Origin of the sequence: Candidatus Protochlamydia amoebophila UWE25 (assembly GCF_000011565.2) — a bacterium.
Classification (GTDB): Bacteria; Chlamydiota; Chlamydiia; order Chlamydiales; family Parachlamydiaceae; genus Protochlamydia; species Protochlamydia amoebophila.
In genome coordinates this window covers 692059-749729 of record NC_005861.2, presented here as the reverse complement: position 1 = coordinate 749729, position 57671 = coordinate 692059, and the positions used below count along the sequence as shown (strand labels likewise).

Annotated in this window: 53 protein-coding genes and 1 pseudogene (2 of these 54 only partly in view); 14 read left to right on the top strand and 40 right to left on the bottom strand. The window is 34.9% G+C overall.

Going from position 1 to position 57671, the window contains the following annotated elements; genetic code table 11:
* The 3 genes in view from PC_RS02830 to PC_RS02820 are tightly spaced (at most 19 nt apart) and all read right to left on the bottom strand, a layout consistent with a single transcriptional unit that may run on beyond the window.
* Positions 1–970, bottom strand: the 5' portion of a protein-coding gene (locus PC_RS02830; protein ID WP_011175141.1) for an Hsp70 family protein. 866 nt of this gene lie to the left of the window's left edge; the window shows 970 of its 1836 coding nt (coding positions 1–970); it begins with the start codon at positions 968–970; its stop codon lies beyond the left edge, outside the window.
* 19 nt (positions 971–989) lie between these two features.
* Positions 990–1469: a DUF2760 domain-containing protein gene (locus PC_RS02825; protein WP_011175140.1), complete on the bottom strand. Its 480-nt coding sequence runs from the start codon at positions 1467–1469 to the stop codon at positions 990–992.
* Positions 1470–1485: 16 nt separating this feature from the next.
* Positions 1486–2769 (bottom strand): amino acid permease, encoded by a 1284-nt coding sequence (locus PC_RS02820; protein WP_011175139.1) that lies wholly within the window; start codon positions 2767–2769, stop codon positions 1486–1488.
* Between the two features lie 413 nt (positions 2770–3182).
* Between PC_RS02820 and PC_RS02815 the strand changes: the two genes are divergently transcribed.
* Entirely contained in the window at positions 3183–3917 is a 735-nt protein-coding gene (locus PC_RS02815) for an ABC transporter ATP-binding protein (protein WP_181679037.1), read from the top strand.
* A gap of 20 nt (positions 3918–3937) precedes the next feature.
* Here PC_RS02815 and PC_RS11050 read toward each other — a convergent pair whose 3' ends face one another.
* The 7 genes from PC_RS11050 to PC_RS02785 form a co-directional block, all read right to left on the bottom strand.
* Positions 3938–4111 carry a hypothetical protein gene (locus PC_RS11050; RefSeq protein WP_181679036.1) on the bottom strand — a complete coding sequence of 58 codons (174 nt, stop codon included), beginning with the start codon at positions 4109–4111 and terminating at the stop codon, positions 3938–3940.
* A 47-nt stretch (positions 4112–4158) separates the two neighbouring features.
* Positions 4159–5352, bottom strand: a complete 1194-nt coding sequence (locus PC_RS02810; protein ID WP_011175137.1) for a M24 family metallopeptidase — start codon at positions 5350–5352, stop codon at positions 4159–4161.
* 20 nt (positions 5353–5372) lie between these two features.
* Complete coding sequence (locus tag PC_RS02805; RefSeq protein ID WP_052278642.1) at positions 5373–7058, bottom strand: ABC transporter substrate-binding protein; 1686 nt, start codon at positions 7056–7058, stop codon at positions 5373–5375.
* 211 nt (positions 7059–7269) lie between these two features.
* Positions 7270–9012, bottom strand: coding sequence for a HEAT repeat domain-containing protein (locus PC_RS02800; protein ID WP_011175135.1), 1743 nt, complete (start codon positions 9010–9012; stop codon positions 7270–7272).
* Complete coding sequence (locus tag PC_RS02795; RefSeq protein WP_011175134.1) at positions 9006–9575, bottom strand: isochorismatase family protein; 570 nt, start codon at positions 9573–9575, stop codon at positions 9006–9008. Before PC_RS02795 ends, PC_RS02800 begins: the two co-directional genes overlap by 7 nt.
* 81 nt (positions 9576–9656) lie before the next feature.
* Positions 9657–9992: a histidine triad nucleotide-binding protein gene (locus tag PC_RS02790; RefSeq protein ID WP_044044797.1), complete on the bottom strand. Its 336-nt coding sequence runs from the start codon at positions 9990–9992 to the stop codon at positions 9657–9659.
* 13 nt (positions 9993–10005) lie between these two features.
* Entirely contained in the window at positions 10006–10878 is an 873-nt protein-coding gene (locus PC_RS02785; protein ID WP_011175132.1) for an MYG1 family protein, read from the bottom strand.
* Between the two features lie 477 nt (positions 10879–11355).
* On the opposite strand from PC_RS02785, the gene PC_RS02780 reads away from it, so the two are divergent.
* On the top strand, positions 11356–13578 hold the full coding sequence (locus tag PC_RS02780; RefSeq protein WP_011175131.1) for an LOG family protein: 2223 nt from the start codon (positions 11356–11358) through the stop codon (positions 13576–13578).
* Positions 13579–13611: 33 nt separating this feature from the next.
* On the opposite strand, the gene PC_RS02775 is transcribed toward PC_RS02780, so the two are convergent.
* Positions 13612–14616 carry a hypothetical protein gene (locus PC_RS02775; RefSeq protein WP_011175130.1) on the bottom strand — a complete coding sequence of 335 codons (1005 nt, stop codon included), beginning with the start codon at positions 14614–14616 and terminating at the stop codon, positions 13612–13614.
* A 246-nt stretch (positions 14617–14862) separates the two neighbouring features.
* Here PC_RS02775 and PC_RS02770 point away from each other — a divergent pair, with 246 nt between their 5' ends.
* A complete protein-coding gene (locus PC_RS02770; RefSeq protein WP_011175129.1) occupies positions 14863–15468 on the top strand; it encodes a hypothetical protein in 606 nt (201 codons plus the stop codon).
* Positions 15469–15630: 162 nt separating this feature from the next.
* Here the strand turns inward: PC_RS02770 and PC_RS02765 are convergent, their stop codons facing one another.
* Positions 15631–16659, bottom strand: a complete 1029-nt coding sequence (locus tag PC_RS02765) for a hypothetical protein (protein WP_011175128.1) — start codon at positions 16657–16659, stop codon at positions 15631–15633.
* A 248-nt stretch (positions 16660–16907) separates the two neighbouring features.
* Between PC_RS02765 and PC_RS02760 the strand changes: the two genes are divergently transcribed.
* Positions 16908–17513 carry a hypothetical protein gene (locus PC_RS02760; protein ID WP_011175127.1) on the top strand — a complete coding sequence of 202 codons (606 nt, stop codon included), beginning with the start codon at positions 16908–16910 and terminating at the stop codon, positions 17511–17513.
* A 139-nt stretch (positions 17514–17652) separates the two neighbouring features.
* Here PC_RS02760 and PC_RS02755 read toward each other — a convergent pair whose 3' ends face one another.
* From PC_RS02755 to PC_RS02745, 3 genes are all read right to left on the bottom strand, one after another.
* Positions 17653–18615, bottom strand: a complete 963-nt coding sequence (locus PC_RS02755) for a hypothetical protein (RefSeq protein ID WP_011175126.1) — start codon at positions 18613–18615, stop codon at positions 17653–17655.
* A gap of 3 nt (positions 18616–18618) precedes the next feature.
* Entirely contained in the window at positions 18619–19647 is a 1029-nt protein-coding gene (locus PC_RS02750; RefSeq protein WP_011175125.1) for a DUF1207 domain-containing protein, read from the bottom strand.
* A gap of 260 nt (positions 19648–19907) precedes the next feature.
* Positions 19908–20093 carry a hypothetical protein gene (locus tag PC_RS02745; protein ID WP_044044795.1) on the bottom strand — a complete coding sequence of 62 codons (186 nt, stop codon included), beginning with the start codon at positions 20091–20093 and terminating at the stop codon, positions 19908–19910.
* Positions 20094–20238: 145 nt separating this feature from the next.
* On the opposite strand from PC_RS02745, the gene PC_RS02740 reads away from it, so the two are divergent.
* Positions 20239–21093 carry a M48 family metalloprotease gene (locus PC_RS02740; protein WP_011175123.1) on the top strand — a complete coding sequence of 285 codons (855 nt, stop codon included), beginning with the start codon at positions 20239–20241 and terminating at the stop codon, positions 21091–21093.
* Between the two features lie 45 nt (positions 21094–21138).
* On the opposite strand, the gene PC_RS02735 is transcribed toward PC_RS02740, so the two are convergent.
* The 15 genes and pseudogenes from PC_RS02735 to PC_RS02665 form a co-directional block, all read right to left on the bottom strand.
* Positions 21139–22581, bottom strand: coding sequence for an NADH-quinone oxidoreductase subunit N (locus tag PC_RS02735; protein ID WP_011175122.1), 1443 nt, complete (start codon positions 22579–22581; stop codon positions 21139–21141).
* Positions 22578–24023, bottom strand: a complete 1446-nt coding sequence (locus tag PC_RS02730) for a complex I subunit 4 family protein (RefSeq protein ID WP_011175121.1) — start codon at positions 24021–24023, stop codon at positions 22578–22580. The genes PC_RS02735 and PC_RS02730 overlap by 4 nt, the downstream gene beginning before the upstream one ends.
* Positions 24016–25902 carry an NADH-quinone oxidoreductase subunit L gene (nuoL, locus tag PC_RS02725; RefSeq protein WP_011175120.1) on the bottom strand — a complete coding sequence of 629 codons (1887 nt, stop codon included), beginning with the start codon at positions 25900–25902 and terminating at the stop codon, positions 24016–24018. The genes PC_RS02730 and nuoL overlap by 8 nt, the downstream gene beginning before the upstream one ends.
* A gap of 1 nt (position 25903) precedes the next feature.
* A complete protein-coding gene (gene nuoK / locus PC_RS02720; RefSeq protein ID WP_011175119.1) occupies positions 25904–26203 on the bottom strand; it encodes an NADH-quinone oxidoreductase subunit NuoK in 300 nt (99 codons plus the stop codon).
* A complete protein-coding gene (locus PC_RS02715; protein WP_011175118.1) occupies positions 26203–26715 on the bottom strand; it encodes an NADH-quinone oxidoreductase subunit J family protein in 513 nt (170 codons plus the stop codon). Before PC_RS02715 ends, nuoK begins: the two co-directional genes overlap by 1 nt.
* Before the next feature lie 3 nt (positions 26716–26718).
* Complete coding sequence (gene nuoI, locus PC_RS02710; protein WP_052278641.1) at positions 26719–27192, bottom strand: NADH-quinone oxidoreductase subunit NuoI; 474 nt, start codon at positions 27190–27192, stop codon at positions 26719–26721.
* Position 27193: 1 nt separating this feature from the next.
* Positions 27194–28171, bottom strand: a complete 978-nt coding sequence (nuoH, locus tag PC_RS02705) for an NADH-quinone oxidoreductase subunit NuoH (RefSeq protein WP_011175116.1) — start codon at positions 28169–28171, stop codon at positions 27194–27196.
* Positions 28168–30477 (bottom strand): NADH-quinone oxidoreductase subunit NuoG, encoded by a 2310-nt coding sequence (gene nuoG, locus PC_RS02700; RefSeq protein ID WP_044045373.1) that lies wholly within the window; start codon positions 30475–30477, stop codon positions 28168–28170. Before nuoG ends, nuoH begins: the two co-directional genes overlap by 4 nt.
* Positions 30478–30492: 15 nt before the next feature.
* Positions 30493–31791: an NADH-quinone oxidoreductase subunit NuoF gene (gene nuoF, locus PC_RS02695; RefSeq protein WP_011175114.1), complete on the bottom strand. Its 1299-nt coding sequence runs from the start codon at positions 31789–31791 to the stop codon at positions 30493–30495.
* The gene (gene nuoE / locus PC_RS02690) at positions 31784–32299 is read right to left on the bottom strand and encodes an NADH-quinone oxidoreductase subunit NuoE (protein WP_044044789.1); all 516 of its coding nucleotides are present in this window, start codon (positions 32297–32299) and stop codon (positions 31784–31786) included. Before nuoE ends, nuoF begins: the two co-directional genes overlap by 8 nt.
* On the bottom strand, positions 32299–33507 hold the full coding sequence (nuoD, locus tag PC_RS02685; protein WP_011175112.1) for an NADH dehydrogenase (quinone) subunit D: 1209 nt from the start codon (positions 33505–33507) through the stop codon (positions 32299–32301). The genes nuoE and nuoD overlap by 1 nt, the downstream gene beginning before the upstream one ends.
* Positions 33491–34015 carry an NADH-quinone oxidoreductase subunit C gene (locus PC_RS02680; RefSeq protein WP_011175111.1) on the bottom strand — a complete coding sequence of 175 codons (525 nt, stop codon included), beginning with the start codon at positions 34013–34015 and terminating at the stop codon, positions 33491–33493. Before PC_RS02680 ends, nuoD begins: the two co-directional genes overlap by 17 nt.
* 14 nt (positions 34016–34029) lie before the next feature.
* Positions 34030–34500: pseudogene (locus tag PC_RS02675) on the bottom strand (NADH-quinone oxidoreductase subunit B); the annotation flags it as partial.
* Positions 34497–34853, bottom strand: coding sequence for an NADH-quinone oxidoreductase subunit A (locus PC_RS02670; RefSeq protein ID WP_042281656.1), 357 nt, complete (start codon positions 34851–34853; stop codon positions 34497–34499). The gene PC_RS02670 and the pseudogene PC_RS02675, both read right to left, overlap by 4 nt.
* A 771-nt stretch (positions 34854–35624) precedes the next feature.
* On the bottom strand, positions 35625–35840 hold the full coding sequence (locus PC_RS02665; protein WP_011175107.1) for a hypothetical protein: 216 nt from the start codon (positions 35838–35840) through the stop codon (positions 35625–35627).
* A gap of 813 nt (positions 35841–36653) precedes the next feature.
* Between PC_RS02665 and PC_RS02660 the strand changes: the two genes are divergently transcribed.
* The 3 genes from PC_RS02660 (at position 36654) to PC_RS02650 (ending at position 40517) form a co-directional block, all read left to right on the top strand.
* Positions 36654–37571, top strand: a complete 918-nt coding sequence (locus tag PC_RS02660; protein WP_011175105.1) for an NAD-dependent epimerase/dehydratase family protein — start codon at positions 36654–36656, stop codon at positions 37569–37571.
* A 17-nt stretch (positions 37572–37588) separates the two neighbouring features.
* Positions 37589–39661 (top strand): glycosyltransferase, encoded by a 2073-nt coding sequence (locus PC_RS09855; protein ID WP_011175104.1) that lies wholly within the window; start codon positions 37589–37591, stop codon positions 39659–39661.
* A gap of 118 nt (positions 39662–39779) precedes the next feature.
* The gene (locus PC_RS02650; protein WP_011175103.1) at positions 39780–40517 is read left to right on the top strand and encodes an HAD family hydrolase; all 738 of its coding nucleotides are present in this window, start codon (positions 39780–39782) and stop codon (positions 40515–40517) included.
* A gap of 41 nt (positions 40518–40558) precedes the next feature.
* Here the strand turns inward: PC_RS02650 and PC_RS02645 are convergent, their stop codons facing one another.
* The 4 genes from PC_RS02645 to PC_RS02630 form a co-directional block, all read right to left on the bottom strand.
* On the bottom strand, positions 40559–42043 hold the full coding sequence (locus PC_RS02645) for an efflux transporter outer membrane subunit (protein ID WP_044044785.1): 1485 nt from the start codon (positions 42041–42043) through the stop codon (positions 40559–40561).
* Positions 42036–45149 (bottom strand): efflux RND transporter permease subunit, encoded by a 3114-nt coding sequence (locus tag PC_RS02640; RefSeq protein WP_011175101.1) that lies wholly within the window; start codon positions 45147–45149, stop codon positions 42036–42038. The genes PC_RS02645 and PC_RS02640 overlap by 8 nt, the downstream gene beginning before the upstream one ends.
* A complete protein-coding gene (locus PC_RS02635) occupies positions 45146–46294 on the bottom strand; it encodes an efflux RND transporter periplasmic adaptor subunit (protein ID WP_044044782.1) in 1149 nt (382 codons plus the stop codon). Before PC_RS02635 ends, PC_RS02640 begins: the two co-directional genes overlap by 4 nt.
* 363 nt (positions 46295–46657) lie before the next feature.
* Positions 46658–47413 carry a sulfite exporter TauE/SafE family protein gene (locus PC_RS02630; RefSeq protein WP_011175099.1) on the bottom strand — a complete coding sequence of 252 codons (756 nt, stop codon included), beginning with the start codon at positions 47411–47413 and terminating at the stop codon, positions 46658–46660.
* A gap of 80 nt (positions 47414–47493) precedes the next feature.
* Between PC_RS02630 and PC_RS02625 the strand changes: the two genes are divergently transcribed.
* Positions 47494–47850 carry a peptide chain release factor family protein gene (locus tag PC_RS02625; RefSeq protein ID WP_011175098.1) on the top strand — a complete coding sequence of 119 codons (357 nt, stop codon included), beginning with the start codon at positions 47494–47496 and terminating at the stop codon, positions 47848–47850.
* Between the two features lie 90 nt (positions 47851–47940).
* Positions 47941–48132, top strand: a complete 192-nt coding sequence (locus PC_RS02620) for a hypothetical protein (RefSeq protein ID WP_181679035.1) — start codon at positions 47941–47943, stop codon at positions 48130–48132.
* Here PC_RS02620 and map read toward each other — a convergent pair.
* Together map and PC_RS02610 are read right to left on the bottom strand one after the other, a co-directional pair.
* Positions 48116–49012 (bottom strand): type II methionyl aminopeptidase, encoded by an 897-nt coding sequence (gene map / locus PC_RS02615; protein WP_011175096.1) that lies wholly within the window; start codon positions 49010–49012, stop codon positions 48116–48118. The two genes, PC_RS02620 and map, sit on opposite strands and share 17 nt — an antisense overlap.
* A 188-nt stretch (positions 49013–49200) precedes the next feature.
* The gene (locus PC_RS02610) at positions 49201–49962 is read right to left on the bottom strand and encodes a hypothetical protein (RefSeq protein ID WP_181679034.1); all 762 of its coding nucleotides are present in this window, start codon (positions 49960–49962) and stop codon (positions 49201–49203) included.
* A 935-nt stretch (positions 49963–50897) separates the two neighbouring features.
* Here PC_RS02610 and PC_RS02605 point away from each other — a divergent pair.
* Positions 50898–52121: an MFS transporter gene (locus PC_RS02605; RefSeq protein ID WP_011175094.1), complete on the top strand. Its 1224-nt coding sequence runs from the start codon at positions 50898–50900 to the stop codon at positions 52119–52121.
* Between the two features lie 98 nt (positions 52122–52219).
* Here PC_RS02605 and PC_RS02600 read toward each other — a convergent pair whose 3' ends face one another.
* Together PC_RS02600 and PC_RS02595 are read right to left on the bottom strand one after the other, a co-directional pair.
* Positions 52220–53251, bottom strand: a complete 1032-nt coding sequence (locus PC_RS02600) for an aldo/keto reductase (protein WP_011175093.1) — start codon at positions 53249–53251, stop codon at positions 52220–52222.
* Between the two features lie 588 nt (positions 53252–53839).
* On the bottom strand, positions 53840–54298 hold the full coding sequence (locus PC_RS02595) for a thioesterase domain-containing protein (RefSeq protein WP_044044774.1): 459 nt from the start codon (positions 54296–54298) through the stop codon (positions 53840–53842).
* A 91-nt stretch (positions 54299–54389) separates the two neighbouring features.
* Here PC_RS02595 and def point away from each other — a divergent pair, with 91 nt between their 5' ends.
* From def to PC_RS11040, 3 genes are all read left to right on the top strand, one after another.
* A complete protein-coding gene (gene def / locus PC_RS02590) occupies positions 54390–54917 on the top strand; it encodes a peptide deformylase (RefSeq protein ID WP_044044772.1) in 528 nt (175 codons plus the stop codon).
* Between the two features lie 96 nt (positions 54918–55013).
* Positions 55014–55319 (top strand): YchJ family metal-binding protein, encoded by a 306-nt coding sequence (locus PC_RS11045; RefSeq protein WP_232086083.1) that lies wholly within the window; start codon positions 55014–55016, stop codon positions 55317–55319.
* Between the two features lie 423 nt (positions 55320–55742).
* A complete protein-coding gene (locus PC_RS11040) occupies positions 55743–55904 on the top strand; it encodes a hypothetical protein (protein ID WP_181679033.1) in 162 nt (53 codons plus the stop codon).
* Positions 55905–56053: 149 nt separating this feature from the next.
* Here the strand turns inward: PC_RS11040 and PC_RS02580 are convergent, their stop codons facing one another.
* Entirely contained in the window at positions 56054–57277 is a 1224-nt protein-coding gene (locus PC_RS02580; RefSeq protein WP_044044770.1) for an alpha/beta hydrolase, read from the bottom strand.
* Between the two features lie 24 nt (positions 57278–57301).
* Positions 57302–57671, bottom strand: the 3' end of a protein-coding gene (locus tag PC_RS02575) for a hypothetical protein (protein ID WP_011175087.1). 1223 nt of this gene lie beyond the right edge of the window; 370 of the gene's 1593 nt are visible here — the last part of the coding sequence; the start codon falls outside the window, past its right edge; it ends in the stop codon at positions 57302–57304.

Sequence of the window (57671 nt, the reverse complement as noted above, 5' to 3'; positions counted from 1 at the left end):
GAGTATTCCCTATTAACTTACTTCCTCTCCCAAGGATTGTCATTTCGACTTTTTCAGGAGGATTTTCATTCATTAATAATTCTTTAGCAGCTCTAGCTTGGTAAATAAGACTTTGAAGCTGCCAATGATCAATAGTATAGCCTTCTTCTTCTAGCTTTTGTTTGGCAAGATAAGCCAAACTAAGATCGATATTATCTCCCCCCAAAAGTAAATGAGATCCTACAGCCAATCTTCTTAAAGTTAAATTCCCATTCTCTTCTTCTACTTTAATTAAGCTAAAGTCTGTTGTCCCTCCTCCAATATCAATGACTAAAATTGTCTCATTAACTTTAAATAAGTTTCTCCAATCATTAGCATGAGCATATAGCCAGGCATAAAAAGCAGCTTGCGGCTCTTCTAATAAAATGATTTCTGGATAACCCGCTAGCTCAGCTGCCTCTTGAACGAATTGTCTAGCACTCGGATCAAAAGAAGCCGGAACAGTAATAAAAATGTTCTGTCTGATAAAAGGAGCATTGGGTTGATTGAAATCCCAAGATTGACGAAGATGTTGGAAGATTTTTGCACAAGCATCTAAAGGGCTTATTTTATTTATCAATTCTTCCGATTCAAAAGGTAAAACTGCTTGTCTCCGATCAATTGCATTGTGACATAACCAAGATTTTGCTGATGATACCAATCTAGTAGGTAGTTCTGCTCCCCTTTCTTTAGCAAATATGCCAATTGTAAAGGAAGAAGCTAAATCCCAATTTATAGCTGCCACGCTTTGTGAAAGCTCTTCGGCTAATGGGTAGTAAATGAAAGAAGGAAGTGAGAAAGAATTTCCTATTGTCTGTTCAGAAACAATTTGTGTTAACTCACTTTGTTGAATGACAGGCAACGTGTTATTATTTTTTAGGGGTGTGTAAGCTAATGTACAATTCGTTGTTCCGAAATCAATTCCAATAATATATGTTGCTTCTTCTTTCATGCTTATTCCTTAAAACAAATCATTTTACTTCTATTTCTGCTGGGCAGATGATATCTGTTATCGTTTCACCAGTTTTTTTTGGTAAAGAACGTTTAAGCGCTTTCCACCCTCGATGAACGACAACACCTGTATAAGGAGCTTCTCCTCTAACTTTACCAACCAATTTGATTTCAGAAGAATCATATCCTTTTGGAATTTGTACCGTTGTTCCTTCTGTTTCGTCTCTTAGTGGACGAATGGTCATCAATTCTTCAAGCGATTGAGAACAGTCTTGATGAATTTTACGAACAGCAGCCCCTACTTGTGCATCAGTGAAGGGAGTGATGTCTTCTTTTAAAAAATCGATTAGCCTTGCTTGTTGAAGATAATTTAACAATCGAATGTGAGATTGATCCAATATTTCAATTGATGTAAAAGAGTTGTCTTTTAAAAACTCCTCTGTTTTTTGAGGATCTTTAAACGCTTTTATAAATGCTTTGAAAGCAAGACCAAATCCCATAAATAACCATCCTTTATTAAAAGCTAATACCGTATTGTTGTTGATTTAACATGATTTGACAAGCTTCAAAAATGGAACAAATAAATCCTGTATGAATTAAAATTTCAATAATCAGTGAAGTCAAAAAGAAAGCGAAGACAAATAAAAGTAACGGTTTTCCACCAGGAACGCGATTTTCATTGGGAAAATGAAGATAATAGCGGCCAATCCAAACCATTAATACAGGCATAATTCCATTTAAAATAGAATCACCAAACCCTCCAGAAGTATCTAAAGCAAGCAAGAAAATTCGTTCAAAATAAGCAGAAAAAATAAATGTGGGAATTACGATCAATAAACCTAAAACAATCTTTCCTACCCCTTGCTTTTTTATTTTTAAACCATCAGACAAAAAATCGAACAAACCTAAAGCTATTCCTAAAAAAGAAGTAACAAGAGCAAAAAATCCAAAATATTCGGCCAAACTAGAAACCCAAGAGCTTTGCACATGTTGTCGAACGAATTGAGTTACAGGTTCACCTACTTCTAAAGCTTTTAAAAGGCTATTTGGTCCAAAAAGAGGAATGACTCCAAGAACTAAAAACTGCCAAATCAAATAAACAAAAAAAGTTAAAGTTGTTCCTCCAATAATAGCCCAACGTAATGCTATCGCATTCCTTTTTAGATAAGGAGTCAAACTAGGTAACATTGTTTGAAAACTAAATGTCGTTAATAAAATAGGAATCGCTAAAAATGATGTTGACCAACGACGATGTCCAAGCATTTCTAATTTCACTTCAGACAATCCAGTACTGATTAAAGCTAAATAAGCCACAATCATCGCAACAAAAAAAATCGCATTTACTTTTCCCACAATACGACTTCCAAAGTAAATAATTCCTCCAAAGCAAACGATAAAAATTAAGCATCCCCATTCTTTCGAAATAGACATTCCCAATAAAGAAGGGGCTACATCTCTAACCAACGATCCTCCAGCAGATGTATAAGCCACAATAGAAGCATAAGAGATAAATAAAAAGAGAATCCAACTAATCACACGGCCTACCGGACCTAAAATGGTGGAAGACATAGTAATCACATGCGCGCCTTCCTTCATCCATAAATTCACTTCTAATAACAATAATGCTGACAAAGTCATCGCAATCCAACAGCATCCCATTACGATTGTTGAAGGAATAAATCCGCTTATTCCTGTTGATACAGGAAGTGCTAACATTCCTCCACCAATGCATGTTCCTGCTACTAAGAATATTGCAGAAATTAAACTTCCTTTTTCAGGATTCGTTTCCTTGTCTTCCACTTGCGCTCCTATTATTTTCAAAGTGATTGGTGATGGATATTACTTTAATCTGAACTTTTAATTCTTCTTTTAACATTCAATTTTTGCTAAACTTTTGCTTGGATTGATATACCTTGCTTTAACGTAATTCTTCCAATTAGCTGGGTTCAAATAGAAAAATCTAAAATAGTTTATTAATTGAATGGCATGACACAATGAAATTTGTGTATAATATCCGAATGATTATAGAATTTTATCTCTTATGCCGGCAACTCTTAAAACATGCATTTTGAATCAATCGCTTAACAACCCCCTGTGTTTTTCAAAAAACAAGCTCTCTCACAAGCATAAAAGTAGAATTGATTTCAAATAAAAAGGAACAAAAAGCTGTGATAACCTGAAAATTTTATCCTCCCATTTTACCTATTATGTGTTTGATTATTAAAAATATATCTTTCTCTTATCCTAATCATTCTCTTTTAAAAAATGTTGCACTAACTTTAAAACAAGGAGAAATTGGAACACTTATTGGTGCTTCAGGTTCTGGAAAGTCAACTTTATTTAAAATTTTGGTCGGATTGCTACCTCTTCAAGAAGGAGCATTTTATGCCATGAGCCATTCTCAAGCTTACGAATATTTTGCTTATATGACACAACAAGATTTGCTTCTTCCCTGGCGAACAGTTTTAGAAAATGTTATATTAATTTCTGAGCTTGGACCTAAATCTATCAACCTGCAAGAAGTCAAAGAAGATGCTTTAAAGTTATTGACAGAGATGGGCTTAAAAAATTTTATTCATTATTATCCAGAACAACTCTCCGGCGGAATGAGACAACGCGTCTCTTTAGCACGCGCATTATTGCTAAAAAAACCTATTCTACTCCTAGATGAACCATTTGGAGCTTTAGATACTGGCTTAAGAGAGCATCTTTATAGTTTGTTGCATGAGATTAGAGATAAATATGGAACAACAATTTTACTTGTTACGCATGATTTTAGAGACGCTATTTTTTTATCAGATCGCCTTTTCTTATTAGCTCACCAACACATACAAAAAGATTGGATTCTCTCAACTGATATTAAAAGTGATTTTACTAAAATGAATTATTTACAAAGCGAATTAAGACAGCACCTTAATTATTGTTTAAGCACCAATTTTAATAGCTAGTACTTACTTGTCGTTACCGATTAAGGGCCACTAGGCAAATTAATGTAAGGAGTATCTTGATAAGACGCCTGTCTCATCTTATTAAATAAAGAAGAATCAAAAGCATAAATTCCTAAAAATATTAACCCAATGATAAGCCAAAATATAATTAAAGCTAATCGACTCATTTTAAATGAAAAAAGAGGTACTTTCATTTTTTACTCCTATAACTCATAACTCATTCTTTGACTCTTCTTTGTTATCATAAATTTAGGCAAACTAATTCTTCTTGAATTCCGCCAGTGATTTGTATTTTCTTTTCAAAAGAGAGATACACATCGTATTCTAAACGAACGCCAAACTCGTGAGGAAGATAAATGCCAGGTTCAATTGAGAAACAAGTTCCGGGGATTAGCTGCCGAAAATCTCGAGTTTCAAAATTGTCTAAGTTAGCTCCAGGTCCATGAACATCTTGTCCGATATTGTGCCCAGTTCGATGAATAAAATATTCACCATACCCTTTTTCATTTAGCACATCTCTACACAGTTGATCAACTTGCCAACCCTGAATAGAAAGGCCTGCTTCATAATTTTCTTTAATAAAAAGAGTTGCTCGATCTCGAGTTTCTTTTACAAGATTAAAAATATGTTTTTGTTTTATTTGTGCATTTTTTGCAGCCACACCAACTCTTGTAATATCTGCATAAACAGAGTTTGGTTGATTTTTTTTGCACCAAAGATCTAATAAGATGAAGTCTCCAGGTCGAATAGACAATGCCTGACCTTTTTTAGGGCTGTAGTGGGGATCAGCAGAATTAGCATTGATAGCGCATGTGGGAGGATCTGCTGTCACACAATTGTGTTCGGTCATAAGTTTTAGCATAAATTGCTGAACTTGGTATTCATCAACGGCTTGGCTAGTAATTAATTTTTTCTCAATAAAATTCCAAGTTTGGTCTACAATTAAGCTCAATATTTCAGCTGCCTCTAAATGACTTTGAAGTTGTTGAGGATTCCAAACACAGGTATAACGTTGAATAAAATTTGCCGAACTAACAACTTCTACTCCATTTTTTCGCATGAAATCTATTGTGCCTGCATCCACTTTCGAAAGAGTAGGCAAAGCATTAAAAGGAGAATATTCCATAGCAACTTTATGATTTTCTAGTTTCAGAGAAAACAACTGGCTTTCTAGTTCCTGCCAACTTTTGTAAATCCATTTTATTCCCGGTAAATGATCCAGAGTATGGGATTCAATTTGAGGAACGATTTTGATGGGTTCTCCTGAGCTCGGAATCCAATAGAAAAAACGCCTGGAAAGCATTTTTGAAGCAGGGATCTCTAAAAAAATATAAGCTAGAGAATTACTATGCCTAAAATCATAAAGCAGCCAACCATTGATCTTTTCTTTTTTTAATTGTTGTTGAACTTCAATTAATTTTTTTTCAAATTCCATAAAATTCCAACCAAACAATTTTATAATAATTGATTAATCCTTAACCACTCCTGAAAAGTGTTCCATATCATGGGTGAAACCTCTTGCTGCTCAGCTAAAACAGGAATGGTTTTTTTCCAAGCTTCTCTTTCCCACGTAAGTGTCTGTATACTTTTATTTTGCTGATAAAGGGCATAGATTTCAAAAGCTTCGTTTGGATGTAATCTAGAATAGTTAATACTTTTTTGTAATCCTTTTTTAAACAATTGAACAAATTCATCTTCTGTATAAATTGTTTTAGTTTTAGCTAAAACAATCAATTCATAATAAGTGGGCATTCCAAGTTCCGTTAGCTTAAAATAACGTGTGCGTATACCCAGGCTTTTTAAATGTTCAGTTTCAATATTCCAGTAAGCACCATAAATAACATCTATATTTTTAGTTCTAAGTGGGGTAATCAAATCACAATTAACATTTAGACACCCTTTTACTGCTATAGAAGCATTTGCTAATAGCTTATTTAAACTTGCAGCTTCTTTACCACCCGTACAAAACCCAAGCATTTTTCCATTCAAATCGGTTAAATCATGGATTTCTCCTCCCTCACGAACAATCAAAGCATTTAGAGGTTCTTGAATAAGAATTCCAATCGGCTCAACCTCACCTTTTTTTTGTTCGACACGGATAGTATGAGGCATATAGGCTAACGCCAATTCACACTGGTCTAATAATAAATAAGATGTAGCATGGCCAGGCTCCTGCATTTTCTTAATCGAAATGTTAATGTGATGTTCTTGAAAGAAACCCTTATGAATACCCACATAAAAAGGAATATGATTAGGATTTGGTAACCAATCTAAAACAAGTCTAACAGGAGGTTTGGAAGAAGCTTGTCGATGGCATCCCATCAAAATTCCACATCCCACAAAAAACACAAACACAATAGAATAAGTTAACCTAGAATAGGTAAAGTGCGCTTTCAAAATTTTAAAAAATCTTTTTTTTAAAATAAAATATTCTATCAAAAGAATTATAGAATAGATCAAATAGCTAAGCAATGTCAGACAAAACAGGGCTGCAAAATTTGTTGCTAAATCCATGTCTCTTCTACTCTCAACCATTAAAACACCTAACCCATTTTGGGCTCCTGCCCATTCACCTGCGATAGCCGCTATTCCTGCAATAGCAGCTGATAGTCGCAACCCACTAAATAGATGAGGAAGAGACCAAGGCAATTTTAATTTGCAAAATATCTGCCAATGAGTTGCATGATTAATCATAAAATAATCAGTCAATTCTTTAGGAACTGAACGTAAACCTTGAAAAAGGGTAATTGTCAGCGGAAAAAAAATCATTAAAGCAGTGGGTATAGCGATAGCAATGTAGCTCCAGCCAAACCACATAATCATGATGGGGGCTAAGGTAAACATAGGAATACATTGTATAATCACAAAAAATGGCTGTAAGAAATTGCGAGCAATCGAAAAATGATCCATGATCCAAGCAAGGGGGAAAGCCACGCTAAATGCAAGGGCGAATCCTCCTAAAATCTCTTTGAGGGTTACACCAGTGTGAAAGAGAAAACAATCCGGTTTTTCTATTAATTGATTAAATATCTGAGAAGGTGGAGGTAATACCCAAATCAAATTCGGATTAAAATAACTAAAAAATTCCCAAACAAACAAAATGAAAAGGAACGTACAAGTGACGATCAAGATATTTTTCATATTTATAATAATCTGAATAGAAAGGCATCTTTTAACTAATTTTTTTCAACAAAATAGGATAAAGATAAGAGTATCGATAAATGATTTTATAATTTATGTATTTTGCTGAATAGGAAATTCCTCTAGTAAATAATAAGTAAGGGTTTCAAAATGCCATAAACGGATATTCATTTAAATTTCCCCTAGGGATGTTAAATGCACTAGAATTAATTTAGTTATTCAGGGATTGAATTAATGCCATTGCTGCAATTAAGCGTAACGTTTGAGAAGGTTCTTTTAAAGTTTCAATTAAAAATGGAATAGATTTCATAGATCCAATCCGTCCAATGCCCTCTAAGATTTTTGCTTTTGTTTCCCGATCACTATTTAAATACTCTTCCTGTAAAACATGAATAGGATCTTCTTCGTGTGACCATATTGATAAAACTAAAGCGGCCTGTATTCGTACTTTGGTGCAGGGGTCTTTAAGAAGTTCCAATACCACTTCAATAGACTCTTCATCACCTTCTGTTAAAAGTAAGGCGGCAGCGGCACCCGTAATGCCCCAGTTTCTTTCTGATAAAAATTCTCGTATCGCATTTTGTGTATTAGGTTCTTTTAAAATCGATAGAATATTGAATAACTCTAAACGAAGAAGCTGATTATTCATTTCTGGATTTTCTGTTATTTTTTCAGATCGACTATAATGACAACCTGCAATCGATTTAAATATTCCACACTCAATTTCACAAAACTTATCTTTTTGCGAAAGCAAGACTTGCTTGATGACTTGAGCAGCTTGTTTCAAACAACATCTTTGTTTGACTAATCCACAAGCAAGATTGAGACGGATATAGGGATCTTGATGATTTTCAAGAAATTGCGAAGCCAAATCTATACCTGCTCTACCTGCTAAAGCTAAAGCAGCTGAAGCCGTCAAACGGACTTCGGGTTTATCGCTTAATAAGTAACATTGAAAAACTTCTTTAGCTTCGTTTGGATGATAGAGCAATAATAACCAGGCAGCAGACAATGCAACTTTAAAATGATCATCTTTTATTCCCTTTCGAGCAGCTTCTATAACACTATCATTTTGCTCTTTCGACTTAAGCAAGCCCATTGCTTGATAGCTAGCCATTTTCACCTGGGGATGATAATCATTTGTTAAGATTAACAATTGGTCGACATCCCGTTGAGATTGAAAATGAGCAATAGCCTGACAAGCCACTAAACGCAAACCGACTCGATCGCTTTGAATTAAACGAACGACTTCTTCTCTTTTTAAAGAATTCAATAAAGCAACTAGAGACTCGATAGCTAAGGCTTTTTCTTCGGAAAGACTTTGCTCTGAACTAATTAAAAATTCTAACTCTTCTTTTAATTCTAGTATTTTCATTTTCCCAATTGCTTTGATCACTTCATGTTTAACTAACCTAACTTTCTCATTTCGAAAAAGTTCTTTAACTGATTTTATTAATTTGTCATCGTGTAAATGGCTGGACAATTTCACAGCAAAGGCTCTGATCGCATAATTTGAATCTTGCATGCCCTGAAAAAGAATTTCTACTCCTTTAGTATCCTTACAGAAAAAAGCTGCCAATAAAGCAAGGTGCCGAGTAATTAATGAATGAGATTGAGCGGCCTTGCCTAAAACCCCCCAAGCCATTTCTTCTATTAATTCTCGATTTTCTATTTGATTTGGAAATTGCTTAAAATAGTTTTGCCAAGCACAAAGCATTTCTTTTTCGTAACCAGAACGCGCTGTTGCCTTAATATAAACTTCATGAATGCTTTGAGAACTAGAATAAGAAGCTATCGCTTGTTTAGCTTCAAAGTAAGCGGAAGGGGTATCTTGAATATGCAGATGAGCTTCAATACGGCGAACGACCCTCTGAATTTCCTCTTTTTCAGCTCCGAAAATCTGCAAGAAATAAAGAACCAAAAAAGTTAACAAAATAGATCTGAGCATTAACATTCACAAGACTTAATCATTTGACTAATTGATTTAAATTCGGGTTGTTTGGAATCTTTTAACAACTCAAAAAGAATTGTTTCGGAACTACTAATTCGAATTCCCAAATCTCTCATTTCGGCAATTGCAATAGAAAAATTATAGATAGAACGAGATGCAATCGCATCATTTAAAACAATGACTTGCTTTCCAGCTTGCAAAAGCCCTTTAGCTGTTTGCAAAATACAAATATGAGCTTCAAGACCGACAATGACCCATTGTTGAATGTAAGATTTTTCGATATATTTTTTTATAATAGAGTCATCCAAACAAGAAAAAGTCGTTTTCACCCATGGAGAATATTGGTCTCTGAGAAGAGATTTCAAATCCATTAAAGTTTCTCCTAACCCTTGAGGATATTGCTCAGAAATAAAAATTGGGATTTGAAGTGCTTGAAAACCTTTGATCGTTTTAAAAATAGCTTTCAATACATCTACTCCATGATCAACTGTCGCAAATATCTTATCTTGCATATCAATGATCAACAAAGCTGTTTGAGATCGCTCTAAGTTAATAGGTAAGATCATAATAGTTTCTAAACTTTTTTATATTTAAACCCAAATTAAAATAATTCGGGAATCATCCAAATGGATAGATTTTTGAAAAAGTTATCCCAAGCTTCCTAATTGACGTCCTCCAATTAAATGGAAATGCAAATGAAAAATAACCTGCCCAGCCATCGTTCCATTATTTGTGACCAACCGATACCCTTCTTCAATATTAAATTGCTTGGCAAGTTGCTGAGCAATGACTACGATTTCGCTCACGAGTTCAAGATCTTCTTGTTGGATAGACTGTAAATTCGGAATTTCTTTTTTGGGAATAATAAGTAAGTGGACTGGAGCGACTGGATAAAGATCTTTGATGACCATAATGCGTTCATTTTCAAAAACTTTTTCTGCTGAAAGCTCGCCTTTAATAATTTTTCCGAATACTGTCGTCATCAATTAAAATCTCCTAAGTATACTTTAAGGTGTAATCTAAAGCTTTCAATGCATCTTCTTTTGTTTCCCAAACCGATATAAAACGCCCTTTATGGCAAAAAACTGCACCCGGAATACCCGAAACCCTTTTTAGGTCTTCCTCTAATAACCCAGCCCATTCTTTGGGTTGTGGTAAACGAACTTTCATTCGATCTTGGTAAGAAGGAGGAATTCCTCTTAACTTCCAATGAGGACCTGAAGGCATAATTACAAATAATGCCGGATGCTCTTCTCCTTTCAACTCAAAGAAAATTTCAAGCCAAGGCAAATTTTGATCAAACATTAAACATTCTTTTGATTTATTCATGCATTCAGCAATAATTTCACGGCAAGATTGAGTATATTTAAATCGTTCCCATAAACGATCTAAATGTTCATAAACAAATTTTAGAGCTTTATGAAAAGCTTGATCTTGCTCTTCATGAGCACAATCGTAATGAATAGGCGTGAAATTAGAAACAATGTGAGAAATTGAGCAATATCCAGGAATCAAAGGATCTCTTCCATTATCATGAGCGTCTATTCCCATGACTAAAGATGCGTTAAAAAGCTCGTATTCATTGGGTTTCAATCGTTCAAGATGCTTTAAATATTTGAGAATCATTCCCGCACTACTCATAGGCCCTTGATAATCTACTTGATGATGATCAAAAATTTTTTGAGAAGGATCATAAATACCTCCTACATCACAAATATATTCGCATGTATTTAAAATTTGTAAATCACGTGTGCGAATGATCTTATTTTCATCAATCAAATCAAAAAGCATTAACAAAGCACATGCGGTAACTTCATCTGCATGAAATGTTCCATCATGCGTGCCACAGCTTCTTGGGTTTTTCTGCATATTATCTCACTTAAGCCTATCTAGTCGAAAACTTTTCTAATTAAAATTCGCAGCAGATAAAGACCATAAAAAAACATAAAAAATAATTATGGCAGAATAATATTTTAGAAAAAAGCTCTATCTATCCTTTCCTAAAAACTTGTTCGAGTCTCTACATTAAGACTCTTTTTTTTATCTTTATGAACAAAACAGCAGCAATAGCAACTTCTTTTCAATCATGAACTTCCCATTATCATCCCCTATGAATTTAGGAATCAACTTGCTTAAAATAAAAGCTTTAAACTCATTTCTATTTACAATAGTTCCTAATTCATTAGCTTTACACTTTCACCTCCCTATGTAAATTTATTTTTTTATTAAAGGTATAAACAACTACTCCACAATTTTAAAAAGCTTAGAAGCAGACTTTAAGCTTTTATAGGCATACAAAATAGGAACAAAAATAAAAAATTTAGTTGGGCAAGAAAATTAAATAGAATGTTAAAAAACAATGAATTGACAAAAAGTTGCTTTAATTTAAATGTTATGGACAGCTCAGATAAATCCCCCTCTAATCAAAATGAATTAAAAAAACATAAAATGGCTATGGAAAGTAATATTGACTTCTATCATTACGATTTAGCTACCCCTGATGGCTCGATCACAAACCTTAACCGAATTAATGAAAAAACTGCTGAAGCAACAGTATTTATCCAAAATATCTCTCCGCATTTTGTCGGTTTCCAGATCGACCCCCATTTGATTTTGTTTAATATTAAAAGCACTCTTGCACAATTAGGTTTGGATGGAATTGGATTAAATTTTGAATTAGACAAAAAGAACTTATGTGCTCAAGTCCATACTAAACTCAATGCGATCGGTCCTATTGCAATTGAAATGTTAAAATTATTAGAAATAGGAAGTTCACTCGGAAAATTATTTGCGGCTGATGAAAGACGTCGTGTGAGAGATCCGGATTATTTAAGTCGAATGTTTGGGCGATCTGATAGAAGAGGTAAGCCCCTTTTATCTTTAGGAGGTTTGCATGGAAGCAATGACCTTATTTTGGATAAATTAGATGGACGAACAATAGTTTATTTAACTCTTCAAAATGGACGCGTTACTTACGATCCTTCAATTACAGGATTCCTTCCGACTTTGGCAAAAGCCCTTGTAACAAACACTAAAATGCGCGACATGTTACGTTTACATCAAGAATGGAATCCAATGATGACTCGCAACGTTTCTGAAGATGAAATTTTGCTTGTCCGCACATTGCCGCTCCATATTCGTACAGTATTTGCTAGAGTTGTCGATAATCTTTTATCACCAGGTTATCATCACACTTCGGCCTCTATTCTTCAACCTGATACATTTGCCTCTGGAGATATTTATGAATTATTTGGAAGTAGTAAAAGAGAAATCACCGATATTCCGTTAGAATTTTATACTTTAGAACCTTACCGTGAACATGTTTTTTTTTCAGATAGAGATCAACTACAAACGTGTTTGGAAGACAGCAAAACTCTGTTTGAAGCTTTTTCGACTGCTCCCCAACCTGTTGAAAATAGAGCAGCCGTATTTATTGTAAAAGGGCAACAGCTAAAATCTTTGAAAGAATCGGATTGGATTACAAGAGAAACAAGAACCCACGAATTTCCAGGAGCTTTTCATGGAACTCGTCAAGCTTTAATGGTCGAGCGTTATATTGAACAACAGCCCTCTTACCCATTTCTTAAAGCAATTGACAGCGGTTTGATTACGAGCCAGGGAATACTATTAACTCGTTACTTCCCTTCTCCCTTAATGAAAAGGATGTTGTTAAGCGATCAAGTTCAAAGATGTTTAAAAGGAATTTACTTCCAATACCCCTCCTTATCCCATAAAGATTTTTTCTCTGCAGAAGATAGAGCTCTTCTGCATGACCTTGAAAAATTCGCTATTCCCGTTTTTTGGGTGGATGAAGCGACAGGACAAATTTTGCAATACCTTCAAAAACCAGATCGCGATACAGGTTTTTTTGTTCCTTTAGCTCACGTAGATATATTTTTAAAATCCACTGTTTTTGGGATTTATGGCTCAAATTTATTAGCTGGGGACTTTGAACAGGAGCTTCATCACTTGTTAGCTGGAGTCTTAGAAATGCGTACGGAAATGCAACATCCTTTACTCCATAAAAATACTCCTTTAGCATTAGTCACGGGTGGAGGGCCTGGAGCGATGGAAGTTGGCAACAGGGTCGCAAAAGATCTACGTATTCTATCATGTGCTAATATCGCCGATTTTAGAGCTAAAGATGGATCTGTTGTTAATGAACAGCTTCAAAACCCTTTTGTCGAAGCTAAAATGACTTACCGACTTGATAAATTAGTGGAAAGGCAGGCTGATTTTCATCTAGACTTTCCTATTTTTTTAATGGGTGGGATCGGAACTGACTTTGAATTTTCTCTTGAGGAAGTGAGAAGAAAAGTGGGGTCGGTCAACTCCACACCCATTCTTCTTTTTGGAGAACCTGATTATTGGCAACAAAAGCTGAGTTCTCGATTTGAGTGCAATCTTCATTCAGGAACAATCCAAGGATCTGAATGGATCAGTAATTGTTACTATTGCATTCAAAAAGCTGAACAAGGCTTAAAAATTTATCGTGATTTTTTCTTAGGAAAACTTCCGATTGGTAAAGGGGGGCCAATTTATGAGCAAGGATTTAAGGTTGTCATCTAATCCTTCAATTAAATTTGTCGGAACCTTTTAAAATTAAACTTTATAAGTTAATATGGCATATTTTAAATTTGGAGGTAAATGGTCGATCAAGTTAAAAGCGGGACTTACTATATGGTGGCTACCAGCAATGACAAATAACTTGCTGCCAGGATATCGTTCTAACAGCCGATTAATGGAAGTAATTAGAAATTCGTTGCGCTTATCCGTTAATAGAAATAATTTCTCCAATAAACAGACTCCTTCGTGCATCACTTTTTCTGAAAATGTGACATCCAATGGCAAATTAGATCTTTTTTTTAACTCTATATTTGTTTTTAAGATAATAGCTTTTCTCTCCAATTCTTTAAGCATATTTAAACTTTCAACCAAAGTTAATAAATTTTCCTCAAAACCAAACAGGCGTATATTTTTTGAAATTAAATCGTAGCTACGCTTAGGACAAATTGAACTGAAATTTTGCGCCTCCTCTTGATACTCTACTCCTTCTAAAAGTAAGACATCATCGTCTTTTCCAAATTGATTGATAATTGCAATCTCTAATTGTTGATAGGCTAAAATTTTGTGATCTTCACCCATAAGAATAATATCTGCTTCCTCTAGTGAAGAAGCATTTTTATAAGCGATATTCCAATACTGGGAAAGCAGTGTTGTATCTACTGGAACACCTGTATAGTCGACCTCTTCCTCTATTGTTTGTTCGTCACTCTCATTTCCCATTGGAGGAAATGCTGAGATCAGAGAATTAATTCTATGGATTAACGCAGGACCTATTATCGGAAGATTTCCTCTTTGCTCTTCGACTGATAGGCTTAAGGGTTTTCCAAAATTTGGTTCTCTATTTAAAGAAGCAGCATTGCTTGACAAAGGCCTTATTTTTCTTTTATTGATCGCTTGATAAAGTAAATAGCCTGCTGCGAAACAACTAAATATGCCTATGGCAACCGCCATGATCGTTTTCTGACGTTTAGTTAAAAATAAAAAATGTCCCTCAAAAAAAGAAGAAGAATAGCAAGAAAAGTGGTTCGACAAAATTCTCATTTTTTATTCCTTTCTATTCTTAAAAATATATCTAGCGATATACTATATCTTATCTTTTTTTGATTTATTTTCTATTCAAATTATTGTGTGATTTTTCAAAAAAATCATTAAAGGATCATTATAGTTGACAATAGTAATTTTATTTATTAGTGTTCTTAATTGAATATGTTTACAGATTACTATTTAAATAGTACGCATATTTAATGATCAACAATAAAAATCATTTATAAGTTAAGGAGAGCAATTATGATTCCTAATGCACTGGATCAACAATTAGCTGTACAAAATCCATCGACTGCCATGCAACAAATGAATAATTTCTTGCAAGATTCCAACCTTTCTTTAGAAGATAGGTTTGAGATTATGAATAATGTATTTATTAGCTGTATGCAAATTTTTGGAAGAGTCGAAGGAAAATTAAACCAACAAATTACTCGTCTCACGAACGAAGTGAGACACCTCCAAGATAATAACGAAAACTTGCAACATCAACTTGAGGCTATAGAAGCTGAACAATACAAAGAGAAGTTAATAAAGGATTATCAAAATTCGGCTGGAATTATCAACAATATTGTATTGGCAACGGGTCTTACTTTAAGTTTTATCAATCCTATAAATATGCCTGCATCTGTTTTGGCGCTTGGAGTGTCTCATCTTTATCAAAAATCTGAAGTTTCGAATGATCTACGCTTGTTAGAAGCATTTGAACAAGAATATCGAACCAATCATCCTAATTGCTCACGATTAGAAGCGCTAAAATATGCTGATAATAAAGTGCGCGAAACGATTCAGGAGTTAGCGAACCTTGATACCCCTAATGCGGCTTCTGTTGATGGCTCCGACTATGCCTAAATTGGCTTTTATTTTAAGAGGGAAAATTTCCCTCTTATTTTTTAACTCTCACGACACTGATGATTTATTAATTTTTATTGGTGAATAAAGCTTTTATTCTCGTCTTTTTAAGCATTTTTAAAAGGATGGAATAATCTCTTCTCTGCAATTTTTAAAAACATTCTAATTTTTATAAGTTAATATGGCATACTTCACATCTGGGGGTAAATGGTCGATCAAGTTAAAATCGGGACTTACTATATGGAAGCTGCCAGCAATGACAAATAACTTGTTGTTAGGGTACCGATCTAACAGCCGATTAATGGAAGTAATTAGAAATTCGTTACGTTTATCCGTTGATAGAAATAATTTCTCCAATAAAATGACAAGTTCTTCCATCATTTTTTCTAAGGCATCATGAGGCAACCCAGATCTTTTTTTTTGCTCTATTTTTGTTTTTAGGATAACAACTTTTCTCTCTAATTCTTCAAGCATATTTGAACTTTCATCAAAGGGTAATAAGTCTACCTCAAAACCAAACATGCGTATATTTTTTGAAATTAAGTTGAAATTGTATTCAGGATAAATATGACTAAAATTTTGCGCCTCCTCTTGATACTCTATCCCTTCTAAAAGTAAGATATCATCGTCTTTTCCAAATTGATTGATGATTGCAATCTCTAACTGTTGATAGGCTAAAATTTTATGATGTTCTCCCATGAGAATGACATTAGCATCTTCTAATGAAGAAGTATTTTTATAAGCGATATTCCAATACCGGGAAAGCAGTGTTGTATCTACCGTAACACCTGTATAGTCGATCTCTCCCTCTATTGTTTGTTCAGCTCTTTCATTTTCCGTCGGAGAAAATACTGAAACCATTGAAATCATTGAGCTAACTCTTGAGATCAGAGAATTAATTCTATGGATTAACGCTGGATTCACTATCGAAAGATTTGTTTTGTGCTCTTCGACTGATGGGCTTAAGGGTTTTCCAAAATTTGGTTCTCTATTTAAAGAAGCAGCATCACTTGACAAAGGCCTTATTTTTCTTTTATTGATTACTTGATACAGTAAATAGCCAGCTATGAAACAACTAAATATGCCTATGGCAATCGCCATGATCGTTTTCTGACGTTTGGTTAAATATAAAAAATGTCCCTCAAAAAAAGAAGAATAATAGCAAGAAAAGTGGTTCGACAAAATTCTCATTTTTTTATTCCTTTCTATTCTTAAAAATATATCTAGCGATATACTATATCTTATCTTTTTTTGATTTATTTTCTATTCAAATTATTGTGTGGTATTTCAAAAAAAATCATTAAAGAATCATTATAGTTGACAATAGTAATTTTATTTATTAGTGTTCTTAATTGAATATGTTTACAGATTACTATTTAAATAGTATGCATATTTGATGATAAACAATAAAAATCATTTATAAGTTAAGGAGAGCAATTATGATTCCTAATGTACCGGATCAACAATTAGCTGTACAAAATCCTTCAACTGCCATGCAACAAATGAATAATTTCTTGCAAGACTCCAGCCTTCCTTTAGAAGATAGAATGGTAATGATGGGCCATGCTTGTAGTGAAATGTTCCGATTTATTGAAATTCGCGGAAGATTATTAAACCAACAAATTACCCATCTCACTAACGAAGTAAGACACCTCCAAGATAATAATGAAAACCTGCAACATCAACTTGAGGCTATAGAAGCTGAACAATACAAAGAAAATTTAATAAAAGATTACCAAAATTCAGCTGGAATTATTAACAATATTGTATTGGCAACGGGTCTTACTTTAAGTTTTATTAATCCTATAAATACGCCTGCATCTGTTTTGGCGCTTGGAATGTCTCATCTTTATCAAAAATCTGAAGTTTCAAATCATTTACGCTTGTTAGAAGCATTTGAACAAGAATATCGAACCAACCATCCCAATTGCTCACGATTAGAAGCGCTAAAATATGCTGATAATAAAGTGCGCGAAACGATTCAGGAGTTAGCAAACCTTGATACCCCTAATGCGGCTTCTGTTGATGGCTCAGACTATGCCTAAATTGGTTTTTATTTTAAGAGGGAAAATTTCCCTCTTATTTTTTAACTCTCACGACACTAATGTCTATTAATTTTTATTGATGAATAAAGCTTTTATTCTCACTTTTCTAAGCATTTTCAAAAGAATAGCTCTGAGTTTTTCACTGCGCTATGATATTTAGTGATAAAGGATTGGAATCTGCGTGTTTGATTTTGTCTTTATTGGCCTGTGCTGCATTGAACATAGCAACTTTGAGAAAAGGTGCAAGTTGATCGGTTGGAAAAGCCTCTTCTGGGTTAAAAGCCGCTTGTGTAAGCAAATATAAATAGTCAGATCTAACCACTTCTTGTCCTGCAACTTGTTGAATATTGCGCCAAAAATTGCGTTTATAATGGGGATGAGACTCTAGAAAAGCTTGAACTTGTGCAATTGTTGGAGCTAAAGCATTAATTTCTGGTCCTTCTTGATAATAATTTTTCCAACCTTGAAAAGCTTGTCGAACAAGGACTGGCAATTGAGATACTGAAAGTGTTTGTAAATTTTGTGTTTGTTCGTATTCTTTATTATCAATTAATTGTACATATTCTTTAGGTGCTTTTTTCCAAAATTTTGGTTGCCATTCTTCTACCTGATTTAAAAATTCAGAAAACTCTTTCGGATTGATAGGCCGTAAATTAGATTCAGAGGCTAAAAGACGGTTCCATGTATGATACAAAAATAATAAATCGGGAGGAGCTGAAACAAAATTATCTGCTTCATTCAACACAAGCGTTTCTTTGGTTGTTTGGAAACCTGGAAGATAAGCTGTTTTTTTTAATGCATTAGCACGCAAAAAAGAGGGAAACTGCCATAGAAAAACAGAAAATTCACGATTAGTCACATCGAGAAAAGGTTCTGCTTTTTTCTCTTGTTGCATAACTCCTTGATACCAATTCATACTGCCCCAAACCAAGGACATGACCATTGTTGCTAATACAATCCAAAGCCAAATGGGTAGTGACCTCAAACCAAGAGGTTGACCCTCTTGAATAAAATCTCCTTCAGTTAATAAAGGATTAATCGAAGGAGATTTTGTTTCAATGGTATCTTTATCAAAAGGGCCGTTATAACCTTCTGGATTCATAGATTAAAATCCGTATGAGCCTCTGAAACTTAAATAATGAGTGGCACGTTTACAAAACTGCCCATCCAAAGAATATCCATCATGATACTCTAAGAAAAGTCTAAATTTACGTCGAATACCTGAAACTTTTCCCCATTCCCATCCTAGCACATAAGTTTGGTTGATATGTTTTTTAAAATGAGATTGATAACGGAAGTGCATACCAAAAAAAGGTTCGCTATACAAACGATTGCAGTGGTCACGATAACCCAACTGAGAAAGTCTCAATTCTAATCCTGTTTCAAGGTAGAAAGGCCCTACTCTAAAAGAATCATCTTGGCAACAAACCCAACCCAGTACTCCATATAATCGAATCTGTTCTTTTTGCCAAGAAACAGACAAATCGATGGCTTCAATACTTGGATTACGCCGATCAAAGTGAGGATGATTAATCAAAAACTCATCACCAATATGAGTAGAAATGTGATATCCTCTTAACCGAAGAGCCCAATTACCAAAAGCATAGGTAATGGGAATACCCACATAATAGTCAGCGTCAATAAGTGGAGCAGATTTATGCAAAGGATCAAAAATTGCCCAGACTCCCCCTTCTAACTCTAATTGAAGGTCTCCTCTAAACTTCCAAATGTCACACCAACGAAAAATAGGTAATGTATCCCCAAATGATACATCAATCACGTTTTTAACCGTTGCTCGGTCATTAAAACGCCAACCTACTGAATATGTTAATTGGCGGGGATCCGCCAAAAAGGGGCGAAACATTGGAGGGCCCTCAGGCAGCCAAATTCCCCAAAGATTATGAGATCTCGCATATTCAGCATCTGTTTCTGGTTCTACTGATGACCAGCAGTTTTCATTGTAAATTTCTGGATGAGCCTCTCGATAATTATCAAGTTCTTTCGAAGCTTCAATCGTTTCAGAAATTGTTGCACTTTTGCTGCTATCATTCATTTTTTTATCAAAATTTTCTGCTAAAAGAAATGCCGAATTTAAACTCAACAAAAAGATCCAAGGCTTGATGTAGCGCATCATAGTTACTCTCACGCATGTTATTAAGAATTCCTTAAAATAGATTTTACAAAATCCCCTTTAAGTCTCTATTGTTTTTTATTCAAAAAAATCTAGGGATAGCAAAATAACGAGTAATCTGCAAGTAGAACCAAGAAAATGATATGATTTTTATCATAAATTACAAAAAAGACAGGAAAAGAAGAAAATTTTTGAAGAGTCGATGCATCTACACAATCGACGGATTTACCATCGTTTTATATTAATCTGCACCGACTTAGATATTATTGTTTTTCTAGAATCGAGCAGTGGCAAGTTTTGGTTTGTTTACACTCACATACACAAACATGTTTACATCCACAACCACTTGAACAATAAGCAGTTTTGGACGTAGGATTGACATTTTCATTTTCAGCGTAAGCAGTTGACATAAATATTAATCCCCCTACTAAAAAAAATAGATTTCTCATCTTTGCCTCCTTTGTATGCAAGTTTCTCCATAACCAATTTTTTTGTTTTTTTGAATAAGTTTTAATTAAATTCCTTAATTTCTCTTAAAGCTAACTTAAATTCACCTACTCTGCTATACCCGTAAAGGAATAAACAGGAGTTTTTATGAAAATGTATAACAATGATAGGCCTCGCCAAAAACGAGGAGGGTCTTTTTTAATTGCTTTGTTGATTGCAGCCTTTGCTTTTTTTATGTATTTTACACAAACCGAAATTAATCCCATCACGGGAGAAAAACAACAAGTTGCTCTAACTACTGATCAAGAAATAAAACTTGGTTTACAATCAGCTCCGCAAATGGCAGCCCAAATGGGTGGCGAAATTTCTTCAAAGGATCCTAGATTTCAAGAAGTTCAAAGAATAGGAAAGTTGATCTTATCCAAAACCCAAGCTAAAAAAGGCCCCTGGCAATTTAAATTTCACCTTCTCGCAAACGATAAAATCATCAACGCTTTTGCTTTACCTGGAGGACAAATCTTTATCACATTGGGATTATTAAATAAGTTACAAACGGAAGGACAATTAGCAGGGGTTTTAGCCCATGAAATGGGACATGTCATTCAACGTCATTCCGCTCAGCAAATGGTCAAAGGACAGCTCGGCCAACTTTTAGTTATGGCTACTGGAATTGGAGCTGACAACGAATCGAACCGAGGCTATCAAGCAGCCATGATTGCTAGTGTCGTTAATCAGATGTCCCAACTCCGTTATGGAAGAAAAGACGAGCTTGAAGCAGATCAATGGGGACTTAAATTAATGGAAGAAACGGGCTACCATCCAAGTGCAATGATAGAAGTGATGAAAATCTTAGAAAAGGCTTCTTCGGAAATTCATCAACCGGAATTTTTACTCACACATCCTTATCCTGAGCATCGTATTAAAATGATTACTACGTATTTAAAAAAGCATCCACCCTCTCCTCATCTAACAGAAGGAAGAAAACTTAAAGATATTTTTTAATAATCCCGTATTTTTTGATAAATTTAAGCAAATGGTTACGTTAAGTTAGTTTGATAAATGACTTAGAACCTTTAAAAAGGGAGCTGGATAAAAAGAGAGAATAATAATAGCTATAAATGAGGTGGTTCCCACAATTGCCGCTGGCATAGAGTAAGGGAGTTTTTCATCATTTTTGGATTCTGAAAACAATATTCCAATAATTCGTAAGTAATAATACGAAGAAAGAATTGTTGTGAGTAACCCAACAATAACGAGTCCATAATAACCTGCTTGAAAGGCCACTTTAAAAACATAAAATTTAGCCAAAAATCCCGCTGTAGGAGGAATACCTGCTAGGGTTAATAAACAAATAGAAAGAAGACTTGCCAGCCAAGGAGATCGACTAAATAATCCATGTAAATCTGAAAAATGAACACCTTCTTGATTTTGATCAAGATAAGCTAAAACGGCAAAACATCCAAACGTTGCAATAGCATAAATCACAAGATAAAAAGTCAAAGCGGATAAGGCTTCTTGATTTCCTATAACAACAGGAATCATTAAAAATCCTGCGTGCGAAATGCTTGAATAGGCAAAAAAGCGACGTAATTGTATTTGTTTTAATGCGACAAAATTAGCATAAATAAGAGTTGCGTAAACTAATGTATCAATCACCTGATTCCAAGCTGCATCAAATTGTGGCAAGGCTTCAAAAAATAAGCGCACAAAAGCAGCAAAAACCCCTACCTTAGTCCCTACAGCCATAAATGCCGTAACCGGGTTTGAAGCCCCAGCATAAACATCTGGTGACCAAGTATGAAAAGGAACAAGAGCCGCTTTAAAAGCCAGTCCTAAAGTTATCATGGCAATTCCACTGAAAAACAAAACTTTTTCCGTAGTTAAAGAAATCGTTTGATAAGAAGAAAGTAAAACATCTAATCGTGTCGTCCCAATTGCACCATAAACTAAAGCAATTCCATATAAGAGAAATCCAGCGACAATCGAGCCCATCAAAAAATATTTAAAAGATGATTCATGAGAAATTTCCCATTTTTTCATATACCCGCATAAAACGTATAATGAGATAGAAAGTGTTTCAATTCCTAAAAATAATGTTAGAAGATCCGCAGCGGCTCCAATCAAAATCAATCCAAAAACGGCCGATTGAAGAAGAAAAAAATATTCCCCATGCGATGCTTTGAATCTTTGAAAAAATGCAGTTGCTAAAAGAGAGGCTCCGATTCCGATTACTAAGAAAAAAACAGTAAAAAATCGTGCTAAAGTATCAAAATGAATCCAAGGATTTAACAATGAGCTATGATTAGAAGAAATTCCCCCCCATACGGCGAAAATGGATAGTGTGAGTCCACCAATAGAAATAAGAGAAGACCATTTTTTGGAACAGTTCTCACTGAAACTTTCTATAAGGATAATGATTAAAGCGGTCATTAAAACAATTAATAATGGCCCGATAGAAATAAAATCGGTTAATGTCAAAGTAGGATTCATTTTATCATCTCCTGAGTCAATACTTGCGATTTGGAATGATCAGCGTCTAAATATTTGAGAATTCCCATGGGATATAAGCCAATCCATAAGTTTAAAAAGATGAGAGGAGCGACAATCAAAAATTCTTTTTTTGTTAAATCAATCCATTGAACTTGATAAGGACTTGGCTCTTCAAAATACATTTTTTGCATCCAACGAAGCATATATATCACAGAAAATACAATTGTTAAGCCTGTAAGAGCAGTCAAATAAGGGTGTTTACCAAAAAGGCCGATAAAAATGAGTAATTCACCCACAAAATTATTAGTTCCGGGTAAAGCAATGGAAGAGAGGACAAAAAAGAATGTCAACCAGCAAAGGTTAGGCATATACCTAGCTAAGCCTTTGGATGTTCCAATTATTGTAAAACCAAGTCGATTTTCTAAATAGCCTGCAACCAAAAATAGGGCCGTAATGGTAATTCCATGGTTAAAAGCTTGTAAAATAGCTCCTTTTTGGGCAATAGGATCAAAAATAAACAGGCCTATTAAAATAAAGTTCACATGGGAAAAACTTGAATAGGCAAGTAAGCGTTTAAAATCATTTTGTCTCCAAGCTGCTAAAGCTCCATATAAAACACCGGTTATTGCTAATCCAAGTAACCAGGGACTCCACGCTTTCATTACATGCGGAAAAAGACCTAATCCAATGCGGATAATCCCATAAATACCTGCTTTAGACAACAACCCCGATAATAAAATTGTTCCCGAAGTTGATGCTTGGTAATAAGTATCAGGAAGCCAAGCATGAAAAGGAAACAGAGGTGTTTTCACTGCAAAAGCTAATAAGAATGCTGCTGCAATTAAATTAACATAAGGATAAGTAGATTCCTGAGTTGACAATTGGGCTAAATCAAAAGTTCCGAAAAGAAAATAAAGAGCTAATACGGCAGCTATCATTAAAGCCGATCCTGCGAACATATAAACAATAAATTTAATAGCTGCTTCATGACGTTTACTCCCTCCCCACATATTCATTAAAAAATAAATAGGTAATAACATCGCCTCCCAAAAGATTGTAAAAAAGACAAGATCACGCGTCATGAAAAAACCACCCAATAATCCCTGTAAAAATAAAATTAATCCATAAAACAGCTTAGGATTTGACAATTTTTCACTATTTACATTCATAAAAACAATCGGGATGATGATTGCTGTTAAATATAAAAAAAGAAGAGAAATAGAGTCGATTTCAAGTGAAAAAGTAATAGATAAAAGGGCAAACCACTCATATTGAAAAAAAGATCCTATCCAAACAAAATGGTTACCTAAAAGGAAGAAAAAAGGAATTAAACTCAATCCCAATGAAGCCCATTTTAAATGTTTTTTCTCATTAATTGGCAGGATTCCTATTAAAATCGAAGAGACAAAAGGTATTAAAAATAACCAAAACAAATTAGGCATGGAATCCCTCAATAATAAAATAAACAATCAATATACCAGCCCCTGTTACCATCCAAGCAATATATGAACGTACTTGGCCATTTTGAAATTTCTGTAACAATCCAGCTGTTTTTTGAACAACATTTGTTGCCAATAAAAGAGAGCCGTTAATGGCATGTGCTTCTACTTTACCTACAATAAAAGAAGCTAAAATTCTTAAGGGATTGACAATTAAGCTTCGATAAAGCTTTTCGACATAAAAAGAATTTTTCAAAAAAATAATAGAATTTCCAAGACTTTTATAATAGCGTGTGTAAATAAATGCAGTCATAATAACACCAATTATCGATCCTAACATAGCTATTAAACCTGTCGCAGATAAGTGAAGACCGGTACTAAGATTTTTTTCTATAGAGCTAATTCCGATCTCCTCTAAAAAATTTATTAAAGCAGGAGTAGAGTAGAACCTGAAACCTAAAAATCCCCCAACTATTGAGAGTAAACCTAAAATAGACACAGGAATTACCATCATAGCGGGCGCTTCTTGAACTTGACTAAGTTCTTGTTGAGTAGAACGGGGTTCGCCGTGAAATGTTAAACAATAAACCCGTAGCATGTACACACCCGTTAAAAGAGAAGCTACTAAACCCATACTAAAAAGCAAATGAGAACCCGATAAATACCCCAATTCTAAGATAAGATCTTTACTAAAGAATCCAGCAAACGGAAAAACTCCAGCTAAAGATAAAGCTCCTATTAAAAATAACCATCGCGTTTTAGTGAAGATTTTTGATAATCCTCCCATCTTTTCTAATGCAGTTGTGTCATACATCATGTGAACAACATTCCCGGCAGAAAGAAAAAGAAGTGCCTTCACAAATGCGTGAATAGTCAAGTGAAACATTGCTGCATAGTAAGCTCCAATCCCGCAAGCTAAAAACATTAAGCCAAGCTGGCTCACTGTCGAATAGGCGAGGACTCGTTTTAAATCTGTTTGAGCTAAGGCACAAAGCCCTGCAAAAAGAGCTGTCATTCCCCCTACTATTCCAACAACATGCAGAGTTAATGGAGATAAGTCAAACAAAGTGTGAGTTCGAACAATCAAATAAATTCCCGCTGTTACCATTGTAGCAGCATGAATTAATGCAGAAACAGGAGTTGGGCCTTCCATCGCATCTGGAAGCCAGTGATAGAGTGGCAATTGTGCAGACTTCCCTGTCGCTCCCCAAAAATAAAGCAAAGTCATGACAGTGATAATAGGAGCTCCGATTGAAAAAGTCTGCTTAGCTAATTGTGAAATCGAAGCAATATCAGTCGTTCCAAATGTATGAAGCGTTAATAATAATCCTAATAAAAAACCTAAATCTCCAATTCGATTCACAACAAAAGCCTTAGTTGCTGCTTTTGCTGCAGATGGCTTCTGATACCAAAATCCAATCAAAAGATAAGAAGCCAGTCCAACACCTTCCCAACCAATAAAAAGCATTAATAAATCACCCGCTAACACGAGTAGCAACATTGCAAAAATAAAAAAATTCAAACAAGCAAAATAGCGGGTAAAATCCTTTTCATGATCCATATAACCCACAGAGTATAGGTGAATCAAAAATCCAACTCCCGTAATGATTAGGGTCATTAATAAGGAAAGTGAATCAAGGTGCCAACTGAAATTCACTTGGATCCCATTTAATGTTAACCATTGATATAAAGGAAATGTTTGAGAATTCATTCCCGCATGAACATAAAAATAAAGTTCTCCTAAAAAAATCAGAAAGGCTAATAAAATCGTACTGCAACCGATAAAAGATGTCGTAGATCGACTGAGTCGCTGAGAATTTGTAAATAAAATCAAAAAACCTATTAAAGGTAAAAAAAGACCGAGTCCGACCATTTGCCACATATCAACCCCTCAGCAAATTATATTGATCAACGTCAACAACTTGCTTTGATCTAAACATATTAATGATAATAGCAAGGCCGACAGCAGCTTCAGCTGCAGCAACCACTAATACAAAAAACACCCAAATAAGGCCTGTCTCATTTCCCCAATGCGCAGCAAAAGCAACAAAAAGCAAATTAGCCGCATTCAACATTAATTCCACACACATAAAAACAATTAGGGCATTTCGCTTAATTAAAATGCCAATGATGCCAAAGGTAAACATGGCCATACTAATAAAAAGGCTAAAAAGAATATCCATTATCGTTCCTTTCTTCCAATATAAAGGGCTCCAACCACAGCGATCAAAAAAATAAGAATGACTGCTTCAAAAGGGAAAAAAAAATTTACATAAAGTAAGTAACCTAAAGAATGAGCGGTTCCGAAACCTTCTGGCAAACTTTTTGTTGAGGTAGAGAGTTCAGAGAGATAATAACTCAAAAATCCAAAAGCAAGTAAAAAAGCTGCTATTGCTAAAATCGAAATCGAAGATTTACTTTGAGCTACAAATTGGTGAATTTGATTATGGGCATCTTGAAATAAAACAATAACAAACATAAAAATAACCAAAATGGCTCCCGCATAAATCAAAACTTGCATAGCAGCAATAAATTGAGCAGATAATTCGACATACAGGGCGGCTAAAGAAAGTAAGGCCAGCAGAAAACATAAACTTGCTTGAATAGGTTTTGATGTGAGAAGAATTCCGAAAGAAGAGATTAAAAGTAAAATTCCAAAAATCCATTGTTCAGGTGAAGCTAAAGAGGTCATCATGACTTAAATCTCCCTACTAGGATCGCGTCCGGATTCTCCGGGTGTTTTCTCTGTTAATCGATCTTTAGTATAAATCATATCTTCTCTAGTGTAGGCTGAAAGTTCATATTGATTACTTAAAACAATTGCTCCAGTTGGACAAGCTTCTTCACAATAACCACAAAAAATGCATCGCAACATATTAATCTGAAAATCAGAAGCATATCGCTCCCCATGAGAATGGATATGACCCGGTTCATTAGCAGCTGGTTTCACATAAATAGCCTGGGCTGGGCAAACGATAGCACAAAGTTCGCAACCAACACACCTTTCCAAACCATCATTCCATTTTGTTAAATAATGCCTACCTCGAGACCTGGCTGGTAAAATTCGTTTTTCTTCAGGATAACGCAGTGTGACCGGAGTTTGAAAAGCGTGTTTTAAAACGATAATCAACCCTTTCATCATTGTGATAACTTTGTGTATAGTTGTTCTCATGCTACACCAACGTAAAGTATGCTGTTATAATTAGATTTAAGATGGCAATGGGAATCAACACCTTCCACCCAAAGCTCATGAGTTGATCATAGCGAAAACGAGGCATCGTCGCTCGCACCCACATGAAAATAAAAACAAAAATAGCGACTTTTAACCCAAACCAAAGAATAGGAATATCTCCAGGTCCATGCCATCCTCCAAAAAAGAGGGTCGTTGCAATAGCCGATACGGCTAAAATATTGATGTATTCTCCAAGAAAAAAAGCGGCAAATTTCATTCCCCCATATTCTGTATGATAACCTGCTGTTAATTCTTGCTCAGCCTCAGGAAGATCAAATGGAGCCCGATTGGTTTCAGCGAAGGAAGTAATAAAATAAATGATAAAACTAATCGGATTTGTCCAAATCAACCAATGATTTTGTTGCAATTCAACAATTTCTCGTAAACTCAATGTACCAGTTGATAAAACAACAGTTAGCAAAGAAAGCCCCATTGGAATTTCGTAACTGATCATTTGAGCAGTTCCTCTTAATCCTCCAATGAGTGAATAACGATTATTCGAAGCCCAGCCAGCTAAAACAACTCCGTAGACGGCTAAAGAAGAAAAAGCTAACAAAAAAACAACTCCAACGTTTATGTCGGCAATTTGTAAATAAATAAGCCGACCTGCAATTTCTACTACACCCCCAAATGGAATCAATACAAAAATAAACAATGCTGTAAATAAGGAGATGCCGGGAGCAAGCCAATAAACAAATGTTTCTACATTAGCTGGTTGAAAACGTTCTTTGCATAATAATTTGATTCCATCAGCGAGGGGCTGAAAAAGGCCAAAAGGACCTACTCTCACAGGTCCCATTCTTAGTTGAAGACGAGCCATGACAATACGTTCTAAAAATGTCATATAGGCAGCTGCTGTAAATAATAAAAGAATGACAACAGCACTTTTAATAAGAATGATGATTAAGTCGTCAATCATAGAGACTCTTCTTTTTGTGATTCAATTAGTTGAATATCGATTGGCAATCCATTGATGAGGTTACTATCTAAATCATGAGCGGAAATAAGGTCAAATCCTAAAGGAATAATCACTGTCTGTTCCGCTACATTTCCATCCCATTTTATTTTTGCCTGAAGAGATCCTTTATTTGTCGTCAAACGAACTGTATCACCCTGCATGATTCCTCTCTTTTTAGCCTCATTTGGATGCATTCGTAAACGAGGTTCTTTAACTAACTGGATGAGATGAGGATCATGTTTCATGCGAATCCCTTCATCAAATAAAGCAGGGGCAAAGACAGCTTTTAACTTTTCATTAGAGACGGGCTCGGATAGCGGCAATGATGTTCTCAATTCACAGGTATGAAATACCTTGGTTTGAGAAAGAGCGTCTAAAAAAGCAGGTTCAAAAGATAATTGAATTCCCAGTTTTTCTGCGATAGCCATAAAAATCGATGCATCACTAAAGCTATTTTCAGGAATTTCTTTTCCTTGATGCAGTGTCTGAATTCTGTTTTCGATATTAATAAATGTCCCTGATTTTTCGATAAATGATAGTGAAGGCAGCACAACATCAGCATCTAATGCTGTTTCCGTTAAAAACAGATCTTGCACAACCATAAATTTTATATTTTCCCGAGCAGATCGCCACAGTTTTGCTGGATATTTCTTGGCAAGATTAGCGCCAACCACATAGAGAAATTCCCAATCTTTTTTAGCAGCTGCTTCGAGAATAGCTAAAGTATGTAATCCAGGTTCTTCAATCTTTTGATTTAAAGGTCCTAAATCAGGCCGCATTCCAGCAAACCTGGCTCCCTGTGAATTCCCTGAGCCTTCTAAGAGATTCAAGGTTAGATTAGAGTGTGACTGTCGGAATGACCATAGCTTGTCTAATATCAATGGCCTATTGAAATTTATCAAATATTGTTGCCCAACAAATATCGCTCCTGATTTTCCTTGAGAAACCCATTCGTCAATAAGAGGTAAGTTCTCATCCCAATTCTCTAGTTCTTTTCCTGGCGGATGTAGAACTATTTTTGTTAAATAACTCGCTATTTCGGGGGAAAAATTCCCCATAAATAAAACTTTAGCTCCTTTGTTAATCGCTTGTTTTAAGCGAAGCCAAATAAGGGGAAATTCTTCTGTTAAGTCTAATCCTAATAAGATCACAAATGAAAGAGATTCGCATTCACCAAGAGAAATTTCCATCCCTGGAGATAATCTTTCTTGCTCAGAATCAAAATGAGGAGTTCCAATTCGATGGTCAACATGATTCACCTCTGCAACTTCACGAATTAACCGTTGAAAAAGATAATTTTCTTCCGTTGTTAAAGGATTTCCCCCTAATCCCGCAATTTTTTTTGTTGGTTTTGCAAATTTAATTTGAGAAACGATTAAATTTAAAGCTTCTTCCCAACTAGCAGGAGTTAATTTTCCATCTCTTCGAATTAAAGGCTGTTGTAAGCGATTTGCGTTAGAAACAAATTCATAACCAAACCAACCTTTATCGCAAAGCCAGATATCATTGACTAATTTATTTTCTCTCGAACGGGTCCGAACAATTTGTCCATCTCTCGAATCAATGTTTAAACTACATCCTACAGGGCATAATGTACACGTACTAGGAATAGAATGGTTGTCCCATGGTCTAGCCCGAAATCTATAAACTTGACTCGTTAAAGCACCAACTGGGCAAATAGAAATGGTATTCCCAATAAATTTAGACTCCACAAGACGATTGCCCGGTGTACCTACTTCAGTTCGAAAACCACGTTCTTTCATTTCTAAAGCATGATCGCCCGCAACAATATCACCAAATCGTGTACAACGGGCACACACAATACAACGTTCCCGATCTAACATTAAAGTTGGTCCTAGAGGAAGAGCTTTAGTAAAATGTCTTTTTTCTTCGTAAAATCGGCTTTCTCCAGGTCCATGTTTTAAAGTTTGATCTTGCAGAGGACATTCTCCCCCTTTATCGCAAATAGGGCAATCTAAAGGATGATTAATAAGTAAAAGTTCTAAAATCCCTTCCCGTCCCTCTTTTGCAACAGTACTTTGCGTTTTTACAACCATTCCTTCAGCCACTTCTAATGCGCATGATGCTTGCAATTTATTCATTTTTTCCACTTCTACCAAACACATTCGACAAGCACCAAAAGGAGGCATGCGATCTTGGTAACAAAAAATAGGAATGTCAATGCCTAGTTGTTTGGCGGCATGATAAACAGTTGTTCCCTTTGGAACACTTAATTCCTTTCCATCGATTATTAAGTTAATCATCATTTCCACAGTCACTACCTACAAATAAGGATAAGTAATTTTCATTTCAGGAGGTTTATCAGCATGAATGTTACGCATAATATAAGATTCAAATTCGCCTCTGAATTCTCTAATCGCACTGACAATTGGAAGAGCAGCTCCTGGAGCCAACGGGCAAAACGAATCCATTTCCATTTGTTGACAAATTCGCTCTATCGTTTTTAAATCCCCAACTGTTCCCCTACCCGCTAAGATACGAGTAAGGATTTGTTTTGTCCAACGCGTCCCTTCGCGACAAGGAGTACATTTTCCACAAGACTCATTTTGATAGAATTCCATCAAACGATTGGCAACTTTCACCATATCCGTCGAATCATCCATAACAATAATTGATGCCGTTCCCAACATGGATTTTTTTGCTGCAACACTATCAAAATCCATAGGAGTATCTAAATCCCGTTCAGTCAATAATGAACAAGATGATCCCCCCGGATAACAAGCTTTAAATTGATGGCCTGGTAGCATCCAACCAGCTCTTTCTAAAACTTCTTTTAAAGGAATTCCCAAAGGAAATTCAAAACATCCTGGATTTTGAACATGACCGCTAACTTGGAAGATTTTTGTTCCTGTATTTTTTGGTTTACCAATACTTTGATACCATTCAACTCCACGATTCACAATGTGAACAACGTTACATAATGTTTCAACATTATTAACGACAGTCGGTTTTTCATATAAGCCAGAAACTGCTGGAAAAGGGGGTTTTAAACGAGGAGTTGCACGATAGCCTTCAAGTGAATTCAATTGAGCAGTTTCTTCGCCTGCAATATAGGCTCCTGCGCCTGGATGAACAATAATACTAACAGAAAAATTTGCTTCTCCTAATGGAGCTTCTAAATAACCTCTTTTTTTAGCTTCTTGAATAGCTAATCGCAACTTTTTATTTCCTTCAAAAAATTCTCCTCTGCAATAAATAAAAGCCTGCTTTGCCCCTATTGCGTAACAAGCTAAAATTATTCCTTCAATTAATTGATGAGGATCATTTTCAATGATATATCGATCTTTAAATGTACCAGGTTCACTTTCATCACAATTGCAAACGAGATATTTAGAAATTTGACAATCTTTGGGGACAAAACTCCATTTCAAGCCTGTTTGAAAACCACCTCCACCTCTACCTCTCAACCAAGATTGTTTTACCATTTCAATTAGCTGATCCGAGGAAATAGAAGAAATTGCTTTTTTGAGTGCTTGATAACCGCCATTACGCTCATAAGTTTCGATCTTACATTGATGTGGATCATCCATGTAAGCTGTTAAAATACGCATTTCAGACATCTTCTACCTCCTTAATGGTGATCGGAGAGTGATGGCCATAGCTTTGTTTGGCTTTTTGAATGTAATCATCGATTTGTGTGATTTCTACTGGTCCAATGACTTTATCATCAACAATCATCACTGGAGCTTTATCACAAGCTGCTAAACATTCTGAAGCAATCACCGTAAACTCACCGTCCTGCGTCGTTTCACCTGGAGAAATATGCATTTTTTGACATAATCTCGCTAGAAATCCATCAGCGCCTCTTAACATGCAAGAAATATTCTTGCAAACATGAATCACATGTTTTCCGACAGGTTCTTCAAAAAACATATCATAAAAAGTGACAATAGAATTAACTTCACTTGGTTCTAAATCAAATAAGAAGGCAAGTTCATTTTGAACTTCAATTGGTAAATATCCTTTTTCAGCTTGTGCTAAATGAAGGGCTGGAATAAGAGCTGAGCGTTTATTTGGATATAGATTCTGCAATTTTAAGATAGCCTGTTTTGTTTCTTCGGTAAGCATTAGCGATCTACGTCTCCAAGTATAGGGTCAACACTAGCAATAGCAACAACAACATCTGAAATGACATGGCCTCGTAAAACCTTTTTTAACACTTCAACGTGAGAAAATGAAGGTGAGCGAACTCTTAACCGATACGGTTTAGGTGTCCCGTCGCTAATCACATAATGACCCAGTTCTCCTCTAGCAGATTCTACACAATTATAAACTGAACCAACAGGAGGATGAAGGCCTTCGGAAATCAATTTAAATTGATGAATGACAGCTTCCATGCTTCGGGCTAACTCCTTTCGAGGGGGCAAGGCAACTTTGCGATCATTTGTTAACACAACACCTGGTTTTAAGCGTGCAATAGCTTGTTCAATGATAGAAATACTTTGTAACATCTCTTCCATACGAACAAGGTAACGTGCATAAGAATCTCCATCGATATGCGTTGGTATATCGAAATTGTAATTTTCATATCCTAAATAAGGATAAGCTTTGCGGATATCATAAGAAATACCGGATGCGCGAAGTACAGGACCTGTACACATGTATTGCTTACAGATTTCTTGATCAATGACAGCAACACCTTGTAAGCGTTTACACCAAACAAAATTATCTGTTAAAAGCCTATCCAACTCTTTCCAAATTTTTTGAAAACCAGAGATAAATTCTTTTAAATGAGAGATAAAATCAGAATTTAAGTCTTTTGCTAATCCGCCGATTCTCCACAAGGAAGGAAACATTCTGGCACCAGAGACTTGTTCAAATAGGTCTAAAATTTTTTCCCTTTCTGCAAAGCTATACATAAAAACTGAAGACATATTTAATTCTAAAGCACTTGTTCCAGCCCATAAAAGATGACTTGCTATTCGCGATAATTCTAAAAGAATAATGCGAATCGTTTGTGCACGTTCTGGAACCTCAATATTCATTAAACGTTCGAGGGCACCTGCAAAAGCTTGTTCTTCAGCTGGGCCTGACAAATAGTCTAAACGATCAACTAAAGTAAAAACCTGATGATAGGTGCGACTTTCACACTCTTTTTCCACTCCGGTATGTAAATAGCCAATCACAGGATCACAAGATAATACAACCTCTCCTTCAAGGCGCAATTTTAAACGCAATACACCGTGAGTAGAAGGATGTTGCGGGCCCAAATTGAGCTCCATGACATCACCGGACTCCTCAAGTTCTTTAAGGCGCTCTTTACTTACTTTTGTCATAAGAAATAATCTGTGAAGGTACTTTCGGTTTTACATTATTTTTAAATTGAACAACTTCTTCAGTTAATGCATAGTCACGTAACATTGGATGTCCTAACCAATGATCAGGCATCAGTATACGGCTTAATTCTGGATGTCCCTTAAATTCAACTCCAAACATATCAAATAATTCTCTCTCATACCAGTTCGCTCCTTCCCACAAATCTGTAACAGTCGGAAGCATTTCGCCTCTTTCAATCGTAATCCCTATGCGAATTCGATCTAGCCGGGAAAAATTTTGTAAAAAATAAAGAATTTGTGTTCGTTTAACTGGAAATAAATAATCAACCGCAGTTAAGTCCATTAATACTTCAAACTGGCAATCTTCATGAATTTTTAAAAAATTTAATATTATTTTTAGCCCACCTCGATTAACTTCAAAAGTCGTTTCACCAAATTCTAGAGTTTGATTCAAAATGAATGCTTGAAAGTTTTTTTTTATGTGATCTAAAACAATTTGAGACGTCATAGATGTCTTTTCCCTTTTTTAGAAGAGTCTCCATATTTAATTTTATTTTGCAGCATGATTAACGCATCTATTAATGCCTCTGGACGAGGAGGGCAGCCTGCTAAATAAACATCGACGGGTACAAGTTTATCGACACCCTGAATGATAGCATAGTTATTATAAACTCCTCCGCAGGAAGCACAATCTCCCATAGCAATAACCCATTTAGGTTCTAGCATTTGTTCATAGATTGTTTGAAGAACGGGTGCCATTTTTTGACTAACTCGCCCTGCGACAATCATAACATCGCTTTGTCGAGGAGACGCTCTAAAGACCTCCATACCGAAACGAGCCAGATCATAACGACTTGCTGCAGTCGACATCATTTCAATCGCACAGCAAGCAAGCCCAAATTGAGCTGGCCAAAGAGAATTACTGCGTGCCCAATTGACTAGTTTTTCTAGTGGGGCAATGAGAAACGGTGTTTTTTCCTGTTGATGATTCATTCCCATTCCAAACCTCGTTTACGCCATACATAAATAAATCCTACAACAAGTGTCAGCAGGAAAAATGTCATTTCATAAAAAGCAAAAGATCCTATTTGTTTACCCACCACTGCCCAGGGGTAAAGAAAAATGACTTCGATATCAAAGACTAAAAACATTAGAGCGACTAAATAGTGCCGAAGAGGGAAACGCTTTTCCAAAAGGTGGGTTTCCGTTTGGATACCGGATTCATAAGGCATAAACTTAACTTGACTCGTTTTCTTGGAAGGAAAAAGGCCGGATAAGCCTATCACTATCAAAGTAACGAGAAAAACAACTCCGAAGTAAATATATATAGGAAAATTTTCAGACACTAACAAAATCCTTCCCTTGAATGATTAGCTATTTCTTGTTGCTTGCAGTAATTAATCATGCCTAAAGTTTGCAAAAAAAAATTATACATAACAGTATCGATGACTCGTGTCAATTGTTTTAATTTAATTTTTAAATTACATATTTCAATTTTTTATTTACAATTTGTACTTGTGAAAATTAGTCCCTTAGTACAAAATCGATTTGATTCCCAATCAAAATTCATAATACAATTCTGCTTTAAAAAAACATCGCTAGAGAAGCATTTTTTATGTTCAATGTTACTACTAACAGTACTAATAATGTCACGGCCTCTCAGTATAATGTAAGCTAGAGCATAAACAGCACAAGCCCATGAGGGCCTCTTTTTCTAAATGGCAGTTTAGTAAGCATTAACCAAATTTTGCAAAGTAGAGAAATCAAAATTACGGCTCAAAACATTCTCGATATGAGCAGCAATGCTTTTGAAAGATTGGCCTCTAAGTGAAATGACCCTTCTTCTCGAAACCAAAAAAGATAACTCATTTGAAAAAAATAATTTTGATTAAGCAAAAAGCAGATTTTGAAGAAAATTTTCATCAACAGTTGAGAGCTACCAAGAAAAATTGGCATGAAAAAACAAAAAATAATTTAGTGTTATTATTGAAGGAAACCTAAAAATTACCCTCTTTTAACTAGTAAGATGTATAAAGGATACTGCAAGACAATGGATTGAAAAGGTATTTAAAGAAACTCTTCAGCTTGATAAGAAATAGGAAGAAACTCAACAAGATTTAACAAAAAACGAGATAAACAAGCTCAAATAACCCAAATCGAAAAAGAAGATAACCAGCAATAAACACCCAAATTGCCGTTTCAAACAAACAATATTTAGAAACTAATATCTCTGCTTCTTGAGAACTTTTTAACTTATGCGCATCAAAAACAAAAGTCCACTCTTCGACGCCACAAATATTAACTAACAAAAAGCTAAAACTTTTTCGCTTCAAGATAATATTCTAAATTAGATTGAAGCTGAATAAGAAAATATTACAGCCGCCTTTACCTTCTTCTCCTTGGCTTCGGCTAGGAAAAAATTAGTTTACTAGTACTAGTAAAAATAGATTCTACCATTTCTACTAAAAATGTTAATTTATCAGCTGTGTATGAGAATTCCCTATACTAATTGACAAACGAACGTGGCTTTCTTCTCAAAATTTATACCAGATACCGTCTTGCCTTTAAATAAAGCTTAGCGACTTATTAAAGTAGAAGTAGCGCTTCATATTGATCCTTCAAAAAGTGAAATGCTTGTCACAATTATTGGAATTAAGTTTGTTTCTAATTCAAGTTTTTATTTTGGCATTCGTGCAGCGACATTCGTTGACGCTGTTTTTCAACTCAAATAATAGCCAATTCGCCAACTGGAACAAGATATGCCTATTGATTCCTTTGGCACTGTTTTTATGACTTTCGCTTTAAAGGTGAAGATAAAATAAAAAATTTAAAAATGTAATAGACTGCCTCTTTCATCCTTGGATCTTCGTCGTCATTTTTTCAAATGTTTCATATCAAATAACATAAAATGAAATTCACTAATGAGAATAGAGTTTTAAACTCTATCTTTGCTTTATTATTTTGACAAATTCGATAGGTAAATTTTAATGTTTTTTCTTTTTAAAACTTTTTGTTTAAACATTTTCTGATATTTAAATTAAGTTATTAATAAAGTTCTAGGATATAAATCCAAGTTTTTTTAGCATATTCGATTAAGTTTTTATGATTTAGAAATTTAGACAATAAATGTTTTTTAGGAGAGACACTTGCTGGCTATTACCGGAACCTCAGGATTTATTGGAAAATATATTTGTCCTTACCTTCCTTTTCCACAAAAAAAATTATTCTCTTCATCCGTTTCTGAATATATTTTAGATGAGGGAAATAATTCAAAATCGATTACTTTCCCCCCACATGACTTGTCCTCTTTTATTAAAGACACCAGTACATTAATTCATCTCGCTTGCAAATCCAATCCCCGAAACACAATTTTTTCTTTTCAGAAAGATTTAACCTTTACCACTCAATTATTTGAACATTTTGCTCAGGCAAATCCTAACGGCCATATTATTTTTGCTAGCACAGGTGGGAATATGTACTCAAGCGAACTTCCCCACAAACCAAGAACTGAAAAAGATCTTCCTTCTCCCAATTCTATCTATAGTGTTCAAAAACTGGCTGCAGAACATTATCTACGGTTAATGTGCCAAACTTATGGAATCTCTGCGACGGTCCTTCGAATCAGTAATCCTTACGGAACTCTTCTGGAACCTGAACGATTACAAGGTTTGATTGGAATTGCATTTAACAAAATTTTACTTAACCAAACACTAACTATTTTTGATTCTTCAGATAGTGTGAGAGACTATATCCATTTAGAAGATTTAGCTTCTGTATTTCAAATAGTTAGCAGAAATAAGCCTTTAAAAGGGCTATTTAGCGTTTTTAATATTGGATGTGGAGTAGGATACTCTATTCAGAATGTCATTCAGCTAATAGAAAAAATTTCTAATCGATCCTTGCAAACTATTTACAGTGAATTGGCAATCACGACAAAGCCTTCCTGGAGCGTGTTATCTCATGAATATTTTCATTCGCAATTTGGTTGGCGACCTCAAGTCAATTTAGAAAAAGGACTTGAAAAAATGTGGAATGCAGCTCTCTCTCACTCACAAAATATATAATTTGGTAAATTTTATTTATGGATAATGAAACACCTCTTATTTCTGTTGTCATTCCTGTTTATAATCACGAAAAATTTGTCTCTATAGCACTCGATTCTGTATTACATCAGAATTATCCTCTAATTGAAATTATCATTATTGACGATGGATCAAAAGATCACAGCGTTGAAATAGTTGAACAATGGTTAAAACAAAACCAAACTTCAAAACAAGGATATTCATTTACTTTCATTCGTCAGCAAAATTCTGGGGCACATGCCACAATTAATCGTGGTTTGACAATAGCAAAAGGTTCACTATTGACGATTCTCAATTCTGACGATATTTACGAAAGAGATCGATTAAAAAAGCTAGTGGATAGACTTCAAACGGAAAAAGGAAGGCTCATTTTTTCTGGAATTAAAGGAATTGATGATCAGGGAGTAGATTTACCGTTTTCTCATCCCTGGAAAAAATCTTATGAAGATAGCCTTTGTTCATTAGTAGAGATGCCAACTGTTGGCTTTCAACTCATGAAAAGCAACCTTGCTATAAGTACAGGTAACTTACTATTTACAAAAGATCTTTATGAAGCAGTTGGTGGATTTAGAAATTTGAAATTAGCGCATGACTATGATTTTTTACTTAGGGCTTTACTTCATGAAGAACCCATTTTTTTTGATGAGCCGCTCTATTTATACCGTCTCCACAGTAATAATACATTTTCTCAAATCAATCACTTACTTCAATCCGATCTGAATGAAATTTATCGTTCTTATCTTCTAGAAATTTCTAAGAGTCCTCCTTTAAATGTCCAAGCTCCATGCCATACTTATTGGCCACTTGCTTTTCCCCTCATTCGTGATCGAATGAATATGGATCAAGCTCTTAATTATTACCTCACTAAACCTCAACCCCAGCTTAGCACAAAACTTGCTGATGATAACAAAAAAACTTACCCCTCTCTTAATACGACTAAAAAAATAAAAATCTCTCTTATTACTCATGAACTAAGTTTAACAGGGGCACCAAAGGTTGTCGTTGATTTAGCAATTCGTTTAAAACAAGATGGGCACTATGTGAATGTCATTAGCTTAAAAAACGGTCCGATGCGCCAACAATTAGAAAATCAAGGGATTTCAATTTCTGTTATTCCTAAATTCACCTATGATTTAACTTTTCATAAAAATAGTTTTATCTCAAAAGCAGCCAGAATAATTAATACTTTCTGGATGATGTTAAAACTCCAACGAACTATGATTGGAAATTCTGTTGCTGTTGCATTTTATTTAACGCTTCTTTCACTGAATCCCTTTTATCGGATATTTTGGTACATTCATGAATCTCTTCCTCCTGCCGCATTATTGAATGTTAACCGAAAAAGAAATGCTTTACTTGACAAAATGAAAGCAAATTCCAACGTGAAAATTTGGTTTGGATCCGATAATACGAGAGAGATATGGAAAAAAGCAGGATTTTCTGGGACGACAAAATACTGGAGCGGGATAAACGCTTCAAAAAAAAGGCCATCTTCTCGTTCTGGTCCCATCTCAGAAATTTTATCTGTGGGAACAAGCTCTGCTCGTAAAGGAACCTACTATCTGATCGAAGCTTTCATTAAAGGAATATTAGAAAAATCTATTCCTGATCATGTAAACTTAACGATCATTGGATTTTTTGAAACTGTGAATCGACCTGATTGTCATTTTTTAGGCGACCTTATTTTAAAAATCGTTAACTATGGTTTATTAGATCGCATTCATTTAATGGCATCTCTTCAGCCTGATCAAATCGATTATTATTATCATAGAGCAGATTTATATATTCAAGCTTCAATCTCCGAATGCCTTCCCTTAGCTATATTTCAAGCAATGGCAATTGGTTTACCCATTATTAGCACAAATGTCAATGGATGTCCTGAAGCAATTGAAGATGGTAAAACTGGCTACATTTGTTACCCTAGAAGTCATCAAGCTCTTTTGCATACAATTCTTAAAGCTTTAGCTGATCCCGAAAAAACTCGGCAGATGGGAGAACAAGCACAAAAAATATTTATAGAAAAATTCAATATAGAGAAAAACTTTAAAGAAATTAATCAAGTGTTTTTTTAATTAAATTGATTTAAATACACTATTTTTTTTATAAGCACAGCATTTTCTCTTTCTTTACAAAAAATAAACAGTTTATTGATACAATAGAAAAATTATAATTATTTAGAGGAGCTCCCGTATGTTAAAACAAGTGTCTTTTTACTTGTTTATTTTAATTCCTTGCATGATCAGCCAAATGAGTCAAGTGTATAGCCAAACAATAACTCCCATTAAAGTCATCGCGTTTGATTTTGGTGGAGTCATTGCTAAAAGTGATAAGAGTGAAGTCAATCAATTTCTTGCAAAAGAACTCGGGATCACAGAAGAAGAGGCCGACGAACTCCAAAATAATTTAAAAAGTTTTTCGAGAAATGGAGGTATGGAGCAAGAATTTTGGGATCAATATACTCATTCTAAAGGAATAACACTTCCTGCAAATTGGAATGAGCTTTTTGATCAAGTTCGATTTAAATCTATCAAAGAAATTCCAGGTTCTATTCAAATTGTGAAAGAATTGCATAAACTAGGTTATCAAACCGCTTTGCTCTCAAACGTTCGTATGAATCAAGCACGCTTAAAAAGGCAGCTGGGATTTTATGATTTATTTCATCCTGTTTTACTTTCTTTTGAAATTGGTGCCAGGAAACCAGAGTCTCAATCTTATCAAATTTTATTAGATCAATTACAAGTTTTTCCTCAGCAGCTTTTATTTATTGATAATAAAGATTCAAACGTTGCTGCGGCAAAATCAATGGGTATGGACGGAATTGTTTTTATCAATGCCAAACAATTAACTGAAGAACTAAAAAAACGTGGTATTAACTTACCAGTTAAGAATTTTAACTCACTTTCTACAGATTCAGCAGTAACGAAATAATCATCTCCAAATCGATGTTGATATGTTCAGCATCGATTGTACTACAAACATTCCTGCTTTTCTTTACTTAGATTTTCCGCATCAATGACCCATCCCCCTCCTAATACTTTATAAACGTTAACTAATGTTAAAAAAACATCAGCTTCAGCTTGAGCTAGGTTGAGTTGAGCTGTAAACAGTTTGCGTTCAGCGTCCAAAACATTCAAATAATCTGTCTGCCCATTATCGTATTGTAATTTAGCTAAATGTAGGTAATCTTTTAAAACAACAACACTATTTTTTTGTACCTCAAGTAATTCTCGGGATTTTTGATGAGCAATTAAAGCATTATCTACTTCTTTAAAAGCATTCAAAACTGTTTGTTGATAATTGTAATACGCAATCCTTTTTTGCGCTTTCGCTACATCGATGCCACTCGAAATCTTTCCTCCTGTAAAGATTGGTTGTAAAAGATTGGCTGCATACTGCCAGGCTCTTGTGGGAGAGGTAAAAAGATGATGAAGTTGAAGACTTTCAGACCCAAAATAACCTGTTAAAGAAATACTAGGAAAATACTGTGCTCTTGCTTCTCCAATTCGAGCATTCGCAGCAATTAATCCTTGCTCAGCTTGTATAATATCGGGACGTTGTTCTAATAGCTCTGAGGGCAGTCCGGCTGGCACAGCAAGTGGAGTTGGCCATTCATTAATATTCAATCCTCTTTCAATTTCTCTTGGGCTGTGCCCAATTAAAATGCTAATTAAATTTTCTTGTTGGGGAATTAAAACTTCTAATCGAAAAACTTCAGCAATTGCTTCATCCACTTCAGCAGCTGCTTGCTTAACTTCTAACTCAGACGTCAGCCCTCCTTCAAAACGAAGTTTTGCCAATTCGTAAGATTCTTTCCTAGAAGTAACTGTCTGTTTAGAGACAATCAATTGCTGATCAAATTGTCTCATTTGAATATAGCTTGTAGCAACAGAACTTACAATAGATAGCACCAGAGCCCTGCGAGCTTGTACCTGTCCTAATAAATCTGCCAAAGCGGCTTCTGAAGAGCTATAAACTCGCCCCCATAAATCTAATTCATAAGCAGCTTCTGCAACTACACGATAATTATTGGTATAAGGAGAAGGAATTAAGTTTGTTCCTACAGGAGTTAAACCTGGTTGACCTTGAGAAGAAACGCCTGAAGAAGTTTTCCCTCCAGATAGTTCTGTTGGAGTGCGTTGACGTGAAGCAAGACCTACTCCGCTAATTTGTGGAAAAAATTGAGAACGAACAATTCCCAATCTTGCTTTAAATTCAGCAGTACGCGCGAGAGCCAGCTTTAAATCCTTATTATTTTCCAAAGACTCAAAGATGAGTTTTTTCAAAATAGGGTCGTCAAAGGCCTCCCACCATCTAAAATTGGCAGCTGTTGAAGTTTCTTCAAAAGGAGTACGCCATTTTTTAGGAATCTCCAAACAAGGTTGTTGATAAGGAGGATGGAGTACGCAAGAACTAAGTGCAAGGAGTAAGCAACTCGTCACTAAAATTCTAAACATGCTCTCTCTTCTCTTTTTTTTCTATACGTTGATCAATAAGTTTATAAAGTAGAGGAACTAAAAATACGGCAAGTATAGTCGCAGCAATCATGCCTCCAAATACACCCGTTCCAACTGAGTGTCGACTTGCAGCACCTGCGCCTGAGCTAATAACTAGAGGAAAAACCCCTAAAATAAATGTTAAAGAAGTCATTAAAATGGCCCTAAAACGCAGTTTAGCTGCTTCCATAGCTGCTTCCAAAACTGATAACCCTTCTTCTCTTTTGATGATTGCAAACTCAACAATTAAAATGGCATTCTTTGCTGACAGAGCAATTAAAGTGACTAAGCCAACATTAAAATAGACATCATTTGAAATTCCTCTGATCCAAATTGCTAAAAATGCCCCCATCAAACCAAATGGTACGGCTAGTATAATAGCAAAAGGAAGAGACCAACGTTCGTATAAAGCTGAAAGAATCAGAAAAACCATCAATACACCAATTAACAGGACGTTTGTAGACGTTCCTCCTGTTTTTTTTTCTTGATAAGCTTCGCCGCTCCAAGCATAGGTCATTTGCTCAGGAAGTTCTTCTTTTGCGAGTTGTTCCATTGCTGCCATCGCCTGCCCAGAACTATAACCTGGTGCAGCTCCCCCAATAATTTTAGCACTTGTAAATCCATTAAAGCGGCTAACTAAATTGGCTCCTTTTGTATAGTGAGTGCTCAAAAATGACTTTAAAGGGACCATTTCATTATGTATTGAGCGTACATACATATCTTCCAGATTTTGTAAATTAGAGCGATAAGTAGGCTCAGCTTGGACATTTACCTGAAAAACACGCCCAAATTTATTAAAATTGTTAATATAAAGAGAGCCCAAAAAGATTTGCAACGTTTGAAAAACCTCACTAATAGTCACACCTAAAGTTTCAGCTTTATACCGATCTAAGTCGACATAGAGTTGCATATTGTTAGTTTGGATAGAAGTTGTTAATCCCTGTAATTCCGGTCTTCCACGTGCTTTTGCAATAAAATTTTGGGTCACTGTTTCTAATGCCTGAATATCGCCATCCCCTCGATTCTCTATCCAAAATTCAAAACCACCAACAGTTCCAAGACCCTGAATGGCTGGTGGATTGAACGTCATGATTTGTGCATCAGAAATAGTACTATATTTTTTGTTTAAGGCTGCTTGAATCGCACCGGCTTGTAGCACAGGAGTTCTACGCTGATCCCAATTTTTCAATGTAATAAAATTAGTTCCCATCTGCAGGCGATTTAAAGATTCAAGCAAACTAAAACCTGTTAAAGACACCATATTTTCAACCCCCGGAATGTCCAAAGCTATTTCTGTAATAGCAGTATCCACTTCTTTTGTGCGGTCTAAGCTAGAAGCATCTGGCATATTCACAAGTGCCATTAAATATCCTTGATCTTCTTGGGGAATGAAACTCGTAGGAATCACATGATTTAAAATGACTAATATAGTGATAACAGAAGTAAAAAGTAAAAGCCCAGCCCAGGCATGATTTAAAATCCATTTGGTAATATGCATATAACCATTTGTAAAAGCATCAAATCCTTTATTAAACAACAGAGAAAAACGAGAAGGAGATGTGTGAGGCTTTAAAATTAATGCAGCTAATGCTGGACTAAGTGTTAAAGCAACAAATCCTGAAATTACCACGGATACTGATATTGTAATCGCAAACTGCTTATAAAGTTGACCCGCAATTCCGCCCAAAAATGCGACTGGAATGAATACAGCGCATAGGACAAATACAATAGCGACAACTGGGCCTGATACTTCTTCCATCGCTTTATGAGCTGCTGCTCTTGGCAAAAGTTTGAGCTCACGCATATTTCTTTCCACATTTTCTATTACAACGATTGCATCATCAACAACGATCCCAATTGCCAATACCATTCCAAATAAGGTCAGTGTATTTAAAGAAAACCCTAATACATACATTCCTGCAAAGGTACCAACGATTGACACGATCATGGCTATAATAGGAATTAGTGTCGCTCGCAAGTTTTGTAAAAAAATTAAAACCACTAAAGAAACCAAAATAGCCGCTTCAAAAATTGTTTTAGTCACTTCATGAATCGACGCTGTAATAAAATCAGTGGTATCGTAAGGAATCGTGTATTCAAGCCCTTCTGGGAAATTTTTGGAAAGACGTTCCATTGTTTTTCTGACTTCCCCAGCTACTTCCAAAGCATTAGCTCCAAATAATGGATAAATAGCAATCATGGATGTCGTTTTTCCATTCAATGAACCATCTACATCATACGTGGCTGCACCCAACTCAACTCGCCCAACATCTTTAATTTGAACATATGATCCGTCGTTATTTGCTCTTAAAATAATATTCTCAAATTGTTTTGGGTTATCTAATCTTCCCTGACCAGTCAAAGGAACTGTCAATTGAGTGGAGCTATTAGTAGGAGGATATCCAAGTAAACCTGCAGTAAAATTATTGTTCTGCGCTTGAACAGCTTTGATCACATCATGCGTTGTCAATTGAAGTTGAGCCAATCGATCTGGCCTTAACCAAATACGCATAGAATAATCACGCGCATTTACAATCATTGCATTACTAATTCCTGGTAAACGTAAAATTTCATCCACAACATTGATAGTTGTATAATTACTCACAAAAATATTGTCATATCGTTGATCAGGTGACTGTATCGCAACTAATTGCAATATATTTGGCGTTTGCTTTTTAATTTGCACGCCTGTTCGCTGCACTTCTTCAGGAAGTTGCGGAAGGGCCATGTTGACTCTATTTTGCACATTAACTTGAGCCATATCAATATTACTTCCAATCTCAAAAAATATGCTTAAAGCTATGTCTCCATTAGAAGAATTTTGAGAATACATATAAATCATATCTTCAACTCCATTAACTAGCTGCTCAATGGGTGCTGCAACGCTGGCTGCTACTGTTGAAGCATCAGCACCGGCATAGGAAGCTGTTACTTGAATTTGAGGAGGCGTAATATTTGGATATTGCTCGATCGGTAACATTCGCAGTGCAAATAAGCCTGCTAAGGTAATAATGATAGAAAGAACGAAAGCAAAAATAGGGCGGTCGATAAAAAAATGGGAAATCATGATGCTTTCTCAGCAAAAATTTTTTTTTTAATAGAGACTTTCATTCCAGGTCTTAATTTATTCACTCCATCCACAACGACTTGATCTCCAGCCTTTAAACCCGCATCAATAATCCAATTTTGTTGATCCCATACCCCGGGCTCTATAGGTTGCATGACAACTTCATCATCCTTATTCACCAAAAATACAAACATTCCCTTTTGGCTTTGAAGCACAGCTTTTTGCGGAACAAGAATGGCGTTTGGACGGGTTGCTCCAAGTAATTGGACTCGTACAAATTGACCAGGACGGAGGATATTTTTTGGATTAGGCAAAACAGCTCTAACCATCATTGTCCCTGTTTTTTGATCATAAGTAGGAGAGGAAAAATTAACTTTCCCAATTTCAGGAAAAACGGTTTGATCTGCTAAAATAACCTGAACCGTGAAATTATCATAAGCCGGAAAATGAAGCTTCCCTTGCGAAATAGACTTTTGACTACGTAAGATATCCCCTTCTGAGATACTAAAATTAATCCAAATAGGATCAATCACAGAAAGAGTGGCTAATTGATCTTCAGTTGGAGCGATGAGAGCTCCCTCTCTGTAATTAGCTTGTCCTACTTGACCTGAAACTGGAGCATAGATAGTCGTATATCCTAAGTTAATATCCGCTTCTTTCAATTGAGCTTTTGCAGCTTGAACATCAGCTTCGGAAGACAGCTGACGAGCAATTGCATTATCCAAATCTCTTAAACTTGCAGCTTTTTTCTCATAAAGGGGTTTATAGCGATCTACTGCCCGTTTTGCATCCCATAAAACAGCTTCTTCTCTGGCTAATTGTGCGGTAGCTTTTTCCAGCGCAGCTTCAAAAGGCCTGGGATCAATTTGAAAGAGGAGATTTCCTTTTTGAACAAAACTTCCTTCCGTATAAGCTATTTTATCTAAATATCCTTCAATTCGGGCTCGAATTTCAACTACGTGAGAACTTTGAGCGATTCCAACAAACTCAAAAACAGCAGGTACCGTTTTTGGTTCGACGATTTGAATACTTACATCTGTTGACGGGGCTTGAAAATTCGTTGTTTTTTCTTTTTCGCAAGAACTTAAACATAAACTCGCTAAAAAGAAACAGAAGTAATAAAAAAAACAATTTTTTTTCGGCATTAAAATCTCTCTTAAACTTTTCTCTTTCGAATCGAACACTTTTAGGGGAATCTCATAACCAGAGTTTAGGGTTTAAATGCGAAAAACAAAAAAATTTAAAAAATACTCTAGTAATTTCCCAGCAAATAAATCCATATTTTCGTTTGTAAAAATAATTTCTATTTATGTAAGTAAATGGTTGGACAATGTCAATAAATTTTATATCTTTTCGACAAAATTTGTTTTTATCATGACACTATGAAATTGAATGATAGGGGCAAATCATTTCCCTCTTAAGTAAGGTTTATAATCACAACCTTTGTATGTAAACTTAAAAATTTTAGAAAAATGGATAACTTTGAAATCCATTAGTCGTTAAGAATTTTATCTAAAAGAGTGAATTAAAATATAAACACCAAGAGGAAGCATGAGAGTTCCAAAAAGCTTTCTTAAATGAACTGCAGGAATGTATTTTACTATGGTTCCCCCTATCAAACTTCCTATCACGCCAAATAAGGAAAAAAGAGCGATGACCTTCCAATTGACATGCATGCCCGAACGTTGAAGAAGAAAAGCTTGTTGAGAAAAAGCTGTTAATGCATTCAATGCAATGATCATTAAACTCGTTCCGATAGCCACATAGATAGATAAATTTAGGATGACTATCAAGATAGGAACAATAATAAATCCGCCTCCGACACCACTACAACCTGTCAATTGCCCAAGTAGAAAACCACTTAATAAACTCACCAACGTAGAATGGGAAGTATCTTTATTACGTTGAAACCACTTTTTATCTTTTAACATTATCCAAGCAACAATAAGCATAACCGACCCAAAAATGAATAATTGAACTCTCCCACTTATACTATGCGCAATGCAAGCACCAATATATGACCCTATTATTCCAGCTAATCCAAAAAAACCTACTGTACGCCAATGAACTTGTTGACGAATGGCATAAGGAATAGCTCCAACTAAGGCAATAACCCCTACAATTGCTAAGGATTCTGCAACCGCTAACTTATCGGGACGATGCAAAAAAAGAATAAGAATAGGGAAAGTAAAAATAGATCCTCCCGATCCAAGTAACCCTAAACTTACTCCCACAGCTAATGCACCAAAAAAAACTAATATCATTTTTCCCTGAATTTTGATTCATTTATATTGCATATCTTTATAACTTTAGTTATTTATATTCAAAGAACTAAAAATTAATTATGAGTAAACAAAAAATTATTTTACCTGAACAAGATGAAGATTTACTAGCTGAGTGCCAAGTTCAAACTTTTCGCTCAAGTGGAAGTGGAGGACAACATATTAATGTTACCAACAGCGCTGTCCGTTTGACCCATTTTCCGACAGGAATTGTTGTATCTAGTCAAACTTTTCGCAGTCAATATCGAAATAAGCAAAATTGTCTCGCTAAATTAAGACAGACCGTGGAGAAACTGAATTATCGTCAACCTAAACGCATTCCAACTAAAATTCCTAGAACAGTTAAAAACAAGAATGTGGTAAAAAAAGAACGCCATTCTCAAAAAAAAATCCTACGTAAACCTCCTAAATTTGACTAAATGATAATAGACAAATGAAATTGATTAAATTTCCCTTCACTTACTTATCCTCTCTTCTTACCATTTAAGGGGGTATTTTATTAGGTGGGTATGATGGTGTGTTTTGGGCTGGCAGTGCTCAAGGGTTTTATCACGGAATTTATCACGGAGCTCAAAAAAATCATGAAACAGCTCATTGATCAAGGAAAAGCAGAAAGAGTGAAACAAACAAATATCGAACATGCTCTTAACGAATTAATGCCCTTCGATTATCCTAATTTCAAGTTTATAGACGAGTCGTGATAAAAACTTTTCCATGTTCATCAACTAGCACAGAGTTTTCAGCTTGAGCTACAATTCCATTTTTTTCTTCAATCAATGGACCGTATTCAGCAATCACTCCAAATCGTAATAGTTCCGCCAGTCCTGTTTCCACCTCTAATAGAGAGAATTGTGCATCTAATAAATTGTGAATAGAAAAAGGAAGACCATTAAATGTTTTTACTTTATTTAGAACTAAACGAGCTATTTCGGAACGAACGGGTCTCCAGGAAGTAAAAGCAAATATAGTCGCTTTTCCTTCTTCATAAATTAATCCTTCCCCATCTGTTGCAAAAGGTTCTATCGCAAAAGTCATGCCTGGCTTAACAACCGCTTTAGAATGATTATCATAATTGGGTATTATAGGCGAAGTGTGAATTTTATGAGGCCCTAACCCATGCCCAGATAAATTTTTTACAGCTTTAAAACCATAAGAAGAAATGGTTTGATCAATCGTATAACCAATTTCCCGCACAGGTAATCCAACCTTAACTATTTGTTCGGCATTCAAAAGTGCTTCTTCTACAGCTTGGATAAGTTTTTGATATTTATCCGACAAATCAACTGTCACTGCGCAATCACCGATAGCTCCTTTATAACACACACCAACATCAAGTTTAATTACTTGATCAGAGAAAATGACGTCTTCACCCGGATAAATCAAATAATGTGCCGCCACATGATTTAAAGCCATTTGAGGAGGAAAAGCAGGTTTAGCTCCCAATTCAAAAATTTTCGCTGAAATTTTGTCCATTACGTCTTTATAGGAAGCTCCTTTTTTTATAAGGCTTTTTCCATACGCACGAACTTGACTTGCTAATTCTCCTGCGCGAATAAAATTTTGCTTGTAAATTTGCTGCATACTTAATTTTCTTGTCTAATTTCTGGTTTTTACAAATTCAAATATGCCGTCTCCTATCATTAGAAGATAATTAAATTCAATGGAAATTTGAAAATAAAATTTTATGGCAGATTAGTTTACAATTAAGAAAAAAGCAAAATCGCAAACTATCTACTTTGACTTATAAATGTTTTTTTATTTTAAATCGATTAAAAGAAATATCCTAATCGTAATTCAATTTCTTGCCGAAAAACAGGGAAATTGTCGACAAGACGTTTTTTATATTCGAGCGATAAAACCATTTTTTCAGTCAGCATTTTGCCTATTTGAATGTCAAAAGGAACAAACCAAGTTCGATGCTTCCAATTATACCGAATTTTTGGGGCAAGCGTAACAAACCAGCTATAAGGTAAATCAATGTTGAATATAGGTTCAAGACAAGTTTGATTAATTGAACGACGTGATCTAGCTCCCCCTATATCAAAGTCTTGTCGTACGAGAAGTGCGCACCAGGCCCCGTTTATCCAATTTTTCAAATCATATTTAAACGAAAAAGTTGGAAGCATTTGATATTTGCCTGAACCTAAGTTTTTCCCTTGCGCAGTCGGAAAACACAGCTTTAATCCAAAAGCAAATGTCCATTTCCCGTAAGTGGGAGTAATAAATAATGCTTGAAATGAAAGATCGGATAATCCCCTTTCATGTTTTTTTGGAGAAAGAATCGTGTAACGATATCCTACGAGTTTTTTGATGCGAATATCAGTATAAGGAAGATCAACGCGAGTAGATACAACCCAATGCTCATTCAAATTGAAAGGCTTATCTGCTCGCAAAGTAAATGTTTGCGCTCTGGAAAATTCGCTGATATCTTGATATTTACAACATACAACTAATCTCGGTAAAGGTTTTGTGAAATCTTGTCCATTATTAATTTCTCCCTTCTCTGATTCTGCGAAATTATAAATAGTCATTAATAAAAAAATTGCTAAAAAATAAGAAATACAATTGGTAAATTTCATGATAAAATGGTAACCGTTATAAAATTTAAAGATGCTTATTTTATGTATTCGAATATAAAATGAGTAAAGAGCGATTAAGTAGCAATCTTTGAAAAGAGAAATATGCAAAAAGGTAAAACAACCAAGTCACATCTGATAAAATCATAAGATTTCGCTGATTTATAAATAAAAAAATGGTTAAATGTTATAAATTATAAAACTTAAAAACGTAACCAATTCATTAAAAAACTCATCTCTTGTTCAAATTGCAAATAACTGATGTTATTATTTTAAATAATCTCATAACGATAAAAAATGCCGCTATTAAAAGTTCAAGCTAGCAACGTTCGTAATCAATTTTGCCACATTAAAACCCACGACAATATAAAGAATTTTTATTAATAGAGTCAAAACAATTCACTCTAACAGCAAGCTAGAAAATTTGAACAATTTATGTAACTTCTGATTGGGTCATAAAACTCTTAGTAACATAATCAAAAACAAACTTAGAAATAAATGAAGAAATCAATTTTAGATAAATTTTATCTTTCTTTCACTAATTTTTTTATAATTATTCTTGCAAGGCTACCGAATTTAAAATATCTCTTTTAAAAAAACAAAAAAATTAGTTCTTAAAATAATATAAAGTTTATTCTATATAACAGAATATAATACATAGAAGGAAAAATCTTTTAAAATATTGTAAATATTCATATAATTTTTTTCTTTATAAAAAAGAGTAAAAAATTATGAAAATTTATCCTTATCTTACAAATCTAAATGCATTCAAATTTTTTCATCCTATTTTTTTTACCTTTTTCTTCTAAGCTTTTAGGAAGCAGTTTTCACTTGTAATGTTTCGTTATTTTACCTCAAATTTAGTATTTTTATCTTAAAAAGGAATATGTATGCCTACCTCTCGATTGGCTGCCTGGGTCATGTGGATAGTCGCTTCGATCTTTTATGCCTATCAATATCTATTAAGAGTGATGCCTAACATTGTAATCGATGACATCATGCAACAATTTCAAATTGGAGCAGCCACAATCGGTCAATTTTCAGGTATCTATTACATCGGTTACTCTCTGATGCATCTACCTCTTGGAATATTATTAGATCGCTATGGACCTAGAATGATCATGAGCATTTGTATCTTATTGACAGTTATTGGGTTACTTCCACTTATTTTCGCGACACATTGGATTTATCCAATTGCTGGGCGTGCTTTGATTGGAATGGGGTCTTCTGCAGCCATTCTTGGATTGTTCAAAATTATTCGTTTAAGCTTTAGCGAAGAAAAATTTCCTCGTATGCTTAGTATTTCTGTGATGATAGGATTATTAGGAGCAATTTATGGAGGAGGACCTGTCGGTTACTTGCGCGAAATATATGGATATCACGCAGTCGTTCAATTATTTGCTTTAATCGGTATTGTTTTAATGGGAATTACTTACTGGATGATTCCTAATGTGAGAAGTTCTCAACCAACCTCTATGATGAGCGAGATCAAAAATGTTATTTTTAATAAACGCGTCATTTGGTGTTGTCTATTTGCAGGTCTAATGGTTGGACCTCTTGAGGGTTTTGCCGATGTCTGGGGACGCTCATTTTTAAAAGAAGTTTATCAATTTGACGGAACTTTAGCTGCCAGTTTACCTTCCATGATTTTTATAGGCATGTGTTTTGGAGCTCCAATTTTAAGTTTAATTGCCGAGAAAACAGGCAATTACTTAACAACTATTATTGGGGCTGGAATCATTATGACAATCAGCTTTTCTAGCTTGCTTATTTGGCATTTAAATACAAATTGGATGGGATTTAATTTTATTATTGTAGGCATTTGCTGCGCTTATCAAATTTTGGCTATTTATAAAGCCTCAACATATGTTTCTGAACAAGCCGCAGGTTTAACAACGGCAGTGGCCAATATGATCATTATGATCTTCGGATATACTTTTCATGCAATCATAGGTAGTATAATTAATGTATTTGGTGGCTCAAATAACGAACAAGCATTAATCTACGGAATTGCCGTTATTCCGATTGGATTAACTATAGGTATCCTGGGCTTTGTCATTTTATTCATGTCTGAGCAAGTTAAAACAGAGAAAGAACTTTTACCAAGTTCTTAAATGACTCTTGTAAATTACTAATCATCCCTCGAAATTTTTTCTCGAGGGGTGGGTAGGCATAAAAAGTTAAGTTCACTATTAACTCTAAAAATTAAAAATTATGAAGGAATTGGTCGAGGATTTCTTTCTTTAAAATCTCTTTGATGCCAGTAAGGGTAAACAGGTTGCTTTTCACTCGCCGCGTCTAATTTGGCAATTTGTTCTTTTGTTAGACTCCAATTGAGTACACCGAGATTTTGTTTTAACTGTTCCTCATTACGAGCTCCAACAACAACATTAACAACAGTGGGCCTTTGTAAAATCCAATTTAAGGCAATTTGTGGAATTGTTTTTCCTGTTTCTTTAGCTATTTGATCAATCGCATCAATGACATTGTATAAATATTCATCATCTACTGGAGGACCTCCAACAGATCCACCCTCATTTATACGTCCTTCAGCAGGTTTTTTCCCTCTTCGTATTTTCCCAGTTAACCGTCCCCATCCAAGCGGGCTCCAAGCCATCAATCCTACTCCTTGATCTATTCCAAGAGGCATCAATTCTTCTTCGTAATCTCTTCCTATCAAAGAATAATACCCTTGATAGACAACATAGCGAGCTAAACCATATTTTTCAGAAGTTGCTAGTGATTTCATTAAATGCCAACCAGAAAAATTTGAACATCCAATATAACGAACTTTCCCACTTTGAATCAGATTGTCTAATGCCCCTAAGGTTTCTTCTGGTGGTGTTAAAGCATCAAAACCATGCATAAAATAAATATCAATATGATCTGTTCCTAGTCTTTTTAAACTAGCTTCACAGGCTTCAATAATGTGATAACGTGAAGATCCTAAATCATTTGCTTTATCGCCAACTTTAAAGGTCGCTTTAGTAGAAATTAAAACTTGTTCACGCTTTCCTTTAAGTGCTTTACCTAAAATTTCTTCTGAAGCTCCTGCAGAATAAACATTGGCTGTATCAAATAAGGTAATCCCGGACTCTAGACATAAATTAATAAGACGAGTGGCTTCTTGAACATCTGTATCTCCCCACTTCTTAAAAAATTCGTTAGTCCCTCCAAAAGTTGCAGTTCCAAAACTTAAGGCGGGGACTTTCAAACCCGAACGCCCAAGCTGTCTATATTCCATAAAACCTTCCTATCGTTAATTCAGTTGATACTCTGATAGCTCAAAATGGGACCTTTCAATCAAAAATTTTATGCATAATATATTTAGAGGTATTAAACAATATTTTAAATAAAAATATTTAAAAAATATTTCTAGCATTGCTTTTCCTTCAATCAGTACAGGAATTTTTTTGTTTCTCTAAAAAATGCTGCTGCGATTTCTTTAAGAGCAATTTATGATTTTATTAAACACTTTCCTACAACATCTGGGGTGACCATCTCGATTCATTTTACACCTAAGGAAAAAATTTTTGCTTTAGACTATTACCAAAAAGCAGCAAATAGTTAACGGTTTGATTTTGCAAAGCATAGTTCAATGTCAATGGGGATCCCTCAATTAGCATATTAAATTTAAAAATTAAAACATGTAAGAAAATCTATATCGACTTCATCTTTATATGCAGAGCAAAGAACATGGAAAACTTCGAATAAACTTTTAATATAGGATTTGTTTTTCTAATCCTCATTTGTGCCGAATTTACAAACAAAATAATTTGTTTATCATCTTCAGGAATAAAAGTTATTTAAATAGGTAAAATTTTTGTCCTATTTACTGCTTGTCCATTAAGGCTACAAAAACTCCTAAATAATCGACATAAGTCTTCTCTCCTTTCATAATTTTCGCTGATAAGCTTAGGCGAGCTTTTCCCATTCTTTGAAATGTTTTTAAAAATCTTTCCCATTTTGTTAAATCTGGCATTTCACATTCCGCCTCAAACTTAGTTGAAACAGGTAACAGATAATTTACTTCACTTTTTGCAATCACGATTTGGACTGGTTGTACATAAATATCAGCTATATTTAGGTGTAATAAACTCCAACATGACAAAGTAGCCACGGCGTGCAAACTTCCCCCGAAAACCGTTTTCTTGTGATTTAGGTTATTTAATAAAGGAGCTTCTAATGTAATTTTTAATTTGGAAGCTTCCTTCACAGTAACCCCCATTGCTTTAGAAATAGGAATGTGTTTCCAAAGATACATTTCTAATTCATCTTTAGGTAAAATCATGAAAAACTCTTTTGTTCAAAGTAAATAAAATTTAGTAATTTTAACCCACTTTTGTTAAAATTGAATTTGTATTAACCAAAATTTAATTATTATGGAATTATCTTTAGCTTATTATAATGATCCCATTTTAAGGAAAAAAACTGAACGTGTGAATCATATCGATGATGCATTGAAACAATTAATCTATGATATGGTGGAAACAATGCACACGATGAAAGGGATTGGCTTAGCAGCCCCTCAAGTTCATCACTCAATTTCATTATTTGTAACATGTGTTCCAGTTAAAAACAAAAATGGTTTATGGGAATCAGGGAAAGATCGTGTGTTTATTAACCCTCAAATTCTTAGCATGAGTGAAGAAACGCAAACCTTTTCAGAGGGATGCTTGTCCATCCCCAATCTCCATATGAATGTGACAAGGCCTGCTAAAATTACGGTTCAAGCTGTTGATTTAGAAGGTAATTTATTCGAAGAAATTTTCACAGGACTTCAAGCCACTAACTTTATGCATGAATATGATCATCTTAATGGAATCCTGATTATTGATTATTATAGTCTGGAAGAGCGAAAATCTTTAGAACAACTTTTTAGCACCTCTATCCAATCGGAGAAATACTAAATGGAGTGCTTATATCTTTGCTGTAGTGGAAATTTATATGAAAGCTGTTGAAAAATTTTACATAAAGGAAAATTAGCGCAAAATGCGCTAATTTTGATGCGCTCTCGCTATGCAGCTTACGCCAACCATCTTGCCGATTATATTATTCAAACGACCCATCCTCAACTTCCCCATTTTCGAATAGACAAACACTTATGGGCTAAAGAAATTCTATTGTTTTGCCATCACACAAAATTTCGAAAACTTGAGATTTTAGACTTTTTAGATGAAAAAGAAGAAGCAACGGTTACTTTTATTGCTCATCTTCAACAAAAGGGTTTAGATGCTTCTTTTCAAGAAAAAAGCTGTTTTAAGAAAATTAAAGAAAAATGGCTATACTATAGCGGCTTTATTTCTCGCTAATTTCTTAAATTAAGCTTCTTTACTCTGATTTATAAAAGAAAAAAAGCTCAGAAGTTGGTTGACAACTAAGTGCAAAATCAACCATGTGTTTTCCCATTTCTTCTGCACTCTACGTAAATGGCAAACTCCTTTTAATCCAGCTGTTTTAACAAGTACCGGATAAGCGTTAATTGAACTGGTGACAACAAAATTGCATCCTCCATTTTGTTAACATAACTTTTTCCAGCACTCTATCCATGCAAAAACACCAAAATAGTTGACTTACATAAAAGTTTTATGATGTCTGAGATTAAATTGATCGAAATTTTTTTACAGCAGCTATCCCAGCATGAGAAAAAATAACAAGTGGCAGAGATTCATGTTCCAAATTTTCTTAGAAGATTTTTGTATTGCTCTTTTAAAAATACATCTCAAATGATAAGAATGAACGAATCATTTAAATCGTTTTTTAAACGATCAAGCTTTTTAGATGATCGAGCAATACCTATCACTAATTATCCTCGATTAATCAGCTTTTTAAAGATTGCTTCCCCTATTCCTGAAGAAGCCCCTGTGACAAATTCACCTTTTTTTCGGATTCATTAAACTCTCTGAAAATATTTGAAACAAAGCAAAGTTTTTTAAACAAAACTTCGGATTTATTTATTTGGAAAGTTTATGCTATAGCTTTGTAAGCTACAAGAGCTGTTGCTGTTTCAATGATTTTTACTAGTTATTTACAAGGCTTCAACTTATTAATAACCAATAATCTGGGCTTCTGTTAAAAATTTTCCTAAATCTAATCTTAACAGCTCATCATTTCCACATAAATCAGCATCATGATCAGATTCTAAAGTTAATTTTACTTTTGACTTAGCTGATTTTGCTAAATCAAAAAGGTTCTGTATATATTCTGCGGGAATCATGGCATCATGCGTTGCTTCTATTAGCGCTAAACATCCTTTTACATGAGCAATTCTTTCATCGTTTGCATAACGAAAACAATTTTCCATCACAGGTTTGACCCAATCAGTTAAAAAATAGAGGAAAGGAGGGAGCTTACACAAAGTAATGAGCCTTAATTGTGCAAATGTTCCCATATTTATCGGCGCACGATCAACCAAGGTAGAAATAGAATGTTTAGAAGCAAGATGTAAGATTGGGCCTGCTCCCATGCAATGGCCATAACCTAAAATTTTATGATTACTTAACTTTTTAACTTTTTTCAAATATTCATAAGCTGCTTCTACATTTTCATAAGTTGCTTGTTCAGAAATTTTTCCTTCACTTCGACCTGTTTGTGAATAATTGAATACAAGCATGTTCATACCGTATCCAACTAAGAAAGTACCTATGGTTTTTCGTCTGAATTCAAATATATGGCCGCTTCCAGGAGCATAAATGACTGTCCCAGCATTTGCCTTATTTAATTCGCTTATAACATGTGTGGAATCTATCTGAGAACTATTTTTAGGAATGCCTAAAGCTACATAATCTCTTCCATTATGTTGTTTAAGGGTTAAACCTAATCTATCAACCAAATGAAGAAGATCTTGCTTATCTTGTGGAATCCAAAGAATTTCTTGAACTTGCTCTTGCGTTAATTGAAGGTTATCTTTTTGAGCTCCTTTATTAATTAAAACCTCCAAACAGGCACTACTGTTCAAATACATGGCAGAAATTTGATGCCCATCTGGCATTTTTAAACTTAACTCTTTCCCACCTAAGGATTGCAAAATTAGCCGTGAATTTTCAACTCTAGCGGCGCTACATTTTTTTTTAAATGAGTGCGTAGAAGAAAAGATTACTGTCCGCGCCGCTACAAAAAATAAGGCATAGGCCAATGCATCAATTGCTACAGATTTTAATTTATCTTTAATCCAAATTATTGTTCGTCCTAAATATCCCAGTCCAGTTTTTCCTGAAAATGTTTTATCTAAACAGAAATAACTCCTTGAAACGAAAACAGGATTTAACATTTTTTAATGATACCGTTTATTAGGTTATATGCTATTTAATAAAAATCTTTGACATGCCGTTTGCAAACGAGAGGCACGTTGATGCTGCATCACCCGATTCATAGCTAAAATGGCCGGTGCTAATACGATTGACATGATTTTTTTTCTCTGAGATTCGCTTATAGCCTGTTTTTTTAAAACTGTTTTTTTTAAATACTGCAGAGCTAAAGCCGCTGCTCCTCTATCCACGCAGCTTTTGCAAGCTTCGTTAACGCTATCAGGGTAAAATCTCAAGCAAATTGCTTCAATAATTTCCATATAAGCAAGTTCAATAAAATCTAGACGTTCCTGATGCGAAAGTTCCACTTGGTTAGAAAAATAAAGTTGATGCACATGATCTAAAATTTGCCGACAA

Excerpts from the sequence above, each read along its gene's own strand:
- PC_RS02645 (WP_044044785.1), bottom strand. The coding sequence starts at position 42,043 with ATGTTTAGAATTTTAGTGACGAGTTGCTTACTCCTTGCACTTAGTTCT.
- PC_RS11045 (WP_232086083.1), top strand. The coding sequence starts at position 55,014 with ATGCGCTCTCGCTATGCAGCTTACGCCAACCATCTTGCCGATTATATT.
- PC_RS02755 (WP_011175126.1), bottom strand. The coding sequence starts at position 18,615 with ATGAATCCAGAAGGTTATAACGGCCCTTTTGATAAAGATACCATTGAA.
- PC_RS02800 (WP_011175135.1), bottom strand. The coding sequence starts at position 9,012 with ATGTTAATGCTCAGATCTATTTTGTTAACTTTTTTGGTTCTTTATTTC.
- PC_RS02635 (WP_044044782.1), bottom strand. The coding sequence starts at position 46,294 with ATGCCGAAAAAAAATTGTTTTTTTTATTACTTCTGTTTCTTTTTAGCG.
- PC_RS02735 (WP_011175122.1), bottom strand. The coding sequence starts at position 22,581 with ATGAATCCTACTTTGACATTAACCGATTTTATTTCTATCGGGCCATTA.
- PC_RS02825 (WP_011175140.1), bottom strand. The coding sequence starts at position 1,469 with ATGGGATTTGGTCTTGCTTTCAAAGCATTTATAAAAGCGTTTAAAGAT.
- PC_RS02625 (WP_011175098.1), top strand. The coding sequence starts at position 47,494 with ATGAGTAAACAAAAAATTATTTTACCTGAACAAGATGAAGATTTACTA.
- PC_RS02605 (WP_011175094.1), top strand. The coding sequence starts at position 50,898 with ATGCCTACCTCTCGATTGGCTGCCTGGGTCATGTGGATAGTCGCTTCG.
- PC_RS02785 (WP_011175132.1), bottom strand. The coding sequence starts at position 10,878 with ATGCAGAAAAACCCAAGAAGCTGTGGCACGCATGATGGAACATTTCAT.
- PC_RS02805 (WP_052278642.1), bottom strand. The coding sequence starts at position 7,058 with ATGAAAAATATCTTGATCGTCACTTGTACGTTCCTTTTCATTTTGTTT.
- PC_RS02810 (WP_011175137.1), bottom strand. The coding sequence starts at position 5,352 with ATGGAATTTGAAAAAAAATTAATTGAAGTTCAACAACAATTAAAAAAA.
- PC_RS02795 (WP_011175134.1), bottom strand. The coding sequence starts at position 9,575 with ATGATCTTACCTATTAACTTAGAGCGATCTCAAACAGCTTTGTTGATC.
- PC_RS02770 (WP_011175129.1), top strand. The coding sequence starts at position 14,863 with ATGATTCCTAATGCACTGGATCAACAATTAGCTGTACAAAATCCATCG.
- PC_RS09855 (WP_011175104.1), top strand. The coding sequence starts at position 37,589 with ATGGATAATGAAACACCTCTTATTTCTGTTGTCATTCCTGTTTATAAT.
- PC_RS02765 (WP_011175128.1), bottom strand. The coding sequence starts at position 16,659 with ATGAGAATTTTGTCGAACCACTTTTCTTGCTATTATTCTTCTTTTTTT.
- PC_RS02740 (WP_011175123.1), top strand. The coding sequence starts at position 20,239 with ATGAAAATGTATAACAATGATAGGCCTCGCCAAAAACGAGGAGGGTCT.
- PC_RS02780 (WP_011175131.1), top strand. The coding sequence starts at position 11,356 with ATGTTAAAAAACAATGAATTGACAAAAAGTTGCTTTAATTTAAATGTT.
- nuoE (WP_044044789.1), bottom strand. The coding sequence starts at position 32,299 with ATGCTTACCGAAGAAACAAAACAGGCTATCTTAAAATTGCAGAATCTA.
- PC_RS11040 (WP_181679033.1), top strand. The coding sequence starts at position 55,743 with ATGAACGAATCATTTAAATCGTTTTTTAAACGATCAAGCTTTTTAGAT.
- PC_RS02650 (WP_011175103.1), top strand. The coding sequence starts at position 39,780 with ATGTTAAAACAAGTGTCTTTTTACTTGTTTATTTTAATTCCTTGCATG.
- PC_RS02775 (WP_011175130.1), bottom strand. The coding sequence starts at position 14,616 with ATGAGAATTTTGTCGAACCACTTTTCTTGCTATTCTTCTTCTTTTTTT.
- nuoL (WP_011175120.1), bottom strand. The coding sequence starts at position 25,902 with ATGTGGCAAATGGTCGGACTCGGTCTTTTTTTACCTTTAATAGGTTTT.
- PC_RS02715 (WP_011175118.1), bottom strand. The coding sequence starts at position 26,715 with ATGATGACCTCTTTAGCTTCACCTGAACAATGGATTTTTGGAATTTTA.
- def (WP_044044772.1), top strand. The coding sequence starts at position 54,390 with ATGGAATTATCTTTAGCTTATTATAATGATCCCATTTTAAGGAAAAAA.
- PC_RS02750 (WP_011175125.1), bottom strand. The coding sequence starts at position 19,647 with ATGATGCGCTACATCAAGCCTTGGATCTTTTTGTTGAGTTTAAATTCG.
- PC_RS02790 (WP_044044797.1), bottom strand. The coding sequence starts at position 9,992 with ATGACGACAGTATTCGGAAAAATTATTAAAGGCGAGCTTTCAGCAGAA.
- PC_RS02600 (WP_011175093.1), bottom strand. The coding sequence starts at position 53,251 with ATGGAATATAGACAGCTTGGGCGTTCGGGTTTGAAAGTCCCCGCCTTA.
- nuoG (WP_044045373.1), bottom strand. The coding sequence starts at position 30,477 with ATGATGATTAACTTAATAATCGATGGAAAGGAATTAAGTGTTCCAAAG.
- nuoF (WP_011175114.1), bottom strand. The coding sequence starts at position 31,791 with ATGTCTGAAATGCGTATTTTAACAGCTTACATGGATGATCCACATCAA.
- PC_RS02680 (WP_011175111.1), bottom strand. The coding sequence starts at position 34,015 with ATGACGTCTCAAATTGTTTTAGATCACATAAAAAAAAACTTTCAAGCA.
- PC_RS02620 (WP_181679035.1), top strand. The coding sequence starts at position 47,941 with ATGATGGTGTGTTTTGGGCTGGCAGTGCTCAAGGGTTTTATCACGGAA.
- PC_RS02640 (WP_011175101.1), bottom strand. The coding sequence starts at position 45,149 with ATGATTTCCCATTTTTTTATCGACCGCCCTATTTTTGCTTTCGTTCTT.
- PC_RS11050 (WP_181679036.1), bottom strand. The coding sequence starts at position 4,111 with ATGAAAGTACCTCTTTTTTCATTTAAAATGAGTCGATTAGCTTTAATT.
- PC_RS02730 (WP_011175121.1), bottom strand. The coding sequence starts at position 24,023 with ATGCCTAATTTGTTTTGGTTATTTTTAATACCTTTTGTCTCTTCGATT.
- nuoI (WP_052278641.1), bottom strand. The coding sequence starts at position 27,192 with ATGAGAACAACTATACACAAAGTTATCACAATGATGAAAGGGTTGATT.
- map (WP_011175096.1), bottom strand. The coding sequence starts at position 49,012 with ATGCAGCAAATTTACAAGCAAAATTTTATTCGCGCAGGAGAATTAGCA.
- PC_RS02760 (WP_011175127.1), top strand. The coding sequence starts at position 16,908 with ATGATTCCTAATGTACCGGATCAACAATTAGCTGTACAAAATCCTTCA.
- PC_RS02580 (WP_044044770.1), bottom strand. The coding sequence starts at position 57,277 with ATGTTAAATCCTGTTTTCGTTTCAAGGAGTTATTTCTGTTTAGATAAA.
- PC_RS02630 (WP_011175099.1), bottom strand. The coding sequence starts at position 47,413 with ATGATATTAGTTTTTTTTGGTGCATTAGCTGTGGGAGTAAGTTTAGGG.
- nuoH (WP_011175116.1), bottom strand. The coding sequence starts at position 28,171 with ATGATTGACGACTTAATCATCATTCTTATTAAAAGTGCTGTTGTCATT.
- nuoK (WP_011175119.1), bottom strand. The coding sequence starts at position 26,203 with ATGGATATTCTTTTTAGCCTTTTTATTAGTATGGCCATGTTTACCTTT.
- PC_RS02610 (WP_181679034.1), bottom strand. The coding sequence starts at position 49,962 with ATGACTATTTATAATTTCGCAGAATCAGAGAAGGGAGAAATTAATAAT.
- PC_RS02595 (WP_044044774.1), bottom strand. The coding sequence starts at position 54,298 with ATGATTTTACCTAAAGATGAATTAGAAATGTATCTTTGGAAACACATT.
- PC_RS02745 (WP_044044795.1), bottom strand. The coding sequence starts at position 20,093 with ATGAGAAATCTATTTTTTTTAGTAGGGGGATTAATATTTATGTCAACT.
- nuoD (WP_011175112.1), bottom strand. The coding sequence starts at position 33,507 with ATGACAAAAGTAAGTAAAGAGCGCCTTAAAGAACTTGAGGAGTCCGGT.